Source organism: Microbacterium stercoris (genome assembly GCF_017592545.1).
GTDB classification, from domain to species: Bacteria; Actinomycetota; Actinomycetes; order Actinomycetales; family Microbacteriaceae; genus Microbacterium; species Microbacterium stercoris.
Genome location: NZ_JAGFOA010000005.1, coordinates 168,904 through 224,989, shown reverse-complemented (window position 1 = coordinate 224,989; position 56,086 = coordinate 168,904). Strand labels below are relative to the sequence as shown.

At 70.0% G+C, this 56,086-nt stretch carries 53 protein-coding genes and 1 tRNA gene (2 of these 54 running past the window's edge); 20 read left to right on the top strand and 34 right to left on the bottom strand.

What is annotated here, in order from left to right:
- Positions 1-1,018, top strand: partial view of a septation protein SepH gene (gene sepH / locus J5V96_RS13445; RefSeq protein WP_208500178.1) — the 3' portion only. It extends 50 nt beyond the left edge of the window; 1,018 of the gene's 1,068 nt are visible here — the last part of the coding sequence; its start codon lies beyond the left edge, outside the window; it ends in the stop codon at positions 1,016-1,018.
- A gap of 40 nt (positions 1,019-1,058) precedes the next feature.
- Here the strand turns inward: sepH and J5V96_RS13440 are convergent, their stop codons facing one another.
- Entirely contained in the window at positions 1,059-2,177 is a 1,119-nt protein-coding gene (locus tag J5V96_RS13440; RefSeq protein ID WP_208500177.1) for an alkaline phosphatase family protein, read from the bottom strand.
- Positions 2,178-2,257: 80 nt separating this feature from the next.
- Here J5V96_RS13440 and J5V96_RS13435 point away from each other — a divergent pair, with 80 nt between their 5' ends.
- Both J5V96_RS13435 and J5V96_RS13430 read left to right on the top strand, forming a co-directional pair.
- The gene (locus J5V96_RS13435; protein WP_236014374.1) at positions 2,258-4,723 is read left to right on the top strand and encodes a DNA gyrase/topoisomerase IV subunit A; all 2,466 of its coding nucleotides are present in this window, start codon (positions 2,258-2,260) and stop codon (positions 4,721-4,723) included.
- 4 nt (positions 4,724-4,727) lie between these two features.
- A complete protein-coding gene (locus tag J5V96_RS13430) occupies positions 4,728-5,480 on the top strand; it encodes a sulfite exporter TauE/SafE family protein (protein WP_208500176.1) in 753 nt (250 codons plus the stop codon).
- 11 nt (positions 5,481-5,491) lie between these two features.
- On the opposite strand, the gene J5V96_RS13425 is transcribed toward J5V96_RS13430, so the two are convergent.
- Entirely contained in the window at positions 5,492-7,579 is a 2,088-nt protein-coding gene (locus tag J5V96_RS13425; protein WP_208500175.1) for a DNA gyrase/topoisomerase IV subunit B, read from the bottom strand.
- A gap of 194 nt (positions 7,580-7,773) precedes the next feature.
- Between J5V96_RS13425 and J5V96_RS13420 the strand changes: the two genes are divergently transcribed.
- Entirely contained in the window at positions 7,774-7,983 is a 210-nt protein-coding gene (locus J5V96_RS13420; RefSeq protein ID WP_208500174.1) for a DUF7455 domain-containing protein, read from the top strand.
- A gap of 94 nt (positions 7,984-8,077) precedes the next feature.
- Here the strand turns inward: J5V96_RS13420 and J5V96_RS13415 are convergent, their stop codons facing one another.
- Both J5V96_RS13415 and J5V96_RS13410 read right to left on the bottom strand, forming a co-directional pair.
- On the bottom strand, positions 8,078-9,109 hold the full coding sequence (locus J5V96_RS13415; protein WP_208500173.1) for an alanine racemase: 1,032 nt from the start codon (positions 9,107-9,109) through the stop codon (positions 8,078-8,080).
- A complete protein-coding gene (locus J5V96_RS13410; RefSeq protein ID WP_208500172.1) occupies positions 9,106-9,789 on the bottom strand; it encodes an alanine racemase in 684 nt (227 codons plus the stop codon). The genes J5V96_RS13415 and J5V96_RS13410 overlap by 4 nt, the downstream gene beginning before the upstream one ends.
- A gap of 53 nt (positions 9,790-9,842) precedes the next feature.
- Here J5V96_RS13410 and J5V96_RS13405 point away from each other — a divergent pair, with 53 nt between their 5' ends.
- Entirely contained in the window at positions 9,843-10,865 is a 1,023-nt protein-coding gene (locus J5V96_RS13405) for a sugar-transfer associated ATP-grasp domain-containing protein (RefSeq protein ID WP_208500171.1), read from the top strand.
- Positions 10,866-10,999: 134 nt separating this feature from the next.
- Here J5V96_RS13405 and J5V96_RS13400 read toward each other — a convergent pair whose 3' ends face one another.
- The 3 genes from J5V96_RS13400 to J5V96_RS13390 form a co-directional block, all read right to left on the bottom strand.
- Positions 11,000-11,698 carry a coenzyme F420-0:L-glutamate ligase gene (locus J5V96_RS13400; protein WP_208500170.1) on the bottom strand — a complete coding sequence of 233 codons (699 nt, stop codon included), beginning with the start codon at positions 11,696-11,698 and terminating at the stop codon, positions 11,000-11,002.
- Positions 11,695-13,008 (bottom strand): RNA polymerase sigma factor, encoded by a 1,314-nt coding sequence (locus tag J5V96_RS17095; RefSeq protein WP_307793382.1) that lies wholly within the window; start codon positions 13,006-13,008, stop codon positions 11,695-11,697. Before J5V96_RS17095 ends, J5V96_RS13400 begins: the two co-directional genes overlap by 4 nt.
- A gap of 224 nt (positions 13,009-13,232) precedes the next feature.
- Positions 13,233-14,165, bottom strand: a complete 933-nt coding sequence (locus tag J5V96_RS13390) for a proteasome assembly chaperone family protein (RefSeq protein WP_208500169.1) — start codon at positions 14,163-14,165, stop codon at positions 13,233-13,235.
- A 69-nt stretch (positions 14,166-14,234) separates the two neighbouring features.
- On the opposite strand from J5V96_RS13390, the gene J5V96_RS13385 reads away from it, so the two are divergent.
- The 3 genes from J5V96_RS13385 (at position 14,235) to sucB (ending at position 18,981) form a co-directional block, all read left to right on the top strand.
- Entirely contained in the window at positions 14,235-15,722 is a 1,488-nt protein-coding gene (locus J5V96_RS13385; RefSeq protein WP_208500168.1) for a leucyl aminopeptidase, read from the top strand.
- Positions 15,723-15,759: 37 nt separating this feature from the next.
- Entirely contained in the window at positions 15,760-17,142 is a 1,383-nt protein-coding gene (gene lpdA / locus J5V96_RS13380) for a dihydrolipoyl dehydrogenase (protein ID WP_208500167.1), read from the top strand.
- A 99-nt stretch (positions 17,143-17,241) separates the two neighbouring features.
- The gene (gene sucB, locus J5V96_RS13375) at positions 17,242-18,981 is read left to right on the top strand and encodes a 2-oxoglutarate dehydrogenase, E2 component, dihydrolipoamide succinyltransferase (protein ID WP_208500166.1); all 1,740 of its coding nucleotides are present in this window, start codon (positions 17,242-17,244) and stop codon (positions 18,979-18,981) included.
- Between the two features lie 67 nt (positions 18,982-19,048).
- Here the strand turns inward: sucB and J5V96_RS13370 are convergent, their stop codons facing one another.
- Positions 19,049-20,425, bottom strand: coding sequence for a hypothetical protein (locus tag J5V96_RS13370; RefSeq protein ID WP_208500165.1), 1,377 nt, complete (start codon positions 20,423-20,425; stop codon positions 19,049-19,051).
- 144 nt (positions 20,426-20,569) lie between these two features.
- On the opposite strand from J5V96_RS13370, the gene J5V96_RS13365 reads away from it, so the two are divergent.
- Entirely contained in the window at positions 20,570-21,277 is a 708-nt protein-coding gene (locus J5V96_RS13365; RefSeq protein WP_208500164.1) for a DUF4191 family protein, read from the top strand.
- Positions 21,278-21,350: 73 nt separating this feature from the next.
- Here the strand turns inward: J5V96_RS13365 and J5V96_RS13360 are convergent, their stop codons facing one another.
- Positions 21,351-21,746, bottom strand: coding sequence for an RDD family protein (locus J5V96_RS13360; protein ID WP_208500163.1), 396 nt, complete (start codon positions 21,744-21,746; stop codon positions 21,351-21,353).
- A gap of 171 nt (positions 21,747-21,917) precedes the next feature.
- Here J5V96_RS13360 and glnA point away from each other — a divergent pair, with 171 nt between their 5' ends.
- Together glnA and J5V96_RS13350 are read left to right on the top strand one after the other, a co-directional pair.
- Entirely contained in the window at positions 21,918-23,342 is a 1,425-nt protein-coding gene (gene glnA, locus J5V96_RS13355; protein WP_208500162.1) for a type I glutamate--ammonia ligase, read from the top strand.
- 217 nt (positions 23,343-23,559) lie between these two features.
- Positions 23,560-23,835: a hypothetical protein gene (locus J5V96_RS13350; RefSeq protein WP_236014372.1), complete on the top strand. Its 276-nt coding sequence runs from the start codon at positions 23,560-23,562 to the stop codon at positions 23,833-23,835.
- A gap of 34 nt (positions 23,836-23,869) precedes the next feature.
- Here J5V96_RS13350 and J5V96_RS13345 read toward each other — a convergent pair whose 3' ends face one another.
- From J5V96_RS13345 to J5V96_RS13280, 14 genes are all read right to left on the bottom strand, one after another.
- Complete coding sequence (locus J5V96_RS13345; protein WP_208500161.1) at positions 23,870-26,863, bottom strand: bifunctional [glutamine synthetase] adenylyltransferase/[glutamine synthetase]-adenylyl-L-tyrosine phosphorylase; 2,994 nt, start codon at positions 26,861-26,863, stop codon at positions 23,870-23,872.
- Positions 26,864-26,870: 7 nt separating this feature from the next.
- Positions 26,871-28,211: a glutamine synthetase family protein gene (locus tag J5V96_RS13340; protein WP_208500160.1), complete on the bottom strand. Its 1,341-nt coding sequence runs from the start codon at positions 28,209-28,211 to the stop codon at positions 26,871-26,873.
- A gap of 89 nt (positions 28,212-28,300) precedes the next feature.
- On the bottom strand, positions 28,301-28,516 hold the full coding sequence (locus J5V96_RS13335) for a methionine aminopeptidase (RefSeq protein WP_208500159.1): 216 nt from the start codon (positions 28,514-28,516) through the stop codon (positions 28,301-28,303).
- Between the two features lie 10 nt (positions 28,517-28,526).
- Positions 28,527-30,128, bottom strand: a complete 1,602-nt coding sequence (lnt, locus tag J5V96_RS13330; protein WP_208500158.1) for an apolipoprotein N-acyltransferase — start codon at positions 30,126-30,128, stop codon at positions 28,527-28,529.
- The gene (locus J5V96_RS13325; protein WP_307793375.1) at positions 30,125-32,524 is read right to left on the bottom strand and encodes a DEAD/DEAH box helicase; all 2,400 of its coding nucleotides are present in this window, start codon (positions 32,522-32,524) and stop codon (positions 30,125-30,127) included. The genes lnt and J5V96_RS13325 overlap by 4 nt, the downstream gene beginning before the upstream one ends.
- Positions 32,521-33,348, bottom strand: coding sequence for a twin-arginine translocase subunit TatC (tatC, locus tag J5V96_RS13320; RefSeq protein WP_372439924.1), 828 nt, complete (start codon positions 33,346-33,348; stop codon positions 32,521-32,523). Before tatC ends, J5V96_RS13325 begins: the two co-directional genes overlap by 4 nt.
- 6 nt (positions 33,349-33,354) lie before the next feature.
- Complete coding sequence (tatA, locus tag J5V96_RS13315; protein WP_208500157.1) at positions 33,355-33,621, bottom strand: Sec-independent protein translocase subunit TatA; 267 nt, start codon at positions 33,619-33,621, stop codon at positions 33,355-33,357.
- A 75-nt stretch (positions 33,622-33,696) separates the two neighbouring features.
- A complete protein-coding gene (locus tag J5V96_RS13310) occupies positions 33,697-34,659 on the bottom strand; it encodes a helix-turn-helix transcriptional regulator (protein WP_208500156.1) in 963 nt (320 codons plus the stop codon).
- Positions 34,656-35,642, bottom strand: a complete 987-nt coding sequence (locus tag J5V96_RS13305; protein WP_372439923.1) for a helix-turn-helix transcriptional regulator — start codon at positions 35,640-35,642, stop codon at positions 34,656-34,658. Before J5V96_RS13305 ends, J5V96_RS13310 begins: the two co-directional genes overlap by 4 nt.
- A gap of 53 nt (positions 35,643-35,695) precedes the next feature.
- Positions 35,696-36,685 (bottom strand): FKBP-type peptidyl-prolyl cis-trans isomerase, encoded by a 990-nt coding sequence (locus J5V96_RS13300; RefSeq protein ID WP_208500155.1) that lies wholly within the window; start codon positions 36,683-36,685, stop codon positions 35,696-35,698.
- A 10-nt stretch (positions 36,686-36,695) separates the two neighbouring features.
- Entirely contained in the window at positions 36,696-37,736 is a 1,041-nt protein-coding gene (locus J5V96_RS13295; protein ID WP_208500154.1) for a tRNA (adenine-N1)-methyltransferase, read from the bottom strand.
- A complete protein-coding gene (locus J5V96_RS13290) occupies positions 37,733-38,425 on the bottom strand; it encodes an HAD family hydrolase (RefSeq protein ID WP_307793373.1) in 693 nt (230 codons plus the stop codon). The genes J5V96_RS13295 and J5V96_RS13290 overlap by 4 nt, the downstream gene beginning before the upstream one ends.
- Before the next feature lie 59 nt (positions 38,426-38,484).
- Positions 38,485-38,880, bottom strand: a complete 396-nt coding sequence (locus tag J5V96_RS13285) for an SgcJ/EcaC family oxidoreductase (RefSeq protein WP_208500153.1) — start codon at positions 38,878-38,880, stop codon at positions 38,485-38,487.
- A gap of 1 nt (position 38,881) precedes the next feature.
- Positions 38,882-39,592 carry an SDR family NAD(P)-dependent oxidoreductase gene (locus tag J5V96_RS13280; protein WP_208500152.1) on the bottom strand — a complete coding sequence of 237 codons (711 nt, stop codon included), beginning with the start codon at positions 39,590-39,592 and terminating at the stop codon, positions 38,882-38,884.
- A gap of 63 nt (positions 39,593-39,655) precedes the next feature.
- Between J5V96_RS13280 and J5V96_RS13275 the strand changes: the two genes are divergently transcribed.
- On the top strand, positions 39,656-40,261 hold the full coding sequence (locus tag J5V96_RS13275) for a TetR family transcriptional regulator C-terminal domain-containing protein (protein WP_208500151.1): 606 nt from the start codon (positions 39,656-39,658) through the stop codon (positions 40,259-40,261).
- Between the two features lie 9 nt (positions 40,262-40,270).
- Here the strand turns inward: J5V96_RS13275 and J5V96_RS13270 are convergent, their stop codons facing one another.
- Complete coding sequence (locus tag J5V96_RS13270; protein ID WP_208500150.1) at positions 40,271-41,296, bottom strand: nitronate monooxygenase; 1,026 nt, start codon at positions 41,294-41,296, stop codon at positions 40,271-40,273.
- A 160-nt stretch (positions 41,297-41,456) separates the two neighbouring features.
- Here J5V96_RS13270 and J5V96_RS13265 point away from each other — a divergent pair, with 160 nt between their 5' ends.
- Complete coding sequence (locus J5V96_RS13265) at positions 41,457-42,371, top strand: PAC2 family protein (protein WP_307793368.1); 915 nt, start codon at positions 41,457-41,459, stop codon at positions 42,369-42,371.
- 67 nt (positions 42,372-42,438) lie between these two features.
- Here the strand turns inward: J5V96_RS13265 and J5V96_RS13260 are convergent, their stop codons facing one another.
- The 6 genes from J5V96_RS13260 to J5V96_RS13235 all read right to left on the bottom strand — a co-directional run bounded on the left by J5V96_RS13260 (position 42,439) and on the right by J5V96_RS13235 (position 48,301).
- A complete protein-coding gene (locus J5V96_RS13260; RefSeq protein WP_208500149.1) occupies positions 42,439-43,272 on the bottom strand; it encodes an undecaprenyl-diphosphate phosphatase in 834 nt (277 codons plus the stop codon).
- A 58-nt stretch (positions 43,273-43,330) separates the two neighbouring features.
- On the bottom strand, positions 43,331-44,635 hold the full coding sequence (locus tag J5V96_RS13255; RefSeq protein WP_208500148.1) for a M20/M25/M40 family metallo-hydrolase: 1,305 nt from the start codon (positions 44,633-44,635) through the stop codon (positions 43,331-43,333).
- Positions 44,636-44,704: 69 nt separating this feature from the next.
- Positions 44,705-44,789, bottom strand: a tRNA-Leu gene (locus tag J5V96_RS13250).
- 151 nt (positions 44,790-44,940) lie between these two features.
- A complete protein-coding gene (locus J5V96_RS13245; protein WP_208500147.1) occupies positions 44,941-46,017 on the bottom strand; it encodes a VIT1/CCC1 transporter family protein in 1,077 nt (358 codons plus the stop codon).
- A 39-nt stretch (positions 46,018-46,056) separates the two neighbouring features.
- Complete coding sequence (locus J5V96_RS13240; protein ID WP_208500146.1) at positions 46,057-46,554, bottom strand: SRPBCC family protein; 498 nt, start codon at positions 46,552-46,554, stop codon at positions 46,057-46,059.
- Position 46,555: 1 nt separating this feature from the next.
- The gene (locus J5V96_RS13235) at positions 46,556-48,301 is read right to left on the bottom strand and encodes a DEAD/DEAH box helicase (protein WP_208500145.1); all 1,746 of its coding nucleotides are present in this window, start codon (positions 48,299-48,301) and stop codon (positions 46,556-46,558) included.
- A 112-nt stretch (positions 48,302-48,413) separates the two neighbouring features.
- Between J5V96_RS13235 and J5V96_RS13230 the strand changes: the two genes are divergently transcribed.
- Positions 48,414-49,247: an SGNH/GDSL hydrolase family protein gene (locus tag J5V96_RS13230; RefSeq protein ID WP_208500144.1), complete on the top strand. Its 834-nt coding sequence runs from the start codon at positions 48,414-48,416 to the stop codon at positions 49,245-49,247.
- A 5-nt stretch (positions 49,248-49,252) separates the two neighbouring features.
- Here J5V96_RS13230 and J5V96_RS13225 read toward each other — a convergent pair whose 3' ends face one another.
- Positions 49,253-50,068 (bottom strand): TrmH family RNA methyltransferase, encoded by an 816-nt coding sequence (locus J5V96_RS13225; RefSeq protein ID WP_208500143.1) that lies wholly within the window; start codon positions 50,066-50,068, stop codon positions 49,253-49,255.
- Positions 50,069-50,145: 77 nt separating this feature from the next.
- On the opposite strand from J5V96_RS13225, the gene J5V96_RS13220 reads away from it, so the two are divergent.
- From J5V96_RS13220 to J5V96_RS13205, 4 genes are all read left to right on the top strand, one after another.
- Entirely contained in the window at positions 50,146-51,000 is an 855-nt protein-coding gene (locus J5V96_RS13220) for a Sir2 family NAD-dependent protein deacetylase (RefSeq protein WP_208500142.1), read from the top strand.
- Positions 51,001-51,009: 9 nt separating this feature from the next.
- Complete coding sequence (locus J5V96_RS13215) at positions 51,010-51,582, top strand: histidine phosphatase family protein (RefSeq protein WP_208500141.1); 573 nt, start codon at positions 51,010-51,012, stop codon at positions 51,580-51,582.
- 21 nt (positions 51,583-51,603) lie between these two features.
- The gene (locus J5V96_RS13210) at positions 51,604-52,629 is read left to right on the top strand and encodes a DNA topoisomerase IB (protein ID WP_208500140.1); all 1,026 of its coding nucleotides are present in this window, start codon (positions 51,604-51,606) and stop codon (positions 52,627-52,629) included.
- Between the two features lie 113 nt (positions 52,630-52,742).
- A complete protein-coding gene (locus tag J5V96_RS13205) occupies positions 52,743-53,216 on the top strand; it encodes an Lrp/AsnC family transcriptional regulator (protein WP_208500139.1) in 474 nt (157 codons plus the stop codon).
- Between the two features lie 35 nt (positions 53,217-53,251).
- On the opposite strand, the gene J5V96_RS13200 is transcribed toward J5V96_RS13205, so the two are convergent.
- Complete coding sequence (locus J5V96_RS13200; protein ID WP_208500138.1) at positions 53,252-54,133, bottom strand: alpha/beta fold hydrolase; 882 nt, start codon at positions 54,131-54,133, stop codon at positions 53,252-53,254.
- Positions 54,134-54,193: 60 nt separating this feature from the next.
- On the opposite strand from J5V96_RS13200, the gene J5V96_RS13195 reads away from it, so the two are divergent.
- Together J5V96_RS13195 and J5V96_RS13190 are read left to right on the top strand one after the other, a co-directional pair.
- Positions 54,194-55,192: a 3'-5' exonuclease gene (locus J5V96_RS13195; RefSeq protein WP_236014371.1), complete on the top strand. Its 999-nt coding sequence runs from the start codon at positions 54,194-54,196 to the stop codon at positions 55,190-55,192.
- A gap of 17 nt (positions 55,193-55,209) precedes the next feature.
- On the top strand, positions 55,210-55,422 hold the full coding sequence (locus tag J5V96_RS13190) for a hypothetical protein (protein ID WP_208500137.1): 213 nt from the start codon (positions 55,210-55,212) through the stop codon (positions 55,420-55,422).
- A gap of 81 nt (positions 55,423-55,503) precedes the next feature.
- Here the strand turns inward: J5V96_RS13190 and J5V96_RS13185 are convergent, their stop codons facing one another.
- Both J5V96_RS13185 and J5V96_RS13180 read right to left on the bottom strand, forming a co-directional pair.
- Entirely contained in the window at positions 55,504-55,755 is a 252-nt protein-coding gene (locus J5V96_RS13185; RefSeq protein ID WP_208500136.1) for a type B 50S ribosomal protein L31, read from the bottom strand.
- Positions 55,756-55,829: 74 nt separating this feature from the next.
- Positions 55,830-56,086, bottom strand: the end of a protein-coding gene (locus tag J5V96_RS13180) for an ABC transporter ATP-binding protein (RefSeq protein ID WP_208500135.1). Its footprint extends 529 nt past the window's final position; 257 of the gene's 786 nt are visible here — the last part of the coding sequence; its start codon lies beyond the right edge, outside the window; the stop codon is at positions 55,830-55,832.

The following is a 56,086-nucleotide window of genomic DNA, read 5'->3' as shown; positions in this document are numbered from 1 at the left end:
CACCGAGGCCGGCCAGCGGTTCACGCTCGCCATCGACGATGTGCTCCGCTCGGAGATCCGCAAGATCGACCGCGCGCAGGCACCCGCCGGGCCGCGGGTCCCTCTGCCGAGCCCGCGTGAGATCCAGACCCACATCCGCGCCGGCATGTCGGCGGAGGACGTCGCACAGCTGCTCGACGCCCGCGTCGAGGACGTGCGCCGGTTCGAGGGCCCCGTGCTCGCCGAGCGCGAGCACATCGTCGGCCAGGCGCTGGCCGTGCCCGTGCTCATGGGCATCGAGCTGCAACAGGACGAGAACCCGACCTTCGGAGTCGCCATCCGCTCGAAGCTCGCCGATCTCGGCGCCACGGGCGAGCGCTGGACGAGCTGGAAGGAGGAGGCGGGCTGGATCGTCAAGCTCGAGTTCATCGCGAACGACGTCGAGCACGATGCCCGCTGGAGCTTCGAACCTCGCCGGAGCGCCCTCTCGCCGCTGAACAGCGACGCCACCCAGCTCTCGCGCCAGGGCCCGATGCCGGAGGGGCTGATCCCGCGTCTTCGCGCGCTCGACACCGTCGTGCCGCCGGCCGAGAACGTGCCCGATTCCGAGGATCGCTTCGATTCGGGTGCCTTCGGGCCGCGACGTGTGCCGGAGGCGGGCGCCGATCCGGATTCCTCCGCGACCGTCAGGGACTTCGCGACGAAGCGCGCACCCGGCGCGCAGGCGCCCAGCTCCGACACCGCCGATCTGCTGGAGGCCCTGCGCCGCCGGCGCGGTCAGCGCGAGCCCGCGCCCGCGTTCGACATCGAGCTGGGCGACGAGACGCCCGAGGCCCCCGAGGAGCACCACGAGGTCGAGCGGCGCACGCTCGTGAACCTCTTCTCGGCTCCCTCCGCCACCCCCGTGTCCGTCGCCGATGAGGACGAGCCCGAGGCGCAGGCCGAGTCGCCCAAGGAGGACGAGACTCCGCGCCGCCGCGGCCGCGCGTCCATGCCGTCCTGGGACGACATCGTCTTCGGCGCGCGCACCGACGACTGACCACTCGGGCCGTTCGCGTCTTGGCCGCGCCCGACGCGGGCTAGGAGTAGGCCCCGAGCCGCAGGAACGGCACCGTCGTCTCCTCGGGACTCACGGAGCCGTGCTGACCGACCATGTCCTGCGGCCGCTTGTCGTCGAGTCGGTCGTCGTAGAACGCCCACGATCCGCGGGCCGCGATCAGCAGGTCGCCGATGCGCGGGCGCACCGCGACGTCGACAGGCCCGAACAGCCCGGCGGCAATCGCCTCATCGCGCGTGGCCACCTCCGCGGACTTGCCGGAATGCTCCGTCCACACCGATGCCGCCGTCGAGGGATCGACCCCCGGCTCGAGATAGACATGCAGCAGGCGGGGCTCGCCGCCGAGATGCGCGACACCGGAGAGACGGGGATCACCGTGCTGCAGCAGCACGTGGCGATGCCGAGGCACGTCCACCATTCCGTGGTCGGCAGTGACGATCGCGCCGACCCCCGCCGGGACCGGGGCGGCGAATGCCGCGTCGACGTCCTCGAGCGCGGCGAGCCAAGCGGCGGAATCGACGCCTCGCCTGTGCCCGGCCTTGTCGATCTCCGGCAGATAGCAGTAGACGAGCGAGCCGGACTCCCCCGCTGCCAGCTCGTAGGCGAGACGCACGCGCATCCGCACCTCATCGGCGCCGACGTACTCCGCCCCCCGCAGAACCGCCGCGGTGAGACCGCTCTTGGCGTACTCCGACATGCCGACGGCGAATGCCCGGCGCCCCTCTGCCACTGCCGTCTCGAAGACCGTGGTGCGGCGCTGCCAGGTCGCCGGATCCAGCCCGTCGTTCTCGTAGCCGTTGAGCTGATTCGTCAGTCGACCCTGCGCCGGATCCAGTACGCGGTACCCGACGAGGCCGTGCTCGCCCGGATGCGCGCCCGTGAGGATCGAGGTGAGCGCCGCCGCCGTCGTCGACGGGAACACGGATCGTGCGACGTCCTTCTTCCCGAACGATGCGGCCAGACGTCGAGCGTGACCCGCGTGCGCGCGCAGCTGGATCGCGCCGAGCCCGTCGATGACGAAGAGCACCGCGGAGCGCGCGGGCTTCAGCGCGCCGCCGCCGTCGAGGGAACGCAGGATGTCCGGCGCGACATCGGTGAGGCTCCGGGCCGCCGCGGGGCCCGTCGGTACGATGGGAGGCATCCGGGCAAGTCTCGCACGACGCGCGTTGCCCGATCAGAGACCCGCACCCGGGCCCTTCGACAGCAGGTGAGAGAAGCAGTATGGCGCGCACGACCCCGGCATCCGCGAACACGTCCGGATCCGCTCCGGAGCGCATCGAGGACATCGCCCTCGAGCAGGAGATGCAGGGTTCGTACCTCGAGTACGCCTACTCGGTCATCTATTCGCGTGCCCTGCCCGATGCTCGCGACGGACTGAAGCCCGTTCAGCGGCGCATCATCTACCAGATGGCGGAGATGGGCCTGCGCCCCGACCGCGGGCACGTGAAGAGCGCCCGCGTCGTCGGCGAGGTGATGGGAAAGCTCCACCCGCACGGTGACAGCGCGATCTACGACGCGCTTGTGCGCCTCGCGCAGGACTTCGCGCTGCGTGTCCCCCTCGTCGACGGGCACGGGAACTTCGGGTCGCTCGATGACGGTCCGGCGGCCGCTCGCTACACCGAAGTGCGCCTCGACCGCCCTGCCCTGTCGCTGACGGAGGACATCGACGAGGACGCGGTCGACTTCATCCCGAACTACGACGGACAGTTCCAGCAGCCCGCCGTGCTTCCAGCGGCGTACCCCAACCTGCTCGTCAACGGGGCGAGCGGCATCGCCGTCGGCATGGCGACGAACATGGCACCGCACAACCTCAGCGAGGTCGTCGCGGCCGCCACCCACCTCCTCGAGCACCCTGAGGCGACGACCGCGGAGCTCATGGAGTTCGTGCCCGGCCCCGATTTCCCCTCCGGCGGGATCCTCGTAGGGCTCGACGGCGTCAGGGATGCCTACGAGACCGGTCGCGGCGCCTTCAAGCTGCGCGGCAAGGTGTCCATCGAGCAGGTCGCGCCTCGCCGCACCGGCATCGTCATCACGGAGCTGCCGTACATGGTCGGCCCCGAGCGCGTCATCGAGAAGCTCAAGGACGCCGTGCAGTCCAAGAAGCTGCAGGGCATCTCGGATGTCGCCGACCTCACCGACCGCAACAACGGGCTGCGGCTGGTCATCGGCGTCAAGACCGGCTTCGACCCGCACGCCGTGCTCGAGCTGCTGTACAAGCTCACGCCGCTCGAGGACTCGTTCTCGATCAACAACGTGGCGCTCGTCGACGGGCAGCCGCGCACACTGGGCCTCAAGGATCTGCTGCGCGTCTACATCGACCACCGCCTCCAGGTCGTGACGCGCCGCAGCCGCTATCGTCTCGCCCGGCGACAGGAGCGCCTGCACCTCGTTGCCGGCCTTCTGACGGCCATCCTGGACATCGACGAGGTGATCCAGGTCATCCGCTCGTCCGACACGTCGGAGCAGGCGCGGACGAAGCTCTGCAGCGTCTTCGATCTCGATGAGATCCAGGCGGAGTACATCCTGGAACTGCGTCTGCGCCGACTCACGAAGTTCTCGCGTATCGAGCTCGAGCAGGAGCGGGACGCGCTGCTCGCGGAGATCGCCGCGCTCGAGGAGCTGCTCGGATCGGACACGCTGCTGCGCCGGCAGGTCGCGCTGGAACTCGACGCCACGGCCGAGAAGCACGCGACGCCCCGCCGAACGCTGCTGATGAACGGCAAGCCCGCCGCGCCGCGCAGCAAGAAGGGCGAGCCGGATCTGCAGATCGCCGACGGGCCCACCACCATCGCGCTGTCGACGACGGGCCGCGCCGTGCGCATCGAGGTGCCAGAAGGCCAGCAGCTGGCGGCGCCGGGGCGTCGCAGCAAGCACGACGCGATCCTCACGACCGTCGAGGCGACGATCCGCGGAGAGGTCGGCGCGCTGACGTCGAAGGGACGCGTGGTGCGCTTCCATCCCGTCGATCTGCCGTCGGTGCCCGCGAACTCGGTGCAGCTCGGCGTCGGCGCACGTCTGCACGACTACGTCGGCCTCACCGACCGCGCCGAGAAGATCGTCACCCTCGTGGATCTCGGGTCCGATGTGCCCGTCGCGATCGGCACGGCGCAGGGTGTGGTCAAGCGCATCGTGCCGTCATCGCTCGCCCCCAAGCCCGAGCTCGAGGTCATCGGCCTCAAGCCCGGCGATACGGTCGTGGGCGCCGCGTCAGCTCCCGAGGAGGCCGAGCTCGTGTTCGTGACCTCCGACGCGCAGCTGCTGAGGTTCTCGGCGGCGTCCGTGCGTCCGCAGGGCGCGCCGGCCGGCGGTATGGCGGGCATCAAGCTCGCGCCGAAGGCGGAGGTGGTGTTCTTCGGCGCCGCCATCGGTGACGAGACCGTTGTGGTCACCGTGTCGGGCTCGTCCGACGCCATCGCCGGGATGGAGATCGGACGGGCGAAGATCTCGGACTTCTCCGAGTTCCCGGCGAAGGGCCGCGCCACGGGCGGCGTCCGCGCGCACGCATTCCTCAAGGGCGAGAACCGCATCACGCTGGCGTGGGTCGGACCCGATCCGGCCCGTGCCGTCGATGCCTCGGGCGTTGTGCGCAAGCTGCCCGAGACCCTCGCGCGCCGAGACGCCTCTGGCCAGCCCCTCGAGGCCTCGATCGCCTCGATCGGACGAACCCTCGTCGCACCCGACGCCTGATCCGTTGATCGACCTCGGGTTCGGCGCGATCTGCGCAGTCACGCTCGTCGGCGCGATGGGGCAGCGTGCCTTGGGCATGGGCTTCGGACTCGTGGCGATGCCCGTGCTCGTGCTGGTACTCGGACCGCTCCCAGCGGTGACAGCCATGAACGCCATGGGAGCCGTCGCGTCGCTGCTCGTGCTGGCACAGGTGTGGCGCCTCGTGCACTGGCGGCGGCTGATCTGGCTGCTGCTGCCCGCACTCCTGGGGGTGGTCCCGGGCATCCTGCTGGCACGGCTCGTCGACGAGGCCCTGCTCAAGGCGGTGATGGGCGCGATGATCCTCATCGGGGTCGGCCTCTCGGCCTGGCTGCACCGCACGGCGGAGCCGATTGCCGGCAATGCGCCGGTCGCGGTGACGGGGCTGATCGCCGGAGTGCTCAACGGTTCGGTCGGCCTGGCGGCCCCGGCCGTCGGCATCTACGGCGCCCTCGGCGACTGGCCACAGCGTGCCTACGCGGCAGCGCTCCAGCCGTTCTTCCTCATCATGAGCGCGACGACCGTCGTCGCGACAGGTCTGCTCGACCCCTCTGCGACGCTCGCCTGGACCTGGTGGATGTGGCTGATCCTGGGCAGCGTGATCGTCGCCGGCGTGCTGGTGGGCGCCCGCATCGCCAGCCGGCTTCCCGAGCGCGCGGCGCGCAGGAGCATCCTCGTGCTGTCGTTCCTGGGCGGTGTGTCGGTGCTGTGGTCAGGCCTTGCGGGGCTGCTCGCCTGACCCCCTGCGGCTCAGGCGTCGATCGACTCGCGTGAGAGGCGATCAGCCGAGTCGACGATGAACTCGCGACGCGGACCGACCTCGTTGCCCATCAGCACCTCGAACACCCGGCCCGCAGCTTCGACGTCCTCCAGGCGCACGCGACGCAGCAGACGGCCGTCGCGGGCCATCGTGGTCTCCGCCAGCTGATCCGCGTCCATCTCGCCGAGGCCCTTGTAGCGCTGGATGGGCTCCTGCCACTTCCGGTTCGACTTGCGCAGCTTGTCGAGCAGCTTGTGCAGCTCGGCCTCGCTGTACGTGTAGATCGTCTCGTTGGGCTTGGAGCCCGGGTTCACGACGATCACGCGGTGCAGAGGGGGCACGGCGGCGAAGACCCGGCCGGCTTCCACGAGCGGGCGCATGTAGCGGTAGAAGAGCGTGAGGAGAAGGGTGCGGATGTGGGCGCCGTCGACATCCGCATCACTCATCATGATGACCTTGCCGTAGCGCGCGGCATCGAGATCGAACGTGCGGCCGGATCCGGCACCGACCACCTGGATGATCGAAGCGCACTCGGCGTTCGACAACATGTCGCTGACCGAGGCCTTCTGCACGTTGAGGATCTTGCCGCGGATGGGCAGCAGCGCCTGGTACTCGCTGTTGCGCGCGAGCTTGGCGGTGCCGAGCGCCGAGTCGCCCTCGACGATGAACAGCTCGGACTGCGCGACATCCTGCGTGCGGCAGTCGACGAGCTTCGTCGGCAGCGAGGAGCTCTCGAGGGCGTTCTTGCGGCGCTGGGTCTCCTTGTGCGCGCGGGCCGAGACACGCGCCTTCATCTCGGAGACGACCTTGTCGAGCACCATGGACGTCTGCGTCTTGTCGTCGCGCTTCGACGACGCGAAACGCTCCTTGAGGGCCTCGCGCACGACCTTGGCGACGATGGATCGCACGGCGGGAGTGCCGAGCACTTCCTTCGTCTGCCCTTCGAACTGCGGCTCGGGCAGCGTGACGGTGAGCACGGCGCTGAGGCCGGCGAGCACGTCGTCCTTCTCGAGCTTCTCGCTCGCGCCGACCTTGAGGCGGCGGGCGTTCGCAGAGACCTGGTCACGCAGGAACTTCAGCAGCTCCTGTTCGAAGCCCGTCTGGTGCGTGCCGCCCTTGGGCGTGGAGATGATGTTCACGAACGATCGGATCGCCGTGTCGTAGCCCGTGCCCCAGCGCAGCGCGATGTCGACACGGCACTCGCGCTCAACCTCGGTCGAGACCATGTGGCCGTTCGCCTGGAGCATCGGCACCGTCTCCTTGAAGGTGCCGGATCCGGTCAGTCGCCAGGTGTCGGTGACCGGCGCATCCGTGGCCAGGAAGTCGACGAACTCCGAGATGCCGCCGTCGAACTTGTACGAGGTCTCCACGAGCTCGCCGTCCGGCTGAGCAAGCGGGCGCTCGTCGCGGATCACGATCTCGAGCCCCGACACGAGGAAGGCGGTCTGTCGCGCGCGCGTGACGAGATCGTCCAGCTGGAACGCGGCGTCCTTGGTGAAGATCTGCCGGTCTGCCCAGTAGCGCACCCGCGTTCCGGTGACGCCCTTGGCGACCTTGCCGATGACCCGCAGCTCGCTGCGCTCCTCGAAGGGGGTGAACGGGGCGTCCGGACGCGCGTCGGCGAACACTCCGGGCTCGCCGCGGTGGAACGACATGGCATAGGTCTTGCCGTTGCGGTCGACCTCGACGTCGAGGCGCTCGGACAGCGCGTTGACCACCGAGGCGCCCACGCCGTGCAGTCCACCAGAGGCGGCATAGGAGCCGCCGCCGAACTTGCCACCCGCGTGCAGCTTCGTGTACACGACCTCGACACCCGTGAGCCCTGTGCGCGGCTCGACGTCGACCGGCACACCGCGCCCGCGGTCGCGCACCTCGACGGAGCCGTCGGCGTGGAGGATCACGTCGATCTTCGAGCCGTTGCCCGCGACCGCCTCGTCAACGGAGTTGTCGATGATCTCCCACAGGCAGTGCATCAGACCGGGCGAGCCGTTCGAGCCGATGTACATGCCCGGGCGCTTGCGGACGGCCTCGAGTCCTTCCAGGACCTGGAGATGATGGGCGGAGTACTCGGCAGTCACAATCTTCGATGCTAATCGCGACCACGGACATCCCCGGGCGGACACTCCCCGGCGGTCTACTCCCGTCTGGCAAGGCGGGGGCCGTCGTACGCGCTGAGCGAAACAGGCCGAGGGTTGGGCAGGTTTCTCAGCCCGCAGTGGTTACATGTGATGCAACTCGCAGGACCCGAACCGACATCGAGGAGGCAGACACCATGACCGTCACCGAAGCACCCGCCCCCTCCTACCGCCTCACGGCGATGGACCGCTGCGACTCGTGCGGAGCGCAGGCCTACATCGCCGCCGAGGTCAACGGAAGCGAGCTCCTCTTCTGCGCGCACCACGGCCGCAAGTACGAGGAGAAGCTGCGCGCCGTCGCCACGTCGTGGCACGACGAGACCGCGCGTCTCATCGACGCCCCCTGACGCCGCCCCCACGCATCACGCGCCCGTCCCCCTCGAGGGGGCGGGCGCGTTCGCGTGTACCACGGGTCCGCCGGCAGGGATCCGTCTGGCTCGGTCAGTCGACGACGACGCGAGGGATGAGCGGCGACAGACGCAGGAGCGGCTCCTCGCCGACCGTCCCGATCGCCTCCGCGAGCGTCGTGGAGGACGACTCGCCGCGCGCTCCGTCGCCCCACACCGCGACCTCGTCGCCGACCGCAGCCCCCGGCCAGGCGGCCACGACGCTGGATCCCAGGGCGACACGCAGCAGGGCCCGGCTGCCGCCGGGCGTGCCGACATCAGCGACGCCTGCGAGAGAGGACGGGAGCCCGTCAAGGGATCCGATCCCGATTTCCACCTCGTCGCCGCGCACCGCCACGACAGGCGCGACGAGAGTCGCGACGGGGACGATGCCGGGTAGCACGGGACCGTCCGCAGATCGCACGCCGTACACAAAGGCACCGAAACGCACCAGGTCGTAGCGGAACTCCTCGCGCGCCCACCCTGCCGCGCTGGCGGCCAGGTGGCGCACTTCGGGGGCGAGGCCCGCCTCACGGGCGACCTCGACCGCCACATCGAACGCCGCGCGGGCGACGTCGTCGTCCTCGTCGCTCGCCTCGGAGATGTGGCTCCAGATTCCCGCGACGCGAATGCGCCCGGCGCGTTCGAGCTCCGCGGCGCGGCCGACGAATGCCGGCCACTGCTCGGGACGCACGCCGTTGCGATGCAGTCCCGTGTCGATCTTCAGGTGCACGACGGCGGTGCCCGCCGCCGCGTCGGCGATGCGCTCGAGGTATGCGGCATCCCCCACGCCGAGTTCGAGGCCTCCCGTGAGGGCTTTGTGCGTCTCGTCAGTGCCGAGCGTCAGCCAGCAGAAGACGCGTGCCGCGTCGCCGACCGCGGCCTTCGCGCGAAGGGCGCTCCGCAGATCAATCGCACCGAGCCACGACACACCCGCTTCGCGGACGACACTCGCCACGGTCTCGACGCCGTGTCTATACGCATCGTCCTTCACGACCACCATGACCTCGGCGGGCGCGACGCGCGCCCGCACCGAGGCGATGTTCTGTGCGAGACGCGCGCGAGAGATGCGCAGCTGAGCCGTCACGCGACCACCTCCCGCTCGACGTGGAGCCCGACGGCGCAGACGAGCTCGGCCGGGGTGAGCCCCGTGATCCGCGACCAGTCGGCAAGGGCGTCGCGCACGAGACCGGATCCGAAGTACACCGCGGTGTCGCCGGCGTCGACCGCGGCATCCGCGATGTCGATGACACAGACGTCCATGGCCACACGACCCACGATGGGCCGCACGGCGCCCGAGAGCTCGACACCGGCGTTGTTGCCGAGGGCGCGCACAACGCCCTCCGCGTATCCGCCCGCGATGAGCGCCAGCCGCGTGTCCGAGGTGGCGCGATGGGTGTACCCATACGAGACTCCCTCTCCCGCCAGCAGGGGCTTCGTCGACAGCACGGGCGCCGCGAGCGAGAGCACCGGTGTGCCCCCCGATCCCGGGAGACCGTAAAGCAGCTCGCCGCCGACGGGGTCTGCTTCGACCGCTTCGAGGCCGGCCGCCTGCACCACCGCAGCGTCTCGCCGATCCGCGTTGGCGTAGCGGATGCCCTCGGCTGCGACAGCCTCGGCCGCCACGCCGACGCCATGGCCCCACGCGTCGCGTCGCAGATCGGCGACAGCGCCCGGATCGGCCGCGAGAAGACGGGCGTTGGAGCGAAGGGCCGAGCGTGAGATGCGGGCCAGCGGGGCGGCTCGCCGGGGGTTCGGCCAGGTCATCGACCTAGACTAACCCGGGGGCCGAACCGCCCCGATGACCTACGGAGTGTGCATTGTCTGACAACCGACTCGGCCTCGCCGGCAAGTTCCGCTACCTCGCGGAGCGTGCCCGAAACATCGACGTGAAGTCGGTGGTGGAGCGCGCGAAGGAGGTGCACGAGCAGCACGGCAGCTGGACACCGAAGGTGCTCGCGGACATGCTGTGGTCGGCCGCTCGCAACGATGTCGCCTTCCAGGACTACGTCGACTACGACTTCGCTATCCTCTCCAAGGCCGAGCGCGCCACCTTCATGACCCACCCCGTCTCGATCCGCATCGCCAAGCAGACCGCGCAGCTCGACAAGAGGGTGCTGTTCGAGAACAAGATCGAGTTCAACAAGCTGTTCGACCGCTTCCTCAAGCGGGAGTGGCTCATTGTCGACAAGAACAACGCGGACGCGGTGAAGGCCTTCGCCGAGAAGCACGGCACGTTCATCGCGAAGGTGCCCGTCAGCCACATGGGCCTCGGCGTGCGCCGATACCACGCGTCGGATGTCGGCGACTGGGACGCGTTCCACCGCGGACTGCTCGAGCGCGACGAGCTGCTGCTCGAGGAGGTCATCCGCCAGCACGATGACCTCGCCGCGGTCTGCCCTGGCACCGTCAACACCACGCGCATCACGGCGTTCAACGACGGGACGGACGTGCACATCCTCGCGATCGCCCAGAAGTTCGGTCGCGGGGCGGTCAGCGACCAGATGTCGTACGGCGGCTTCTACACGATGCTGCACGACGACGGCCGCGCATTCGGCGACGGCTATGACTCGCACGGCCACGTGCACCAGAAGCACCCCGACACCGGCTTCCCGATCGCCGAGTTCCAGCTGCCCTTTATGGACGAGGTGATCGCTTTCATCAAGGAAGCCGCGCGCGTTGTGCCCGAGGTGCCGTACGTCGGCTGGGACGTCGTCGTCACTCCCGAGGGCCCCGTGCTCGTCGAGGGCAACTGGGGCGCGGGCGTCTACGAGAACAAGCCGAGCGTCACGGGCATCCGCACCGGTCACAAGCCCCGCTATCAGAAGGCGATCGGGTTCTGACGCGGCACGGCTCGGTCCCGGCGGGGATGCGGTCTGAGCTGCGCCGCATCGGCCGAGGAGGTCGCGGCTCCGTCCAGACCCGCTGGTGAGAACAGGAAAGGCCCCTCCGAGGAGGGGCCTTTCCTGTTTACGGATTACGCAGGGCGGACGATGCCGAGTGGCGTGGACTGGTGTCCCTGGCCGAGCGGATTGTCGCTGAGGATGCGCACGAGGCGCTTCTCCCCCGCCTTGTCGAGCGTGGATCCGAGGATGTTGCCGCCGATGTCGTTGATGTCGACGACTGCGACATCAACGCCACCCCCGAGCAGCTGCTGCAGGTGGCGGGCCACCTCGCGCGGCTTCTCGGGGCCGAGCACCACGGCCTTGTTGTACGGCGGGATCGTGCCGGACGTCGGACCGTCGATCGCGCGGGCCTTGTCGCCGGCGATGCGGTAGAAGTCGCCGCGACGCCCGAAGGCCTTCGTGACGGCGGCCACCGCGGCCGCGAAGAGGATGCGCGGGGTGCCGCACTCACGCAGCGCCATCTCCATCGTCTCGGGCATGCCGAGACCGATGCCGTACGGCGTCTTGACGACGTACTTGGAGAGGAAGCGTGCGAGCGGACGCACCCGGATGTCGGTGAGCAGGTACGAGCGTCCCTGCGTGATCGCGACGATCTTCTCGGTCACGAACAGCAGATCACCCGGCTGGACGGCATCCTTCGCATAGGTCGTGATGACCTCGTCGAGAGAGTCGTCCGGCATGACGACGCGCGTGCGCAGCGGGATGCGCTGCACACGCTCGCCGTCCAGCTGAACCTCGAGCGCCTTGCCCTCGTTCGCCGTGCCGCTCACTCGAGGTAGTCCCGGAGCGACTGCGAGCGCGAGGGGTGACGCAGCTTCGCCATCGTCTTCGACTCGATCTGGCGGATGCGCTCGCGCGTGACGCCGAACGTGTCGCCGATCTGGTCGAGCGTCTTCGGCTGGCCATCGCCGAGACCGAAGCGCATGCGGATCACGCCGGCCTCGCGCTCGGAGAGCGAGTCGAGCAGGCTCTCGAGCTGACGCTGGAGCATCGTGAAGCCGACCGCGTCGGCGGGGACGACCGCCTCGGTGTCCTCGATCAGGTCGCCGAACTCACTGTCGCCGTCCTCACCCAGGGGCGTGTGCAGGGAGATCGGCTCACGGCCGTACTTCTGCACCTCGATGACCTTCTCGGGGGTCATGTCGAGCTCCTTGGAGAGCTCCTCGGGTGTGGGCTCGCGGCCGAGATCCTGCAGCATCTGACGCTGGACGCGAGCGAGCTTGTTGATGACCTCGACCATGTGCACCGGGATGCGGATGGTGCGGGCCTGGTCGGCCATGGCGCGCGTGATCGCCTGGCGGATCCACCAGGTGGCGTAGGTCGAGAACTTGAAGCCCTTGGTGTAGTCGAACTTCTCGACCGCGCGGATCAGACCGAGGTTGCCCTCCTGGATCAGGTCCAGGAACTGCATGCCGCGACCGGTGTAGCGCTTGGCGAGCGAGACGACGAGTCGGAGGTTCGCACCGAGCAGGTGGGACTTGGCGCGCTGACCGTCGCGGGCCACCCACTGCAGGTCGAGTCCCAGCTGCTGCGACTTCTCGGCCGCGGACATCTTGGAGAGCTTCTCCTCGGCGAACAAGCCGGCCTCGATGCGCATGGCGAGGTCGACCTCTTCGGCGGCGTTGAGGAGCGGCACCTTGCCGATCTGCTTGAGGTAGTCCTTGACCGGGTCGGCCGTCGCGCCGGTGATCTGCGTCGAGTAGACGGGGACGTCCTCCTCGTCGCTCGACGAGATGACGATCGCGCCGGTGGGCAGCGGCTCGGTGACGACCTTCGTCGTCGCCTCGCCCTCGGCGCTCTCCTCCTCGGCCGACTCGTCCTCGACGTCGATCTCCTCGACCTCGACGGGCTCGTCGCCCTCGTCGTCCTCGTCCTTCGCCTTCTTGGTCGACGCCTTCTTCGGCGCCGCCTTGGCGGCGGTCTTCCGCGCGGGCGCCTTGGCGGCGCCGTCCTTCGCGGCGGCGGTCTTGCGTGCCGTGGTCTTCGCGGGCGCCTTCTCGGTGGCGGGCTCGACGGCCTCTTCCACCTCGGCGTCCTTCTTCTTCGCGGTGGTCCGCGGAGTCTTCGTGGCTGTGGTCACGTTTTCGCCTTTCACCGGCGGCACTCGCGCGCCGCGCCCCCGGATGTGTACGGGCACTAGTAAGACCCTTGTCAAGTCCGGCGCATCATATGCGCCGTCTCGACAACGGGTCGGACACCCATTGTCTCATAGGTCTGCGGACGCTCACGCACCGCATCATCGCGGTGGCGTCGCACCCGCTTTTCGCACACTGAAGTCAACGTGCGCAGCGGTCGTGCTATTCCTCAGGGCTTCTTGTCGTCGTCGGTGTTCGGCCGGCTCGCCAGGAAGCGCTCGAGCTCGGCGGCGAGTTCGTCCGCGCTCGGCAGATCTCCCTCGCGGATGCCTCCCACAGAGGGAACACCGCCCCCGACAACCCCCGCGGCGTACGCGTCGTAGCGCTCCTCGAGGCCACGCACCATCGCACCGAGCTCGTCGTTGCCGGCGATCTGATCCTCGACGCGGCCGAGGTACTCGCGGTTCTCGCCGTAGAGGTCGTCGAGCGTGAATACGAGCCCCGTCGCCGCCATCAGGCGATCGAGCCCCGCGATGGTCGCTGCCGGGTAGTCGGTCTCGGCCAGATAGTGCGGGACAAGGAGCACGAAGCCGGCGGTGTCGAAGTCGGCCTCGATGAAGCGGTATTCGAGCAGATGGCCGACGGTGGCGGGCACCTGCGTGCGCGGGTGCCAGATCGAGTGCGACTCGATGAGCTGAGCGCGGTTTCCACTGACCGTGGTGCCGAGCGTGCGCGTGTGCGGCACCGGCATGCCGATCGCATGGACCCAGGTGACGGAGGAGACGGCGAACCGATCCGCGAACCGGATCACCGCGTCGGCGAATGCATCCCACGCGAAGTCCGGCTCGTAGCCCGAGAGAAGCAGGAACGGCTGCCCGAGGGCGTCCCTCGCGAGCGAGAGCTCGAGGCGCGGCGGGCGGTAGTCGCTGAGGTGGTCCTGCTCGAAGGTGACGATCGGTCGTCGCGCCCGGTAATCGAGCAGCGCGTCGTTCGAGAACACGACGACGGGCCGCGGCGCGAGCTCCTCGCGCGCGAAGTCGATGAGGTTGGAGACGGCGCCACCGGCATCCGTGAAGCCGGTCAGCAGGAACACGAGCGGCAGCCCCTGCGGGACCTCGGGTCCGTTCGCGACGTGCTCGTAGATGTCACCGGTGAAGGGCATTCCTCCATGCTACGAGCCGTCGGTGCGGCGCGGCCCTCTTCCGCTCTGCGCGTACCTAGGATGGACGTCATGCCGATTCCCGTGCTCGCGCTGACCACAGATTCGTTCCCCTCGGAAAGCGCGGAGGCGGCGATCCTCGCCCTGCCGTCGTTCGACGAGCGCGAAAGGCTCGACGTCCCCGGCTTGAAGCCCGCGCTGGAGGCGATCGGCTTCACCGGCGCCAAGAACTCCTTCGCCCGGGTCTACGCCCCCGAGGTGACCGACAAGCCGCTCGCCGTCGTCGGTCTCGGGGCCGAGCCGGATGGCGACGACGTGCGCGAGGCGATCGGCGCGGCCGTCCGCCAGCTGACCGGATTCGGCACCGTCGCGGTGCACGTGGCCGCTCGCGTCGACGACGCCTGGCGCCTCGCCGCCGAGGGAGCCGCGCTCGGCGGGTACTCCTTCGACTCCTACAAGACGACGGATCCGGACAAGGCGGCGAAGAAGCGCCGTGCGTCGACCGTCCTCGTCCACGTTCCCGGCCCGGTCGACGAGAGCGCCCTCGCGACCGTCCGCGCCGGCGCCGAGGCGGTCGCCCTCGTGAAGGACCTCGTCTCGACGACCGCTGACCGCCAGAGCCCGGCGCAGCTGGCCGACGCCGCGGTCACCGCGGTCGAGGGCCTCGGCGTCGACGTCACCGTGTACGACGAGGCAGCGCTCGAGGAGGGCGGCTTCGGCGGCATCCTCGGCGTGGGTCGCGGATCGGATCGCCCGCCCCGCCTCGTGCGCCTCGAGTGGGCGCCCGACGGCGCCGACCGCCACATCGCGCTCGTGGGCAAGGGCATCACCTTCGACACGGGCGGTCTGTCGCTGAAGCCCGCCGCATCCATGCTCGGGATGAACGAGGACATGACCGGCGCGGCCGAGGTGCTCGCGGTCGTCCGCGCCGCAGCGCAGCTCGAGCTGCCCGTGCGCGTCACGGCGTGGATGTGCATCGCCGACAACATGCCCTCGGGCCGCGCGACGCGACCCGGCGATGTGCTGACGATGCTCGACGGCACCACCGTCGAGGTCACCAACACCGACGCCGAGGGACGCCTTGTGCTCGCCGACGGCCTGGTCGCCGCCAGCCGTGAGAACCCCGACGTGATCGTCGATGTGGCGACCCTGACCGGCGCGATCCTGGTCGCCCTGGGCACTCGCCACACCGGTGTGATGGGCCACGGCGACGCGGTGGACGCCTTCCTGCGCTCGGCCGACCGCACCGGCGAGCTCGCGTGGCCCCTGCCGCTGCCGGGGTACATCGCCGAGCAGCTCGAGTCGCGCGTCGCCGACATGCGAAACGCCGACATGGGCAACCGCAACGGCGGCTCGATGTACGCGGGTCTGTTCCTGCAGCGCTTCATCGGGCGCACCGGCGACCACGAGGACGCTCCGCGCATCCCGTGGGTCCACCTCGACATCGCGGGCTCGGCGATGAGCACGTCCAGCGCGTACGGCTTCACGGACAAGGGCCCGACGGGCGCCACCACCCGTGCCCTGATCGACTTCGTCGCAGCGGGCGGCGAGGTTCTGTGACGCGCCTCCGCGCGACCACATCAAGCGAGGGAGCGAAGTGACCGAGTCGAGATCCGCAGAGTTCGATGTCGTGGTGCTCGGCGGCGGATCGGGCGGCTATGCCGCAGCGATCCGCGCCTCCGAGCTCGGCAAGTCGGTCGCTCTGATCGAGAAGGACAAAGTCGGCGGAACCTGCCTGCACCGCGGCTGCATCCCCACGAAGGCGCTGCTGCACGCGGCCGAGATCGCCGACTCCGTGCGCGACGCGGCTTCCTATGGCATCACCGCATCGCTCGGCGGCGTCGACCCTGATGCGCTGCGCGCCTACCGCGAGGGCATCGTCGCGAAGAAGTTCAAGGGCCTCGAGGGCCTGATCGCCCGGCGCGGCATCACCGTGGTGGCCGGCGGAGGCCGTCTCGAGGCGGATCGCACGGTGCGCGTCGGCGATGACGCCTACATCGGCAGGGACGTTGTGCTCGCCACCGGCTCGTACAGCCGCAGCCTGCCCGGTCTCGAGATCGGCGGCCGCATCCTCACCAGCGAGGGCGCACTCGCGCTCGACGACATCCCGTCGTCGGTCGTCATCCTGGGCGGCGGCGTGATCGGCGTCGAGTTCGCGAGCGTCTGGCGCTCCTTCGGTGCCGAGGTCACCATCGTCGAGGCGCTCGAGCACCTCGTCCCCAACGAGGACCTCGCGCTCTCCAAGGGCCTCGAGCGCGCCTACCGGAAGCGCGGCATCCAGGCCCGCCTGGGAGTGCGCTTCGCCGCGGCGACGCAGGACGCCGAGGGTGTCACCGTCGCTCTGGAGGACGGATCCGAGATCCGCGCCGACTACCTGCTCGTCGCTGTGGGTCGCGGTCCCGTGACCTCCGGGCTCGGGTTCGAAGAGGCGGGCGTCGCGCTCGATCGCGGCTTCGTCACGGTCGACGAGAGCCTGCGCACCTCGGCCGAGGGCGTCTGGGCGGTCGGCGACATCGTTCCCGGACTCCAGCTCGCCCACCGCGGCTTCCAGCAGGGCATCTTCGTCGCCGAGGCGATCGCCGGCCTCTCCCCCGTGCCGGTGCCCGAGACGCAGATCCCCAAGGTCACCTACTCGCACCCCGAGGTGGCCTCCGTCGGACTCACCGAGGCGCTCGCCATCGAGGCGCACGGCGCCGACGGCATCGCCACCTATGAGTACAGCCTCGCGGGCAACGGCAAGTCCGAGATCATCGGCACGAGCGGACTCGTCAAGATCGTGCGACGCGTCGATGGCCCGGTGCTCGGTGTGCACCTGCTCGGCGATCGCGTCGGCGAGCTGATCACCGAGGGCCAGCTCGCGGTCGCCTGGGAGGCTCATCCCGAGGACATCGCCCCCCTCATCCACGCGCATCCGACGCAGAGCGAAGCGCTCGGCGAAGCCTTCCTGCTGCTCGCCGGGAAGCCGCTGCACGCGATCTGAGCGTCGCTCCGCCGAAACTCGCAGGCGCAGGCGGTCCGATTCGCGGTCCGCACGTCACTAAGCTGTAACACGTCATCAAACCCTGAAGGAGACTCCGACATGAGTACTTCCGTGGTCCTCCCCGAGCTTGGCGAAAGCGTCACCGAGGGAACGGTCACCCGCTGGCTGAAGAACGTCGGCGACACGATCGCCGTCGACGAGGCCCTGCTCGAGATCTCGACCGACAAGGTCGACACCGAGATCCCGTCGCCCGTCGCGGGTGTCATCGAGGAGATCCTCGTTCAGGAGGATGAGACCGTCGAGGTCGGCGCCGTCCTGGCCAAGATCGGTGACGGCTCCGCAGCCCCCGCGGCCCCGGCCGCGCCCGAGGCTGCTCCGGCCGAGGCCCCCGCGGCTCCGGCTGCTGCGGCTCCGGCTGCCGAGGCTCCCGCCGCTGCGGCTGCCCCGGCTCCCGCCGCGGAAACCGCTCCGGCTGCACCCGCCGGCGACGCGACCGACATCGTGCTCCCCGAGCTCGGCGAGAGCGTCACCGAGGGCACCGTCACGCGCTGGCTGAAGCAGGTCGGCGACTCGATCGAGGTGGACGAGGCGCTCCTGGAGATCTCGACCGACAAGGTCGACACCGAGATCCCCTCGCCGGTCGCCGGCGTCATCCAGGAGATCCTGGTGAACGAGGACGAGACCGTCGAGGTCGGATCGGTGCTCGCTCGCGTCGGCAGCGGCGCCCCCGCCCCCGCCGCCGAGGCGCCCGCCCCGGAGGCTCCGGCCGCTGCTCCCGCTCCCGCCGCTGCTCCCGCACCCGCCGCTGCTCCGGCTCCCGCCGCTGCTCCGGCCCCGGCTCCCGCCGCAGCTCCGGCTCCGTCCGCCGCTCCGGCCCAGACTCCGGCTGCTCCGGCACCCGCCGCTCCGGCACCGACCGCGGATGACGACAACGTCTACGTGACGCCCCTCGTGCGTCGCCTGGCCGCCCAGAACGGCGTGGACCTGTCCACCGTCTCGGGCACCGGTGTCGGCGGACGCATCCGCAAGGAAGACGTGCTCAAGGCCGCGGAGAGCAAGTCGGCTCCCGCCGCCACGGCGCCCGCGCCTGCCGCGGCCCCGGCCACCAAGCTCGAGGTCTCGCCGCTGCGCGGTACGACCGTGCCGATGAGCCGCCTCCGCAAGGTGCTCGCATCGCGCGCGGTCGAGTCGATGACGTCGACGGCACAGCTCACCACCGTGGTCGAGGTCGACGTCACGAAGGTCGCGGCGTTCCGTCAGCAGGTGCAGAAGGACTTCGTCGCCGCGACCGGCGGCAAGCTGTCCTTCCTGCCGTTCTTCGCCAAGGCGGCCGTGGAAGCACTGCAGGCCTACCCGATCATCAACTCGACGCTGGACGGCGAGAACATCGTCTACCCGGCTTCCGAGAACCTCTCGATCGCGGTCGACACCGAGAAGGGCCTCTACACGCCCGTCCTCCGTGACGCCGGTTCGAAGACGCTCGCCGAGATCTCCCAGGGCATCGCCGATCTGGCCGAGCGCACGCGCAACAGCAAGCTGAAGCCCGACGACCTCGCCGGCGGCACGTTCACGCTCACCAACACCGGTTCGCGCGGCGCGCTCTTCGACACGCCGGTGGTGTTCCTGCCCCAGTCGGCCATCCTGGGCACCGGCATCGTCTACAAGCGCCCCGGCGTGGTGACGGTCGACGGCGTCGAGGCGATCGCGGTCCGCTCGTACGTCTACCTGGCACTCTCGTACGACCACCGCACGATCGACGGCGCGGATGCGGCTCGCTTCCTCTCGGCCGTCAAGGCCCGCCTGGAGGAGGCGAACTTCTCCGCCGACCTCGGCATCTGAGAGCAGTCCACCTGAGGGGGCTCGGTCCGGCATCACGCCGGCCGGGCCCCTTCGGCGTCCGTGCATCTCAGCCGGCTGGCAGCAGCTGCGCGCCGCGCAGCATCCAGTGGCCGTCGAGCCGCACGATCTGCAGCAACGCAGATCGGCCTTCCGGCCCATCGGCGCGCAGCACCGCAACATCGCCGTAGTCGTCCAGCAGTTGGGTGGTACCGGCCTCCGCCAGCGCGGCGAGCACGCCATCGTCGATCGCCTCAGCGCCCGGTTCGCGCACGACCTCGCACAGCGGATCGCCGTGTGCGGCACAGTCGACGATCGCCCTGCGGAGACGCTCGCCGGCAGCGCGCGCGTCCTCACGGTGCGCCGTCGGGCGCTGAGTCGGTGTCTGGGTCGGTGCCGGTGTCGGCACCGCGGGTGCGGTGGTGCCGGGCGCGGCTGACCGGCCACCTCTGCCTGGGGACCGCGCATCGGCGGGTTGCACGTCCGTGGGCCAGAGCAGCCCGCCGCCGAGTACCACGGCTGCCACGGCCGCACCCACCATCAGCGGAACACGACGTCCACCCTCGCTCCTGCCCGTCGCAACACGCCGCACCGCGCCACGGACGCGGTCGAGGGTCTCTCCGAGCAGGTCCGCGAGCGCTGCGCCGGCGAAGCTCTCGGACATCGCGGTGAGTGCCCCACGCGGGGGCGGTCGGAACGCCTCCCTCGCTCCGACTTCCGGCTCATCGAGCATCGCCCGTCGTGCAGGTCTCGCGTCGGGCTGCTCGATGCCGCGCGACGCGAATGCTTCGAGAAGCGCGTCTTCGAGGGGGCCGATCAGCCGCCACAGCCGGCGAGGGCGCTGCAGCGCCTCGCGCGCCTGCCCGAGCAGTCGGAGCATCACGCGGTCGCGCGTGTGCGCGGCCGCCTGCTCCAGCAGATCCGCGGCCTCCCGCGCGATCTGGCCACCATCGGGCATCGGCGCGAAGAGCGGACGCCCCTCGTCGTCGAGCCACCAGCGGCCGGGCATCGGCTCGCCCTCCGGCCCGATGTCGTCCCAGGCCTCGCAGGTGCCCCGAAGCACGCTCACCGCGAGCGTGACGATCTCCCCTCCCGCCAGGGGACGCCCCTGTGCGCTTCGCGCATCGAGAAGGCGGGTCACCCGTTCGCGGCACCATGGCAGCTCGAGGTCGTGCCCGTCGGCACGACGCACGACGTCCCGGGGCGTCAGCAGGTGCTGCGGCGGTTGCCCGCGCGCCGCGAAGACACCGTCTGCCGCCATTGCGGCATCGGCGAGCAGCACTCGCCGCTCCCCGACCGCGGCGAGCACGCCGTCGAGAGGCGCCTCGGGCGGCGAGATCCGGCGAATCGGGCGGTAGGCATCGGTCAGCGGTGCCGACGTGGAGGCAGACCGCGCTGTCTCCGCGGGCGGATCCGGCGCGCCGGGACGAGCTCGCAGCTGGGGCATGCCCCCATCCTGCGGCGTCGACGGAGCGCCCCAGCGGCGGGAGGTCGAGATGTGAACGAGCGGGGCCGAACGGCCGGATGTGGACGAGCCACAGCACCGCGGGGGCGGTCGAGCGCCAGCGCACGCCTCGGTAGACTGGAGGGTATGGCAGCACGCACCCCTCAGGCTGAGAAGCGCCCCGGCTTCTTCTCGCAGATCCGATCCCTGTTCACCTTCACGCGCGAGGTGTACCCGTGGGTCGGCTGGGTGCTGGTGGGGGTGGCCCTCCTCGGAATCGGGATCGGCGTCGCGCTCGGCTTCCTTCTGCAGCCTGATGTGCTCGGCATCGTTCTGTGGAGCATCGCCGGCCTGCTGATCGGCGCGCTCGGAGCGATGATGACGCTCACGCGCTTTTCGACCGGCGCCATGTACAAGAAGCTCGATGGCATGCCCGGCGCATCCGGCCATGTCCTCTCGACCATGCTCGGCCGCAACTGGCGTGCGAGCGAGATGCCCGTGGGCGTGAACCCCAAGACGCAGGAGGCCGTGTACCGCGCGGTCGGTCGCGGCGGCATCGTCGTCGTCGGCGAGGGCGCGCGCGGCCGGCTGACGAAGCTGATGCGCGACGAGAAGATGAAGACGAGCCGCGTCGCCGCCGGTGTGCCCGTGACGGAGCTGTACGTGGGCCACGGCGAGGGCGAGGTGCCGATCTCCGAGCTCGTGCGCACGATCAAGAAGCTGCCCAAGGCCATCGACCGCGCCACCATGGGCGCCGTCATCCAGCGCATCGAGTCGATGTCGCAGTCGCTCGCATCGCTGCCGATCCCGAAGGGCATCGACCCCACGAAGGCGCGCGCGCCGCGTCCGCGCTGACATCCCGATCTCCTGAGACGAGGAAAGGCCCCGCCACCAGGCGGGGCCTTTTCGGTTTCGCGAACCGATCGGGTCAGGCTCGGACGAGCACGGTGCCCGCCACGAGGTCGTGCAGTCCGCGGTTGTCCTTGTTCCAGATCACCGCCGGGATCACCAGGACCAGCAGGGCCGAGCGCACGATCGGACGCCACACGCCGGTCCAGCCGCCGCCTGCGGCCTGAAGCCGAAGGCCGGCGATCCGGTGTCCCGGGCTGCCCCCGATGGTCGGGATGAAGACGATGTGGATCACGGCGAACACGGCGAGCGGCGCGAGCTGCTCCCCCGCGAAGAAGGCGTTCGCGATGACCAGGGTCGCGGCCCAGTCGACGGCGAGCCCCAGGATCCTTCGCGGCAGGTGGGCGATGCTTCCGCGCCCGTCTCTCGGAAGCCCAAGGCCGTGGCCCGGGTAGTCGTCACCGGAATCGCTCATCGTTCCAGCCTAAGCGGCGCGGCGGTCCTCACCGGTCCGCCCCCGTCCTGACCCCGCGTAACATTCCGGAAACACGAGGGACACCCTCGAGCAACGCCCCCGGGATACTTTCGTCGAGTCACCTGCGTTCCAGGCGATCCCCACCCTAAGTCCCACCACTCTGGAGCCTCCATGTTCAACGACTCTTCCGAGGTGCTGTCGTACATCAAGGAAAACGATGTCAAGTTCCTCGACATCCGTTTCACTGACCTTCCTGGTGTCCAGCAGCACTTCAACATCCCGGCCGCGTCCGTCGACGAGGACTTCTTCACGGTCGGTCAGATGTTCGACGGGTCGTCGATCCGCGGCTTCGCCTCCATCAACGAGTCGGACCTCCAGCTCATCCCCGACGTGACCACGGCCTACCTCGACCCGTTCCGCGAGTCCAAGACGCTGGTGATGATCTTCGACATCTTCAACCCGCGCAACGGCGAGATCTACTCGAAGGACCCGCGCCAGGTCGCCAAGAAGGCCGAGAAGTACCTCGCCTCGACCGGCATCGCGGACACCGCGTTCTTCGCCCCCGAGGCCGAGTTCTACGTCTTCGACGACGTGCGCTACGAGGTCTCGCAGGGCAAGTCGTTCTATGCGGTCGACTCCGAGGAGGCGGCGTGGAACTCCGGGCGCGAGGAGGAGGGTGGCAACCTCGCGAACAAGACCCCGTTCAAGGGCGGCTACTTCCCCGTCTCGCCGGTCGACAAGCAGGCCGACCTGCGCGATGACATCTGCCTGAAGCTGGCCGACGCCGGCCTCGAGGTCGAGCGCTCGCACCACGAGGTGGGCACCGCGGGCCAGGCGGAGATCAACTACCGCTTCGACACGATGGTCCACGCCGCGGACGACGTGCTGAAGTTCAAGTACATCGTGAAGAACACGGCGGAGCAGTGGGGCAAGACCGCCACGTTCATGCCGAAGCCGCTCTTCGGCGACAACGGCTCGGGCATGCACGTGCACCAGTCGCTGTGGTCGGAGGGCAAGCCGCTCTTCTTCGACGAGAAGGGCTACGCGCAGCTCTCGGACATCGCTCGCTGGTACATCGGCGGCATCCTGAAGCACGCCCCCGCGCTGCTCGCCTTCACGAACCCGACGCTCAACTCGTACCGTCGTCTGGTCAAGGGCTTCGAGGCGCCGGTCAACCTCGTGTACTCGGCCGGAAACCGCTCCGCCGCGATCCGCATCCCGATCACGGGCTCCAACCCGAAGGCCAAGCGCATCGAGTTCCGCGCTCCCGACGCCTCGGGCAACCCGTACCTCTCGTTCGCGGCCCAGCTGATGGCCGGTCTCGACGGCATCAAGAACCGCATCGAGCCGCACGAGCCGATCGACAAGGACCTCTACGAGCTGCCGGCCGAGGAGGCCAAGAGCATCCCCCAGGTTCCGAACTCGCTCGTCGACTCGCTCGAGGCGCTCGACAACGACCGTGAGTTCCTCACTGCCGGCGGTGTGTTCACGGACGAGCTGATCGACACGTGGATCGCCTACAAGCACGAGAAGGAGATCCTTCCCGCCGCGCAGCGTCCGCACCCCTTCGAGTACGAGCTGTACTACGGCGTCTGAGAATCGCCGCCGGGTCGTCGGGGAGCGGAGGCGGTCGCATCCGCTGACGCTCCCCAGATCCTGATAAGAGCCCTTCGAGTTCACCTCGAGGGGCTCTTTTCGTGCAGCGGGCGCGATGGCGGGGCCCAGAAGCACGCGGGAACGCGCGGGTCTAGCGCGCTCGGCGACGTCCCGCAACCCGGTCGAAGCGGCGCACGGTGCGGCGTAGCGTGCCCACATGGTTGAGATGCAGACGATGGTCCGTACGGAGGTCACGGTAAACGGCTCTGCGTTCCTGCTTGCTCAGGGTCAGGACGTGGAGGCGCTGAAGGCGCGAATCGAACAGGCGGCCTCGCAGACCCGGTTCGTGGAGTTCACGGTGGTCGGCAATCGCTCGGTCAGCGTGCTGGTCTCGCCTGCGACCCACGTGGTGTTCTCGCTCGAGACGGTGCGGTACGACCCCCGCGACACGGGGGATCTCCTCGAGCCCTACGGCGGGCCCTTCGACCTTTGAGGCCCGGCGCGGCGGGCTCACTGAGCCAGCCGGATCACCCGTAGAACAGGCGATCGAAGACCTTGCGGGCGCGACGAGCCGTGCCGAGCCAGTCCTGCTCGACCTGGGTGGCGCTGTGCGGCGGGTATTCGAGAATGCGACCGATGCCCTCGAGGCGCCGACGGTCGGTGGGAAGCAGATCGCTGGTCTGTCCCGTGAGCAGCGTGTTGGCTGACCGCAGGCGGCTCGCCAGGATCCACGCGGCCCGCAGGAGCTCCGCGTCCTCCTCTGTGATGAGTTCCGCTTCGACGGCGGCATCCAGGCCGCCGAGCGTCGAGGTCGTGCGCAGCGCCGGGATCTCATGCGCGTGCTGCAGCTGCAGCAGCTGCACAAGCCACTCGACGTCACTGAGTCCACCGGGGCCGAGCTTCAGGTGGCGGGTCGGATCCATCCGGGAGGTGACCCGCTCGTTCTCGACGCGCGCCTTGATGCGCTTGATCTCCCGCACCGCCTGAGCGTCCGGCGAGGGCGAATAGCGGACATCGTCGGCGAGCCGCATAAACGCCTCCAGCAGCTTGTGCGAGCCGGCGACGCCGCGCGCGCGCAGCAGAGCCTGAGCCTCCCAAGAACCCGACCACCGGCGGTAGTACTCGGCATAGGCGTCCAGCGACCGCACGATCGGGCCCTTGCGCCCCTCGGGGCGGAGATCTGCGTCCAGCTCGAGCGGAAGACGGAAGTCCTCGGACACCCGGCGCAGCTCGGCGACGATCCGCCCCGCGTGCTGCTCCGCGCGGTGGGGCTCCACGTTCTCCGGCCGATAGATGAAGAGCACGTCGGCGTCCGATCCGAAGCCCAGCTCCGATCCGCCGTAGCGGCCCATGCCGACGATCGAGAAGTCGAGCGACACGTCCTCGTCCGGCACCACGGCGCGCTGCACCGCGCGCAACGTGGCGCGCAGGGTCACATCGGTGATGGTGGTCAGCGCATCGGCCACCTGCTCGACGGTCGTCGCCCCCAGCACCGCGCCCATGGCGGCACGCAGCATCTCGCGCCGACGCAGGGCCCGTACGGCGCGCATCGCGTCCTCGAGGTTCTCGTGGCGCGTGCGGATGGCGCGCGCCTCCTCCTCTAGCGCGGCGGCACTGCGCGGCCGCATCTGCTCGTCGCTGTCGAGCCATGCGACGGACTCGGGAATCCACTCCATCAACTCGCCCGCATAGCGGGAGGTCGAGAGCAGCCGGGTCAGCCGCTCCGCCGCCCCGGACGAGTCGCGCAGCATCCGCAGGAACCACGGGGTCTCCCCCAGGCGCTCGCTGATGCGGCGGAAGACGACCAGCCCGTAATCGGGATCTGCCCCGTCCGCGAACATCCGGAGCATGACGGGCATCAGGGTGCGCTGGATCACCGCCTTCCTGCTCAGCCCACTCGTGATCGCGGCGATATGGCGCAGGGCGACGGCGGGTTCGCGGAAGCCGATGGCGGCGAGACGGTCGCGTGCCTGGTCCTCCGTGAGCGACCCCTCGTCCTGAGGCAGGCGGGCGACGGCGCCCAGCAGAGGCCGGTAGAAGAGCCGCACGTGGATCTCACGCACCTCGCGCTTGATGTCCTCCCAGACGGCGGTCATGCCGCTGGCGGATTCGGCCAGCCCCGTCGCGCGCGCCAGCACACGCAGACCGTCCTCCGTGCGCGGCATGAGGTGGGTGCGGGAGAGTCCCACGAGCTGCAGGCGGTGCTCGATCAGACGCAGCACGCGGTAGTCCCGGTCGAAGACCTTCGCCTCCGCACGACCGATGTAGCCTCCGTCATCGAGCGCCGGGATCGCTCGCAGGGTCGCAGGTACGCGGATCGCCTCGTCGGTGCGGCCGTGCACGAGCTGCAGCAGCTGCACGGCGAACTCGATGTCGCGGATGCCCCCCGGGCCGAGCTTGACCTGGTGGGGGACGTCGGCGGCGGGGATGTGCTCCATCACACGCTCGCGCATCTTCTGGGCGCTGTCGACGAAGTCCTCACGCCCTGAGCTCGACCACACAAGCGGCTGCGTCGCGGCCACGTACGCCTCGCCGAGCGCGATGTCGCCGGCGATAGGCCGGGCCTTCAGCAGCGCCTGGAACTCCCAGCTCTTGGCCCAGCGGTCGTAATAGGCCAGGTGGGACTCGAGCGTCCGCACCAGGGCACCCTGTTTGCCCTCGGGGCGAAGGTTCGGATCCACCTCCCAAAGGGGCGGCTCCGCCTCGATGCCGTCGATGCCGCGCATGGTCTGGATGGCCAGCCGCGTCGCGATCTCGATGGCGCGGGACTCCGCAAGCTCTGAGCCGGGGGCCGCCTCGCCGACGAAGATCACGTCGACATCCGAGACGTAGTTCAGCTCGCGCGCACCGCACTTGCCCATGCCGAGGATCGCGAGCCGCGTCTGCGCGATCTCCTCCCGCGGGAAGCCGCCGAAGCCGCCCTTGCCGAGCGCCTTCGTCCGCGCGATCGCAAGCGAGGCGTCGAGCACCGCGCCCGCGGCGTCCGCCAGGGCGGCGGAGACCTCGTGGACGACGGCGACCGGATCCGCGCTCATCAGGTCATACGAGGCGATCTCCGCGAGCTGGGCCCGGTACTCCACACGCAGCCCGATCCACGCCGAGTCGTCGCCGGACGCGGCGAAGCCGTCCGCGTCCGCTCCGACCGCGCTGTGCATCACGCGCCTGAGCTCGGCGGTCGATGGCAGCCGACGGCCGGCCTCGATCAAGCGCGCGAGCTGATCCGGTCGTCGCAGATAGAAATCGGCGAAGCCGCACGACGCGCCCAGCAGCCGCCAGGCGACGCGTCTTCCGTGCGGATCCTGCAGCACGGTGCTCACGACCTCGCTCCGGCGCAACGCGATGCGCAGGAGGCCTGCCAGCGCCTCGTCGGGATCGGCCGCCGAGGCGGCGTCCGCGAGCAGCACCTCCCGGTCGACCCCGACCAGCTCGGAGAGCTCATCGAGCTGTCCGGCAGCCGCGTCGAGGCGCGAGAAGCCGATCCGGGCGAGGTTCGTCAGCGACGACTGCGCGCGATCCGACATCCGGGGCTCAGATGATGTCGAGGCTGTGCTTCAGCTCGAACTGCGTGACCTGCGCGCGGTACTGGTCGTACTCGCGGCGCTTGTTGCTGAGCACGTAGCTGAAGACCTGCTCGCCGAGGGCCTCGGCGACGAGCTCGCTGTCCTCCATGTAGCGGATCGCGTCGTGAAGGCTGGAGGGAAGGCGCTTGTAGCCGAGCGCGCGGCGCTCCGTGTCGCTGAGCGCCCAGACGTTGTCCTCCGCCTCAGGCGGCAGCTCGTAGCCCTCCTCGATGCCCTTGAGGCCGGCGGCGAGCATCAGCGCGTAGGCGAGGTAGGGGTTGGCGGCCGAGTCGATGCCGCGGTGCTCGATGCGCGCGGACTGGCTCTTGCCCGGCTTGTACCGCGGGACGCGCACGAGGGCAGAGCGGTTGTTGTGGCCCCAGGTGATGAAGCTCGGCGCCTCGTCGCCGCCCCAGAGGCGCTTGTACGAGTTGACGAACTGGTTGGTGACCAGCGCGATCTCCTGCGCGTGGTGCAGCAGACCGGCGATGAACTGGCGGCCGGTCTTGGAGAGCTGGTGGGGGGCTCCCTCTTCGAAGAAGGCGTTCGTGTCGCCCTCGAAGAGCGACATGTGCGTGTGCATGCCGCTTCCCGGCTCTCCCGCGAGCGGCTTGGGCATGAAGGAGGCGTGCACGCCCTCTTCGATCGCGACCTCCTTGATCACTGTGCGGAAGGTCATGATGTTGTCCGCCATCGTCAGCGCATCCGCATAGCGCAGGTCGATCTCGTTCTGCCCCGGGCCGCCCTCGTGGTGGCTGTACTCGACCGAGATGCCCAGGTCCTCGAGCATGCGCACCGAGCGACGGCGGAAATCGTGCGCCGTGCCGCCGGGCACGTTGTCGAAGTACCCCGCGTGGTCGACCGGCTCGAGGCGACCGTCGTGCCCCGGCTTGCCCGACTTGAAGAGGTAGAACTCGATCTCGGGGTGCGTGTAGAACGTGAAGCCGGCGTCAGCGGCCTTCGCGAGGGTGCGCTTGAGCACATTGCGCGGGTCGGCCACCGCCGGCTCCCCGTCGGGCGTCGACAGATCGCAGAACATGCGCGCGGTCGGATCGATCTCCCCGCGCCAGGGCAGGATCTGGAAGGTCGTCGGATCGGGCTGCGCGAGCAGATCCGACTCATTGGTGCGGGTCAGGCCCTCGATGGCCGACCCGTCGAAGCCGATGCCCTCGCTGAAGGCGCCCTCGACCTCGGCGGGAGCGATCGCGACCGACTTCAGCGTGCCGACGACGTCGGTGAACCAGAGGCGAACGAACTTGACGCCGCGCTCTTCGATGGTGCGCAGAACGAAGTCCCTCTGCTTGTCCATGGGTCTCCTCTTCGGGATCCGTCGTGTGGCAGGCCACCAGCCGTCACGGCAGGGGCATGCCGCTCGATCAGCCTAGTGGGCCGAGGAGCTCACGACGCGTCGCCCCACCCGTCCTCGCGCGCCTCCTCGGCGGCCCAGGCCTTCGAGCGCTCCTGCAGTTTCTCCGGAGCGCGCTCGGCCTCCTCTCGCGTCGCGAAGGGACCGACACGGTGAAGGGACGCGGACTCGGGCCCGTGCTCGACCTCACCCGTGCGGGAGTTGTACCACCACTCGTCGGCCGGCAGGCCGGTGTCCTCGAAGCTCATGCCCCCGATGTTAGGCCCGTCGGCGGACAAGGCGCAGGATGCCGAGCGCAACGATCCCGCTCAGCGCACCCCAGAGCAGCCCCTGCTGCACCCACGGCCCGAGCACCACGCCGGGTGTCAGGCCCTCCCGCAGCTCGACATCGCCGATCATCAGGCCGGCTTCGTCCACCGCCAGAGCCGCCTGCGTCGTCCCATCCGGGGCGATGAGCTGGCTCGTGCCCACGGTGGAGAGGTTGACCACGCTGCGACCCGTCTCGATCGCGCGCATCCGTGCGAAGGCCAGCTGCTGCAGGTTCTCGTCGGTTCCACGGAAGTCGGCGTTGTTCGTCTGGAACACCAGCACCTGAGCGCCTGCCTCCTGCCCCTCGCGGATCACGTCGTCCGCGATCACGTCGAAGCAGATCGCCAGGCCTACGACCACATCGCCCCCTGTGACGGTCGGGGCATCCCGACCGGGGGTGTACTCGCGCCCGATCATGCCGATGAGATCGGGCACGATCGCGGCGAAGAACGCGCGATCCGGCACGTACTCGCCGAACGGCACCGGATGCCGCTTGGCGTGCGTCTGCAGGCCGCCCTCGACGTCGACGCCGTCGGCCGTCCAGAGCATGGAGGTGTTGAAGACCTGCTCCCCCACCTCGGACGCCGCGTTCATCAGGATCGGCGCGCGGAAAGCGCGCGCCGCATTCGACAGCATCGTCGCGGTGGCCTGGTCCTGGAGCGGGTCGTAGTCGACGCCGCCCTCGGGCCAGACGACGAGGTCGACCAGCTCCTCGCGCAGCGGCTTCGACGCGTCCAGCTGCGCCTGGATGAGCTCCCACGGCTCGCGCGCGTCCATGTACGCCGACGGTCCGGCGCCCTGCGCGGCGCCCACGCGGAGGCTGCCGACCGGCGTCGTCTGCCAGGCCGGCAGCAGAAGCAGGATCGCCGCGATCGCGACGAAGGGCGTGAACGCCACGATCTGCAGCTCTCGGCGCAGTCGCACGAGCTCGATGGCCGCGGCGCAGAGGAACACGATGAGGAACGTCAGCCCCGTCACCCCCACCCAGGAGGCGACATGCGCGAGCGGACTCTCGGACTGGCTCATGCCGATCCGGCCCCACGCGAAGCCGCCGTACGGCCAGCTGCCGGTGATGAGTTCGCGTGCGCTCCACAGCGCGGCGATGAGGAGCGGGAGCAGCGTCAGGCGAGCCCAACGCGCTCGGGGGAACCACCCATACGCCAGCGCCATCGGGATGGCCCCGAGACCCGTGAACAGCGTCTGGATGCCCGCGAGCGCGACCCACGGCACCCAGCTCTGCGGATTGTCGCCGAGAAAACGGGAGATCCAGTCGATGTGCGGAAACCAGAATGCGGCGCCGAACGCCAAGCCGACGAGCAGCGCCTCACCCGCACGGCGCCCGATCAGCGAGGCGAGCGACAGGGACACGGCGACGGGCGCGAGCAGCCAGATACCCAGAGACGGGAACGAGGCATCCAGCGCGAGCCCGCCGAGGACCGCCGCGAGGACCGCCGCCCAGAGCGGCATGGGGGCGGAGGGGCGCGCGGTGCCGCGCGCGTGGCGGCCGCCGCGCTTCGAGGGACGCGCGGGCCGGGCCTGAGGGCCGGTCATAGCGAGCTGTAGGCGACGATGCCGCGGCGCACGGCGTCGAGAGCCCTCCTCGCGGTGCGCGCCAGCTCACCGTCGGCCACCTGCGAGAGCTGATCGAGCAGGTCGATCGTCTGCTTGGCCCAGCGCACGAAGTCGCCGGCGGCCAGGTCGGCCTCCGCGAGAACACGATCGAGCTGCCCTCCGCGGGCCCACAGGTGCATGGGTCCCGCCAGGCCGGTGGCCACGGGCTGGGTGCCGGGGAGACGGAAGTCCTGCTCGAGATCGTCGAGCTCCGCCCAGAGGCGCTCGGTCTCCTCCAGCGCGAGACGGAACGCGCCCCGCGGCAGCGACCGCGGATCGACCTGCTCACCATCGCGCCCGCGCGGCTCGTACACCAGGGCGCAGGCGAGAGCCGCGAGCGAAGCCGCATCGAGGTTCTTCCAGATGCCCGTGCGCAGCGACTCGGCCACCAGCAGATCGCGGTCGCCGTAGATGCGCTTCATGCGGGATCCGGCCTCGGTGATGGTCGCGTCGGATCCCTCGAAGCGGACATAGTCGAGCGCGGCGAGCACGTCGAGGATGCGGTCGAACTGGCGCGCGACGGTGCCCGTGCGGTTCTCGATCTGGCGACGGGTCTTGTCCGTCTGTCGCTTGAGCTTCCAGTACCGCTCACCCCAGCGGGCGTGCTCCTCACGGTCCGGGCACTTGTGGCACGCGTGCCGGGTCATCCGGCGACGGAGGCCGTTGATCTCGCGCTCGCGCTTCTCGCGCGTGCCTCGTCCGGCCGTCGTGTCGCGGCGGTTGAGCTTCTCAAGGTCGGAGAGGTCCCGGCGGATGGCCGCGTACTCGGCGAAGTCGCCGAGCTCGCAGGTCATGGCCTTCTGGTATCCGGCGAGCGACTCCTCGGCATCCTTCACCTGCCGCGCCAGCCCCACCACCGCGCGATCGGCCTGGAACTGCGCGAACGACGACTCCAGCACCTCTCGGGCACGCTCGCGCCCGAACTGGTCGATGAGGTTGACCGCCATGTTGTAGGTCGGACGGAAGCTCGAGTTGAGGGGGTAGGTGCGCCGCGACGCGAGCGCGGCGACGGCCTGCGGATCCATCGACTCGGTCCACTGCACAACCGCGTGGCCCTCGACGTCGATGCCACGGCGGCCGGCGCGACCGGTGAGCTGGGTGTACTCCCCCGAGGTGATCGCGACCCGCGCCTCGCCGTTGAACTTCTCGAGCTTCTCGAGGACGACGGTGCGCGCGGGCATGTTGATGCCCAGAGCCAGGGTCTCGGTCGCGAAGACGACCTTGACGAGCTTGCGCTGGAAGAGCTCCTCCACGACCTCCTTGAACGCGGGCAGCAGGCCCGCGTGGTGCGAGGCGAGCCCGCGCTCGAGGTTCTCCGCCCACTCCCAGAAGCCGAGGGCCGCGAGATCCTCGTCGGGCAGCATCGCCGTCCGATCCTGGATCACCTCGCGGATCTCGCGGCGCTCCTCCGCCGTCGTGAGCTGCAGGCCCGACCGACGCACCTGCTGCACGGCCGCGTCGCAGCCGACCCTGCTGAAGATGAAGAAGATGGCCGGCAGCAGGTTGGACCGCTCGAGCAGGTGCACGACCTCCGGACGGTCGATGCGCTCGGCGCGTCGCGGCGGACCGGGCCGGTGGTAGGAGCCGCGGCGCCTGCCCGATCGGCGGGCGTCGAAGAACGCGCTGTTGGCGGCGTGCGCCTGGCCTCCGCGCATGCGCATGAGCTCGTGGTTGACCTGCGCGGCGGCGGCACCCGCGCGCTCGTCGAAGAGCGGCAGCAGGTCGCCGCGCACCAGCACGTGCTGCTCGAGCGGCACGGGACGGGTTTCGGAGACGATGACCTCGGTGTCGCCGCGCACGGTGTCGAGCCAGTCGCCGAACTCCTCCGCGTTCGACACCGTGGCGCTCAGCGAGACCAGCCGCACGGCCGCGGGGAGGTGGATGATGACCTCTTCCCAGACGGCGCCGCGGAAGCGGTCGGCGAGGTAGTGCACCTCATCCATGACCACGTAGCGGAGCCCGCGCAGCGCCGTCGAGTCGGCGTACAGCATGTTGCGCAGCACCTCGGTGGTCATGACCACCACGCGCGCATCGCCGTTGATGTTGACGTCTCCGGTGAGCAGCCCGACCTGCTCGGCGCCGTACACCTCCTGCAGCTCCCGGAACTTCTGGTTCGACAGCGCCTTCATCGGCGTTGTGTAGAAGGCCTTCTGATCGGATGTCTGCATCGCGAGATGGATGGCGAACTCGCCGACGATCGTCTTGCCCGCTCCGGTGGGCGCGGCCACGAGCACGCTGCGCCCGCTCTCCAGCGACTTGCACGCCTCGACCTGGAACTCGTCGAGGCGGAACTTCTGGGCCGCCGCGAACGACTCGGTCTGAGGATGAAGGGTCACGAGATCTCCGATTCGAGGGCCTTCTCTCGTCTGGCCTTTCGCCAGTCGAACAGGTATGCGACACCGTAGGCCGCGAAGTACAGCACGACCAGGATGCCCGCCAGGACCAGCATGGAGACGATGTCCGCCGAAGGTGTGGCGATGGCGGCGAACGCGGTCGCGATCACGATCGCGACGCGCCAGCCCCTGAGGATGTCGCTCGCCGACAGGATCCCCGCCAGGTTCAGTGCGACGAGGAAGACCGGGGTGACGAACGCCACGCCCATCGCGAGCAGCGTCTTGAACACCAGGTCGTAGTACTTCTCGGCGTCGTAGATCTGCGACGCGACCTCGGATTGCGGCACGAACGAGGACATCACGAGAAGGATGTGCGGCAGCACCAGCACCGCGACGTAGCAGCCCGCGAAGAAGAGCGGGATCGCCGACGCCATGAAGCCGATCGTGTAGCGCACCTCTTTCCGGGTGAGCCCCGGCATGATGTAGGCCCAGATCTGCCACAGCCACACCGGTGCGGAGATCAGCAGACCGATCGCGAACGCGATGCGCAGGCGCATGTCGAACGCGCCCGTCGCGTTCGCGTAGGTGAGGCGCGTGAACGGGTCATCGAGCTGCTTCGCGACCTGCTCGATCGGTCCCAGCAGGAACTGGATGATCGGATCCGTCAGGAACGCCGCGACGATCATGCCGATCACCAGCGCGGCTGCGCCGATCATCAGCCGCTTTCGCAGTTCGACGAGATGATCCGCGAGCGACATCCGCCGATCGCGGTACGGGAGGTCGTCCTTCGAGACGGGGAGGTCGGACGACGCGGAGTCCGCGGTCACGGACGCCTACGGCTGGGTCGGCTTGTGCGGCTCGTCGGCGCCGGGGAGGCGATCCGTCGGGTTGCCGTTCAGCGTGTAGCCGGGAGCCTGCGTCTCGGCAGGCGTGCCGGGCTTGCCGGCTTCGTCCTCGGCCTTCATCTGCTTGACCTCGCTCTTGAAGACGCGAGCGGACTGGCCGAGGCTGCGCGCGAGCGCGGGAAGGCGCGCGGCTCCGAACAGCAGCAGGATGACAGCGAGCAGGATCAGCAGGTGCCAGCCGGTCAGGTTGCCCATGGGGGATCTCCGTCTTCGTGTCGGGGGAAGCTCGGTCAGTCTAACCGTCGCGAGAGATGATCCGGCTGAGCGCCGTCAGCTCCGATCGCCGTACAGCGCGAGGGCATCCGCCGCCCAGTCGGCGGCCGCACGCCGCGCCGCCGCGGGCTCGAGGATCTCGACGCGCCCCGACCGGCGGGCCGCGAGGCGCTTGAGGGTGCGGGCATCGGACACCCGCAAACGCGCCGTGGTCACGCCGTCGTGCGAGGTGGACTCGGCGCCCGACAGGTAGTCGCCGACGAGCGGCGCCAGCTCATCCGCGAAGCGCACGACGACGATCTCGTCGTCCGCGCCCGGTTCGAACAGCTCCGACACCGGTTCGTGCCCGTGGGTGATCGGAGTGTCGGTGAGACGAGGATCGGACACCCGCTCGAGGAGGAAGTTGCGCATCGCGCGCCGCAGGTGACACCAGCCCTGCAGATACCACTGGCCGTCGGCGACGGTGACCTTGACGGGATCGACGGTGCGGATCGTCGGCTCGGAGTCGGGCTTCTTGTAGGTGAAGGACAGCGACACCTGCTCGCGCAGGGCCTGAGCCACCAGCGCCCGCACCGCGTCGACAGGCTCGGGAACGATCACGACCTCCGCCGGAGCCGAGGCCGCACCGCGCGCGAGCTTGGCGAGGAGCCCTTCGAGCACCTCCGTGCCGGCGATGCCCGGGAGGGCCGCCGTGAGACGGAGGCCGCCGATGAGAGCGGCGGCCTCGCGCGCCGTGAGGCGGGGCGTGCGCTCGAGTCCCACCGACTGTGTGATCTCGATGACGTCCTGCTCGTCGAGCAGATCCCAGTTGATGTCGAACATCTCGTTCGGCATCTGGAAGTAGTCGTCCTCGCCCGGCATGCCGATCACCGTGAGCTTCTCGACCATCGACCGCATCTCGGCCGGCGATACGTCGAAGTCGCGCGCGGCGTCGACGACCGACACCTCGCCGCGCTCCAGCAGATACGGCACGAGCGTGAGATACAGCGTGACGAGGTCGGGCGTCACCATGCGGCTCATGCCGCGCTCCCCGACGCCGAGTGCGCGGCGAGGGCGGCGCGCAGCCGCGAGATGACCGCATCGCGCAGCTCCGGAGGGTCGACCACACGCACCTCCGGCCCGTACGAGGCGAGCTCGTCCGCGAAGATGTGGAGGTCGACGAACGGCACGCGGATGCCCTGCGGAGCCGGCTGCGCGCGCCGCAGCAGACGCAGTGCGGCCTCGGTGCCGGGAGTGACCTCCAGCAGCGCGCGGTTGCGCTCGGCGACCGCGCGCAGGCCTGCCATCGCGCGCTCGCCCGCGCCGTCTCGCAGCGCCGGATCGAAGCCCTTGCGCGTCGGCATCACGTCGCCCACGATGCGGGCCAGCAGGAACATCCGCTCCCCGTCGGCGTCGACGTCGTGCGCCGACACGTGCCAGCGCCCCTCGAAGTCGACGAGCGCGAGGGGGCGCACGGTCCGCCTACGCGGTTTCTCCTCCCCCGGCTTGAGGTAGTCGAAGGCCACGATGCGGCAGGCCTCGATGGCGTCCCGAAGCGGGCCGAACGACGGTTCGCGCACCGTCATGCGCGGGGCGAAGCCGATGATCGGCTCATCGACCTCGATGCCGAGGGCGCGGATCTTACGCAGCCCCGTGGTGGCGTCCTTCGACAGCGAGCCCTCGCTCCACACCGAGCCCGCGAGGGCGAGCACGGCGAGCTCCCCGGGCGTGAAGTCGATGTCGGCGGGCAGGTCGTACTCCGCCTTGGGGATGCGGTAGCGCGCCTCCCGGAGATCGGCCGGATCGGCGCTGTCGCCGATCGTCTCGATCGGCACGCCGAGCGCGCGCAGGTCGTCCTTGTCGCGCTCGAACATCTTCTCGAGCGCGTCGACCTTCTCGGCGTTGCGCTGACGGTAGCCCGAGACCGACTCCAGGATCTGCTGCTTCGTCAGTCCGATCTCGGTGGCCATCAGCGCCACGATGAGATTGAGCTGACGCTCACCCGCCTGGATCCGCTGTGCCACCTGGCCATCCTAGGACGCGCGCCGCCCCAGCAGGAGCGGCGCGACGTCCCGCCTCACTGTGCGGTCGGAAGGGTGCCGAGGATGTCGACCACGAACACGATCGTCTCGCCCTCGCGGAACGGGGCCGCGCCCTGCTGCGGGCCGAGGCCGTCGGGGACGACCACCATGATCTGCGAGCCGACCGTCTGACCCACGAGCGCCTTGGCGAATCCCTCGCCGAAGAGTCCGGGCGTCAGCTGCATCGGAGCCGGGGCCGCATCGCCCGTGCCCCACGTCGAGTCGGTGACCTCGCGGCCGTCCCAGGAGACCGCCGTGTACTGCACGAGGGGGGCGTCCTGCGCGGTCAGCTTCTCGCCGTCGCCCTTGATGAGGGTCTGCGAGACCACGTCGGTGGGCGCCTTCGCGTCGGGGACGATGATGCCGGGCACGCCGTCGGGGGTGCGGACGACGGTCGGCAGGCCGAGACCGGAGTTGAACTGCACCGACCCGGACGCCGCCAGCGGCAGCACCTTGCGCACGTCGAGCACCGCGATGAGCGAGCCCTCATCCGGGATGCCGGCCTGCGCGTACTGCTGCCGGACCTCGGGGGCGATGCCGTCCTCCGAGATCGCGACGGCGATCCGCGATCCCTCGGTGGCGCACAGCAGCGCGTCTTCGAACGCCGGGAACTGCTGGGTCCAGCCCGACAGCGGGCCGAGCGAGCTGACGTCGCCGTCGTAGGCGGTGCCGATCAGCGGAGCGCCGGTCTCGCCGTCGAACAGCGTGATGTCGAGGACCCCGGGCTGGTCGACGCTCGTGATGAGCGCGCCCTCGCCGCGCTCGATGTCGGCGTACGCATCGCTCGGCGCGACGAACGGCACCTCGGCCTCGACGCGGGGCGCATCGGCGAGGTCTCCCGAGACATCGATGAGGCCCATCGTGCCCGGGTCGCTGTCTGCGACCCGGTCGCAGGAGGCGAGCGCCGAGCCGGCGGGAGCCGCGCAACCCGCGAGTCCCAGGGTCAGCAGTGCGGTGATCGAGAGGACGGCCGAGCTCCTACGCATGCCGTTCAGTCTATGCGTCCGATGCGGGTGCCTCTGACGCCGCCGAGGCGCCAGGGCCCTCACCGCGACCGGCCGCCAGACGCGCGCCGTCGGCTGCGCGCTGCGCCTCACGGATGCGCTTGCGGAGGTTCTTGTCGGTGATGTCGCGATCGCCGACGGCCCCGGGGGTCCAGATCTCCACGTCCTCGTCGGAGAAGCTCTTCTTCGACGCGCGACGCTTCACCTCGGGAGGGATCACGCCGGGCGCGAGGCGCCGCGCCGTGATGAGGAACGCGGTGTGGGCCACCATCCGGTGGTCGGGCCGCACGGCGAGCCCCTCGACGTGCCAGCCGCGCACCATCGTCTCGTTCGCCTCGGGGTCGGTGAACGCACCGGTGCCGCGGATGTACTCGGCGACGCGCGAGAGCTGGGTGGCGGTCGCGACGTAGCAGATCACCACGCCGCCCGGTGCCAGGGCATCGACGACCGCGTCCATCACCTCCCACGGCGCGAGCATGTCGAGCACAACGCGATCGACCGATCCGCTCTCGACGGCCTCGGGCAGCGCCTCGGCCAGGTCGCCCTCTCGCACCTCCCAGTACGCCGGCGTCTCGCCGAAGAACGTCTCGACGTTCGCGCGAGCGACCTCCGCGAACTCGATGCGGCGCTCGAACGAGATGACCCGGCCCTCGGGCCCCACGGCGCGCAGGAGCGAGAGGGTCAGCGCGCCGGATCCGACACCGGCCTCCACAACGACGGCCCCCGGGAAGATGTCGGCCTGCGACACGATCTGGGCGGCGTCCTTGGGGTACACGATGGCGGCGCCGCGCGGCATCGACATCACGAAGTCGCGCAGCAGGGGACGCAGGGCGAGATACTCGTGGCCCGAGCTGTTCTCGAACACGGATCCATCCGGCTGCCCGACGAGCTGCTCGTGCTTGAGCACTCCGTGGTGGGTGTGGAGCTCGCCGCCCTCCCGCAGAGTGATCGTGTGCATCCGCGCCTTCGGGCCGGTCAGCTGCACACGGTCGCCGTAGCGGAACGGACCGCGGGGACGGGAAGCGGCGGTCATGCCTGGTTCTCCTTCAGAGGGGCGTGCTCCGCGTGCAGCACGCCCAGGTCGGCCGCCGTGCGCCCGGCGAGCGTAGGCCAGAGCGCGTCAGCACCCGCGTCGTCGAGCGAGACGAAGTTGGGGACGCCGAGCGACACCGCACCGGAGGCGATGGCGGAGCTCAGCCCCGTGGGAGAGTCCTCGATCGCGACGCACTCGGCGATGTCGACGCCCAGCTGCTCGGCCGCCTGGAGGTAGGCGTCGGGGAACGGCTTGCCGCGCTCGACGTCGTCGCCTGCGACGACCACGTCGAAGGCGTCGAATCCGATCAGGTCGACGATCGCCAGGGCCATGTGACGGTACGACATCGTGACGAGCGCCGTCTTCACGCCGTGCTGCTTGAGATCACGGAGCAGCTCGAGCGCTCCGGGGCGGAACGGCACGCCCTTCTCGACGCAGCTCGCGATGACGCCGGCCGACAGACGCGAGATGATCTCCTGCGGACTGAGAGCGACGCCCGCCGCCTGCAGGATCTTCGACGACGCCTCGAGGTTGAGGCCCACCATCTTCAGGGCGTCCTCGTGGGTCCAGGTGCCGCCGTACTCCTCGACGAGCGGCGTCTCCGCCGCCATCCAGTAGGGCTCCGTGTCGACGAGCGTTCCGTCCATGTCCCACAGGACGGCGGCGGGCAGATCAGAGGGGGAAGTCACCGAGCAAGCCTAGCCGCCCGAGACGCGGCTCCCCTGAGCCGCGTCTCGGACGGGTCGGATCATCCCAGGGTGATCCGGGACACGTGATAGTGGCTCAGCAGCCACCCGTCCGCCGTCCGTTCGGCGACGGCGGTCAGGTGCACGGGCACCGGTCCCTCCGGGCGGTGGAAGACGACGTGCGCGTAGCCGAGCACGCTGTCCGGACCCAGCGGACGCGCGACGAGCAGATCGACGTCGGCGCGCAGACCCGCGGGCTGCTTGGCGTAGTACGCCTCGATGCTCGCCCGACCGAAGCCCGGCGCCGGATCGAAGCCCTGCAGCAGCGCATCCGGCGTGAACAGGGCGGCGACGGCCGTCGGCGCGCCGTCCGCGATCGCCGCCGCCCACGCGTCCAGCAGCGGCTGGACGATGACGACGGACTCCGGATCCATCCGGGCCCCGGTCAGGACGGACATCTCAGTGGCCCGCGATCTGGCCGCCGTCGATGTGCAGGAACTCGCCGGTGACGAACGGCGACTGCTCGAGATAGACGACGCCGCGCGCCACGTCGGAGATCTCCCCCATGGTGCCCACCGGGTGCAGCGCGGCGAGGAACTCGTGCGTCTCCTCCGGGTGCAGCGGCGTCTTGATGATGCCGGGCGAGACAGCGTTCACGCGGATCCCCGCACCCGCGAGCTCAACGGAGAGCGAGCGGGTCGCCGCGGCGATGCCGCCCTTGGTGAGCGAGGCGAGCACAGCAGGCACCGACGAGTTCGGATGCTCGACGAAGGTCGTCGTGATGCTCACGATGTGACCTCCCTCTCCCTGCTCGAGCAGTCGCTGCACCACGCGCTGGGTGAGGTGGAAGAACCCGTCGAGGTTGGTCGCCTTCATCGCGGCGTAGTCGTCCGCGGTGTACTCGGCGAACGGCTTTGCGATGAAGATGCCGGCGTTGTTGACGAGGGTGTCGATGCGCCCGAAGCGCGCGATGGCGGCCTCGACCACCCGCTCCGCGGTGGCGGGCTGGGCGATGTCGCCGGCGACCGTCACGAGGTTCTCTCCTGACGCCTCGGCGATCGAGCGCGAGGTGGCGACGACGGCATAGCCGAGGTCCTGGTAGGCGGTGACGAGGGATGCTCCGATGCCCTGGGATGCGCCGGTGATGACGGCGACCTTCTGTGTGTTCATAATTCGATCCAACCTAGACGGTCGGTCAACTATTCCCACCAATCTGAGATCTACACTCGAGACATGGGTCGCACCTCCGATGCCCGCGAGAGACTGCTCGCCGCCGCGCTCTCGCTGTTCGCCGAGAAGTCGTACAGCGCGGTCGGGATCGCGGAGATCTGCGCTCGCGCCGGCGTGCAGAAGGGGTCGTTCTACTACTTCTTCCCCTCGAAGGAGGCGCTCGCCCTCGCGACGATCGAGGACCATTGGATCCGTCAGAAGAGCGATTGGGCATCGATCCTGCATGGCGAGGGGTCGCCGCTCGAGCGCCTTCACCGCCTCTTCGACGCCACCACGCAGATCCAGGCGGACGCGCTCGCGGGCACCGGAACCGTCACCGGCTGCCTGTTCGGCAACCTCGCCCTCGAGGTCGGGGCGATCAGCGAGCCCATCCGAGAGCGGCTGCAGGGCGTTTTCGCGGAGCAGGTCGAGATGATCACCTCGCACCTCGAGCAGGCCGTCGCATCCGGCGAGATCGAGCCTGTGGACACCGTGGCGGCCGCCAAGTCGATTGTGGCCCAGCTCGAAGGCCTCATCCTCTTCGCGAAGCTGTTCAACGACCCCGCACAGCTCGACGCGATGTGGGCCAGCAGCCTGCGCCTCGTCGGCGTGACCGAGCGCGTCTCCTGAGGCGGCGGGTCACACGAGTCTGGCGAGGTCGCGCACCGCATCCCCCACCGGGCCCGTGCGCGCGCTGCGCCAGCCGGTGCCCGCCCACAGGTGCACGCGATCGGCGTCGCCCGCACGCGCCGCGGCCTGGCGCATCTCGCGCGTCAGGTGATGGATCACCGGATAGCCGAGCGGCGCCTCGGCCTCATGCGCCTCGATGAACGCGTTGCGCAGGGCGCGAGCAGGGCGCCCCGTGAACGCGCGGGTGATGACCGTCTCGGCGAATCGCGGATCGGCGAGGGCATCGCGGTGCACCCGCGAGGCCCCGCTCTCATCGGTGCGCAGCAGCAGCGTTCCCACCGCGACTGCCTGAGCTCCCGCCGCGAGCACGGCGCGCACCTTCTCGGGGCCGTCCACTCCGCCGCCGGCGATCACCGGCAGCCCCGCTGCGGCCACGACCTCGCGCACCACCTCCTCGGTCGAGACGGGCTCGATGCGGCGCGCGGGGTCGTGGGTGCCGCTGTGCCCACCCGCATCGCTCCCCTGCACAACGAGTCCGTCGGGGGCGACCTCGCGGGCCGCGAGCGCCTCGGCGACCGTCGTCACGGTGACGAGCACACGCGTGCCGACGCGCTGCAGCGCCCGCACGTCGCGCGCATCCGGCACGCCGAAGGTGACGGAGACCACGGGAACCGGATCGGTGATGAGCGCATCGATCTTCTCCCGCCAGTGGTCGTCGTCCTCTCGCAGCGGCGCCCCTGACAGGTCGAGCCCGTAGCGCCCGGCATCGTCCTGGAGCGTCTCCGCATACGCCCGGAAAACCCGCTCAGACATCCCGGACGGAGCGGGGAGGAACAGGTTCACCCCGAACCGCTCGAGGCCGCGTGCGCGCACGGATCCGATGTCCTCAAGCATCGCCTGCGGCGTCTTGTAGCCCGCGGCGAGGAACCCGAGGCCACCCGCGTCGGCCACGGCCGCGACGAGATCGATCGTGGTGGCGCCGCCCGCCATCGGGGCGGCGACGATCGGCAGTTCGGTGTCGACGATGTCCTGCATGGTGTGGTCCTTCCGTATGCAGTCATCATGGTACTAGTCGATCGGTCAACTAAAGGTCGGTGAGTGCGCGCCGTCCCACTCACGCCCGAGGCGGGCGCCGCGCGCCTATCCTGGGACGAAGTCCCGCTGGCACCCTGCCTGCCGGACCGAGAGGAGCCGCGTGGAGCACGACGCCGTCACCGAGAGCACCGAGACGGGTGCGACCCTCGGGCGCCGGATCATCGTGGCCGCGTTCGACGGATGGAATGACGCGGGCGAGGCGGCCACCAGCGCGATCGAGCATCTGCTCGGGGAGACCGAGTACGAGACAGTGCTCGCCGTCGATCCCGAGCTGTACTTCGACTATCAGTACACTCGGCCGACCGTCGAGAACGACGGTGAGGGCGGTCGTCGCCTCAAATGGCCCGAGGCCGTGCTGCGCCGCCCCGTGGCGCCGCGGGCGGGCGGCACCGAGTTCTGGATCCTGACGGGGGTCGAACCTGCCCGCGCCTGGCAGGCCTTCGCCGCCGAGTTCATCGATGTCGCGCTCCGCGAGGACGTCACCGGGCTCGTGACGCTCGGCTCGATGATGGCCGACGTGCCGCACACCCGCCCGATCTCGATCTTCGCGGGCAGCGACAACGACGCCCTGCGCCGCACGCTGGGGCTCGAGCGCTCTGCCTACGAGGGCCCGGTGGGCATCCTCAGCGTGCTGGGCGACGCCGCCGAGCGAGCGGGCATCCCCATGGCCAGCCTCTGGGCCAGCGTGCCGCATTACGTCGCCGGTCACACGCCCTCGCCGAAGGCGACGCTCGCGCTGCTCGACCGCCTCGAGGAGCTCGCCGCCGCCGATGTGCCGCGCGGGACCCTCGCCGCCGAGGCCGCCGCCTGGGAGGCGACCATCGATGCCGCGGCGGCCGACGACGACGAGATGCGCGAGTACATCCGCCAGCTCGAGCAGCAGCGCGACACCGTCGACGCGCCCGAGGCCTCGGGTGACGCGATCGCGCAGGCCTTCGAGAGCTACCTGCGTCGCAGCGACGGCCGAGACGGCCGTGATGGCCGCGACGGACGTCCGGACGGACGCTCGCGCTGATTCGGAACGACGGACAGAGCAGAAGAGCCCCGCGGATCATCCGCGGGGCTCTTCTTCTGCGGAGGGCTCAGAACGCCTGGAGCGCACCCGTCGACAGCAGCACGAGCAGCACGGCACCGAGGGCGACGCGGTAGATCACGAAGGGCAAGAAGCTCTTCGTCTGCAGGAACTTCATCAGGTAGGCGATGACGGCCCAGCCGACGAGGAACGCCACGACCGTGGCGACGAGCGTCTCCGGCATGCCGTACGGGCCGTTGTCCGGCTCGGTGAGCGCGTGCATCAGCTCATACAGGCCGCTGCCGAACACGGCGGGAACCGCGAGCAGGAACGAGTACTCGGCAGCCGCCGTGCGCTTGTAGCCGAGCAGGCGGCCCGCGGTCGTGGTCGCGCCCGAACGGGAAACACCCGGCACGAGGGCGAGCATCTGCGCGACGCCCATGGTGAGGCCGGACGCGTAGGTCACGTCGTCGAACTCGCGCGTGCGGCGACCGTAGGCGTCCGCCCATCCGAGGATCAGTCCGAACACGATGAGCACGATCGCGATCAGCCACAGGTTGCGGTTGAAGGTGCGGATCGTGTCCTGCAGCAGGAAGCCCGCGATCACGATCGGCACGGTGCCGAGGATGACGATCCACCCCATGCGGGCATCGGGATCGTTGCGCGCGACCTTGCCGGAGAGCGACTGGAACCAGCGCGAGATGATCCGTCCGATCTTCTTGCGGAAGTAGATGATGACGGCGGCCTCGGTGCCGATCTGCGTGATCGCGGTGAACGTGGCACCGGGATCGGTCGCGGACGGCAGCAGCTCGCCGAGGATGCGGAGATGGGCGCTCGACGAGATCGGCAGGAACTCGGTGAGACCCTGCACGAGGCCGAGGATGATCGCTTCGATGAACGGCACGAGAGTCGAGCCTAGGCGACGCGCGCCGCGCGCCTCATCCTTCTTCCGGATGATCCGCTCAGCAGGTGCGCAGCAGATCCCTCAGGACACCGACGCCGAAATCGAGCGCGTCGAGCGGCACACGCTCATCGACACCGTGGAACATGCCGGTGAAATCGAGCTCCCGCGGCAGCTTCAGCGGCGCGAAGCCGTAGCCGTCGATTCCGAGACCCGCGAGCGCCTTATTGTCGGTGCCGGCACCGAGCAGGTACGGCAGCACCGGGACGCCGGGATCGTGCGCCGCGAGCGCGCCGACCATGGCATCGACCAGAGCGCCCTCGAAGGGGATCTCGAGACCGATGTCGCGATGGAACATCCGGATCTCGATGTCGTCCCCGACGATCCGCTGCACCTCCGCAAGCACGGCGTCCTCTGCACCCGGCAGCACGCGGATGTCGACGGTCGCCTCGGCCGCGTCCGGGATGACGTTGTGCTTGTATCCCGCGCTCAGCCCGGTGGGATTGGTGATCGTGCGGAAGGTCGACGCGACGAAGGCGGCCGCCGGTCCGGTGCACGCGGCCAGGGCATCCGGATCCGTGGCGGGGTCGAGCCCGGAGATCTCCGCGATCCCCGCGAGCAGGCGCCGCGTCGTCTCGGTCATCTCCACCGGCCAGTCGGTGGCGCCGAGATGAGCGACCGCCGACGCCAGACGGGTGACGGCGTTTTCGGGGTGCACGCGGCTGCCGTGACCCGCCCGGCCCCGCGCGACCAGGGTGACCCACATCAGCGCTTTCTCGCCCACCTGCAGGAGGTAGGCGCTGCGGTCGCCGACCGGGATCGAGTAGCCGCCCACCTCGCTGATCGCCTCGGTCGCGCCCGCGAACCACTCGGGTCGATCGCGCACAACGAGCTGAGATCCCTCGACACCGCCGTTCTCCTCGTCGGCGAAGAAGGCCAGCACGACATCGCGCTCGGGCTGCTCCCCCGCGCGCAGCAGATCGCCCACTGCCGACAGGATCATCGCGTCCATGTTCTTCATGTCGACCGCGCCGCGACCCCAGAGCATCCCGTCCTTCACCACACCCGCGAAGGGATCGACCGTCCAGTCCTCCGCCACGGCGGGGACGACGTCGAGGTGGCCGTGCAGCACGAGAGCCGGGCGGCTCGCGTCGCGGCCCGGCACGCGAGCCATCACGTTGGTGCGGCGATCGATCGGCTCGAAGTACTCGGGGGTGAGGCCGAGCGACTCGAGGTGGGCGCCCACGTATTCCGCCGCCTCGCGCTCCCCCTTCGAGCGCCCGCCGCCCCAGTTCGTCGTATCGATCCGGATCAGATCGCGCGCGATCCGAGCGACTTCGGCCAGCTGAGGCTCGGGTGTGGACATACGATCCAACCTAGCCGGGCCCGCGCCGGGAACGACGAAGGCCCCGGATCTCTCCGGGGCCTTCAACTGTGCGCGAGGGGGGACTTGAACCCCCACGCCCTATACGGGCACTAGCACCTCAAGCTAGCGCGTCTACCTATTCCGCCACCCGCGCAACTGGGTGACCGGACTTTCGTCCGGTGCTTTCGTCGCTTTCGCAACGAGGTAAAACATTACCACCGCGTGAACACTCTGGCTAATCGCGGTCGGATCCCGCGCGTGTCTTCGCGCCGTGGCGCCGAGGCTCACGCGAGCGCACCGCTCGGTCAGCCCAGCGTGACTCCGAAGACGAGCCCGAGCACGTAGGTCACCGCGGCCGCGCCGAAGCCGATCGCGAGCTGGCGCAGCGCGCGCTTCAGCGGCGGGGCGCCCGCGAGCAGCCCCACTGCGGCCCCCGTCGCCATCAGCGCGATGCCGACGAGCACGAGGGCCACGGCGATGGCGACGAAGCCCGTGAGCCCGAAGATCCAGGGCAGCACCGGGATGATCGCGCCGCTCGCGAAGAAGAGGAAGCTGGAACCGGCCGCGCGCCACGCACCGCCCACCACCTCGTGCGTTGTGTCGATGGCGCCGGTGCGGCTGACGATCCGGCCTGCGGTCGCCTCGGCGATCGCGAGGCCCGCCTTGTCGGCCGCGGCCTCCTCGGAGAGCCCGCGGGCGCGGTAGACGAGCGCGAGCTCGTTCGCGTCGATGTCGAGATCCGGCAGGCGCACGCCGCTCAAGGACTGCGGCTCCGTCGCCTCGAGCAGCTCGCGCTGGGAGCGCACGGAGATGAACTCGCCGGCGCCCATCGACAGCGCCCCCGCGAGGAGACCTGCGATGCCGCTGAGCAGGATCACCTGCGAGGACACACCCGCCGCGCCGATGCCGAGGATCAGCGCGAGGTTCGAGACGAGCCCGTCATTCGCGCCGAAGACCGCCGCGCGGAAGGTGCCCGACAGGCGACGACGTCCGCGCGCCGCGAGTCCACGGACGACCTCGTGATGCACCTTCTCATCGGCGCGCATCGCGGGGGTGGCGAAGGCCTCACTGTCGTACGGCGAACGTCCCTCGGCGTTCTGCGCGAGGGCCAGCACGAAGATGGTGCCGAACCGCCCAGCCATCCAGGCCAGCAGGCGGGTGGCCATGCTGGCCTTCGGCAAGCGAGCCGGCTCGCCACCGAGCAGCGCGAGCCAGTGGGCCTCGTGGCGCCCCTCCGCGGCGGCGAGCTGCTCGAGGATCACGCGCTCCTCCCCCTGCTTGCGCGAGGCGAGCCGTCGGTAGACGCTGCCCTCGGCCCGCTCGTCGGCGAGGTACTGCGCCCAGCGGCGGCGATCGGCGGGGGTGGCGTCGGGCGCGCTCAAGGGACCTCCAGGGAGAGGGTGTTCAGGGTTCCCTTCACGCTATCCAGCCGCGCTCGAATCGCCCGGATCGCCGGAGGCATTGGCAGGTTTTCGGACGCCCGAAGCGACCGCCCGCCGAAGTCCTCTCTCCCCTGCGCGCATCACCAGCGCGTGCGCCAGCGCGAACACGGGTCGCAGGACCGGGCCCGATGCCCGCATCCAGCGACGGCGCGCGGCGACCTCCCAGGTGAACCGCACCGCGGATCCGGATCCTTCGGACGAGATCTCGACACGCCCCGCGCCCTCCAGGTCGCCGGTGCTGCGCGCCGCGACCGTCCGATCCGTCGCCTCGGTCACCTCCAGCGCGACGCGGAGGCGGTACCCGAAGGGGGCGGTGACGACGACTCGAACGACGGATCCCGGTTCGAGCGACGCCGGCTCGACGACACGGAACCCCGGCCACCAGCCACCGGATTCGCGCGCGGCGACGCGTGTCAGCTCTGCCCGCACCGTCTCGGCCGGCGCCGCGACGCGCCATATGGTGCGGAAGGAGTACACGTCAGGCCCGGACGCGCTTGCGCAGGTGGTCGATGCGCGACTGGAGCTGGGCGACCGTTGCCCTCGCCACCTCCGGGCCACCGCAGCGACGTCGCAGCTCGGCGTGGATCAGCCCGTGGGGTTCGCCCGTCTGCCGGGCGTAGACGCCGACGAGGCTGTTGAGCAGCTGGCGCTGATCCTTGAGGGTGCGGTGCAGCGGCGCGGGCATCGACGGCTCGAGCTCCCCCGAGGCCTCCTTGGCCTCGCGGGCCGAGCGGTGGCGCGACTGGCGGGCGACGCGCTGCATCAGCAGCTCGTGCACGTGCTCGGGCTCCAGCAGCCCGGGAAGGCCGATGAACTCGGCCTCCTCATCGGTGCCCGGCACGGCGAGCTGCCCGAAGTCCTTGCCGTCGAAGACGACGCGGTCGAAGTGCGCGACCGATCCGAGGGCCTCGAACGACCCTTCCTCGGTGAGCGCGTCGGACGCCTTCTCCTCGCGCTCGGCGGCCTCGAGGAGGCTGTCATCGAGCCCGTCCTCGTCCTTCTCGCCGCGGTCGAGCACGTGGTCGCGCTGGCGCTCCATCTCGTTGGCCAGCACCATCAGCGTCGGCACGTGCGGGAGGAACACGCTCGCCGCCTCGCCCCTGCGGCGGGCGCGGACGAAGCGTCCGATGGCCTGCGCGAAGAACAGCGGTGTGGATGCCGAGGTGGCGTACACGCCGACGGCGAGACGGGGAACGTCCACGCCCTCCGACACCATGCGCACCGCGACCATCCAGCGGTCGGTTCCCTCGCTGAAGCGCTCGATCCGGCCCGACGCCTCGCTGTCGTCGGAGAGCACGACGGTGGCGCGCTGGCCGGTGATCGAGTGCAGCAGCTTCGCGTAGGCGCGGGCGGCGGTCTGGTCGGTGGCGAGCACAAGACCGCCGGCATCCGGCACGTGCTGACGGATCTCCGTCAGGCGGGCGTCGGCCGACTTGAGGACGGCGGACATCCACTCGCCCGCGGGGTCGAGGGCCGTGCGCCAGGCCTGCGACGTGACGTCCTTGAGGTTGTCCTGCCCGAGATGCGCCTCGAGCTCGTCCCCGGCGCGCGTGCGCCACTTCATGTGACCGGAGTACACGTGGAAGAGCACCGGCCGCACAACGCCGTCGGCGAGCGCCCGCCCGTAGCCGTACGCGTAGTCGGTGATGGACGTGCGCAGCCCCTGCGCGTCGGGCGCATAGTCGACGAACGGGATGGGCGCGTCGTCGCTGCGGAACGGCGTGCCGGACAGCAGCAGGCGTCGCTTGGCGGGCCCGTACGCGTCACGCAGCGCGTCTCCCCAGCTGAGCGCCTCCCCGCCGTGGTGCACCTCGTCGAGGATGACGAGCGTGCGCCCGCCCTCGGTGAGCGAGCGGTGCACGGAGGACTTCACCGCAACCTGCGCGTAGGTGACGACGACCCCGTGGTACTGGCGCGAGAAGGTCGTGTGGCTGTTTCGGAAGGCCGGATCGAGACGGATGTGGGCACGAGCGGCGGCGTCGGCCCACTGCGTCTTCAGGTGCTCGGTGGGCGCGACCACGATGATCCGGTCGACCTCGCGGGTACGCAGCAGCTCGCCCGCGAGGGTGAGCGCGAACGTGGTCTTTCCGGCGCCGGGCGTCGCGGCGACGAGGAAGTCGCGCTTGTCGGCCTCGAAGTACGCCTCGAGAGCCTCCTGCTGCCAGGCGCGGAGCTTGCCCGCGGTGCCCCACGGGGCTCTCTGCGGATAGGACGGTGACAGCATCCGTTCCAGGGTAATCGGGGTCGCCGACAATCCTCCGCGCGTAGTCTGACGATCGCGCACGATCCCGCGCCCGTCCCACTCCCGCTCCCACTCCCGCACCCCGGAGGATCCGTTGTCCGACCTCGCTCCCCGCACGCCGTTCGTCCCCAACGAGGAGCCGCACCCGTGGCGCCGGTTCGTCGCGATCGGCGACTCGTTCACAGAGGGCATCGGCGACCCCGAGCCGGCATCGCCCGGTGGGCACCGTGGCTGGGCCGATCGTGTGGCGGAGGTGCTCGGCAGCCAGGTCGAGGACTTCGCCTACGCAAACCTCGCCGTGCGCGGGCGCCTGATCGGCCAGATCGTCGCCGAGCAGATCGAGCCCGCGATCGCCCTGAAGCCCGACCTCATCACACTGTGCGCCGGCGGAAACGACGTCATCCGGCCCGGCGGGGACCCGGATGCGGTCGCGGCCCAGTTCGAGGACGCCGTTCGCCGCCTGAGCGCCGGCGGCGCCACCGTGGTGATCTTCACGGGGATCGACACGCACTTCACGCCCGTGTTCCGGCCTCTGCGCGGCCGTGTCGCGATCTACAACGAGAACCTCCGCGCGATCGCCGACGCCTATGACTGCATCGTGGCCGATCAGTGGGCACTCAAGACCATCCAGGACAGCCGCTTCTTCGACGACGACCGCCTGCACATGAATCCGCTCGGTCACCATGAGGTGGCCCGGATGGTGCTGCGCGCCCTCAACGTGCCGAACGACCTGCAGCCGATGCAGCCGGATCCGCGGCCCGTGTTCTCGTGGCGCGAGGCGCGCGCGAACGATCTGGTCTGGGCGCGCACGCACTTCGTTCCCTGGGTGCTGCGGCGCCTGCGTCACCAGTCCTCGGGCGACAACGTCACCGCGAAGCGCCCCGAGGCGATGCCGCTGCGCAACGGCGGGCTCGACGCCGAGCTCTGACGGGATCAGCCGCGCTGGCCGCGGCTGACGGCCCAGAGCGCCACGGCGCTCGCGGAGGCGACGTTCAGAGAGTCCACGCCTCCCGACATCGGGATCGTGACGACGCTGTCGGATGCGGCGAGGGCCTTGCGCGACAGGCCGTCACCCTCGGCGCCCATCAGCAGGGCCACGCGCTCGGGCGGCGCGGCGGCGAAGTCATCGAGCGAGACCGCCTCGTCGGCGAGCGCGAGGGCCGCGATGTGGAAGCCGGCGTCGCGCAGCTGATCCTTCGCCTCCGCCCACTCGGGAAGACGCGTCCACGGCACCTGGAACACCGTGCCCATGCTCACGCGCACGCTCCGGCGATAGAGCGGATCCGCACAGCGCGGCGTGACGAGGACCGCGTCGGCGCCCAGCCCGGCGGCCGCGCGGAATGCGGCCCCCACGTTCGTGTGGTCGACGATGTCCTCCAGGATCACCACGAGTCGCGCCCCGGCGAGCACCTCGGCCACGGGGCGGTCAGCGGGCCGGTGCATCGACGCGAGCACCCCGCGATGCACGTCGTAGCCGGTCACACTCTCGGCGACGTCGGACGGCACGACGTACACCGGCACGTCGTCGCGGCCCGCAAGCACGGTCTCCAGCTCCGGGAGCCAGCGCTCCTGTGTCATCACCGAGCGCGGGGTGTGACCCGCCGCAAGCGCACGGGCGAGAACCTTCGCCGACTCGGCCATGTACAGCCCGCCCTCGGGCTCCAGCACTCGACGCAGCGCGACATCGGTGAGGTCGCGGTAGTCGGCAAGGCGCTCGTCGGCGCGGTCGTCGATGCGGAGGGTCTGCATCCGTCCATTCTCCCGCGCCGGAGGACGCGACCGATCCCGTTGACCCCGACGAAACATGGCGGTTCTAGACTCGGCTCGTGCGCGTATCGGATCTCGACGACCTGACGACGGCCGACATCGGCCGCGCGATCGATGCGCTCGCGGGGCGTCGGATCGCGGTGCTCACGGGCGCCGGGGTGTCGACCGACTCGGGCATCCCCGACTACCGCGGCAAGGGCGCGCCGAAGCGCACGCCCATGACCGCGCAGACCTTCCTGAGCGACGAGGCCGCGCGGCGCCGGTACTGGGTCGGGTCGCACCTCGGCTGGCGTGCCTTCACCTCGGCCGCGCCCAACGCCGGCCACGAGGCGCTCGCCGTCCTCGAGCGCGAGGGCGTGGCCACGGGCGTCATCACCCAGAACGTCGACGGGTTGCACCTGCGCGCCGGGAACCACCGTGTGGTGGAGCTGCACGGCACCATGCGCCGGGTGTTCTGCACGCACTGCGGCCAGGTGTTCGACCGCCGCGACGTGGGCGAGCGCGTCGAGCGCGAGAATCCGTGGATCACCGTCCCCGACAACGTGCGTCTCGGCCCGGACGGCGATGTGCTGCCCGAGTCGGCCGAGGGATTCGTTGTGCCCACCTGCACCGTGTGCGGCGGGATGCTCAAGCCGGACGTCGTGTTCTTCGGCGAGTTCATCCCCGCCGAGAAGTTCCGGGAGGCCGAGCAGCTGCTGCACACCAGCGAGGGCCTCGTCATCGCCGGATCGTCGCTGACCGTGAACTCGGGGATCCGCCTCGTCGAGCGGGCCCGCCGCCGCAAGATGCCCGTCGTGATCGTCAATCGGGGCGAGACGCGCGGCGATTCGCGCGCGACCGTCAAGATCGACGCGGGAACGACAGAGGTGCTCGGCGAACTGGCCCGCGCCCTCCCCGCCCTGCGCCGACCATAGGCTGGAGACGTGACTCTTCTCGCGCTGGTGCGCCACGGACAGACCGACTGGAACGCGGAGCGACGCGTTCAGGGACGTACGGACATCCCTCTGAACGACATCGGTCGTGCGCAGGCGCTGACGGCCGCGGAGAACCTCCGGGGCGGCGGATGGACGCGCATCGTGTCGAGCAGCCTCGGCCGCGCGCGCGAGACCGCCGAGATCATCGCGGGAGTGCTCGGTCTTCCGGCGCCGCGCGCGTACTCCGGTCTCGTCGAGCGGGACTACGGAGTGGGCGAGGGCACCCTGGTGGCCGATCTGCACGCCACGTACGGCCACGGCGACGTCCCCGGGGGCGAGACCACCGCCGAACTGGCGGAGCGTGTGCTCGCGGCCATCGCCGACGTGGCCGCCGACACCGGAGACGAGCCCACGGTGGTCGTGGCGCATGGAGGCGTCATCCGCGAACTGCTCCGCCTCGCCACCGCCGGCGAGCGGCCCCGCCCGGGTGAGCGGGTCGAGAACGCGGCCGTCAACGTGTTCCGATTCGACGGCGACCACCTCGTCCTCCAGTCAGCGGATCTCACGACCCAGTACGCGTAGGCGAGACGCTAGCCTCGGCGCATGCGCCTGCGTCGTTCGTCCCCGGATCAGCCAGGCTGGACGCGCCGGGGCGCCGGCCGCGGATTCGTGTACCTCGATGAGCACGGTGCCCGTCTCCCGAGCGAGGAGGTCGAGCGCATCCGCGCGCTCGCGATCCCGCCGGCCTGGCGCGACGTGTGGATCTGCCCCTATCCGCACGGGCACCTGCAGGCCGTCGGCACCGACGCCGCGGGTCGGCGCCAATATCTGTACCACCCGCACTGGCGCATCCGCCGCGACGCCGCCAAGTTCGACCGCATGCTCGACTTCGGCGAGGCCCTCGGGAAGGCGCGCGTTCGCGTGCTGGACGACCTCACAGCCGACGGCATGCCTCTCGATCGTGCCTGTGCCCTCGCGGTGCGGATGCTCGACCTCGGGTGCTTCCGCATCGGCAACGACGTGTACGCCGACACGCACGGCAGCTTCGGGCTGACGACCCTGCGCCGCGACCACGTCACGCGCCGCGGAGAGACGATGCTGTTCGCCTTCACGGGCAAGTCGGGCGTGGAGCACCGCATCGAGATCGATGACGCGCAGGTGGTGTCCGCGATCGAGACACTCCGACGCCGTCGCGACGACGCGAGCGGCCTGCTCGCCTACCGCGGCAGCGACGGATGGCGCACCATGACTCCCGCGCTGGTGAACGCCTACGTGCAGCAGATCACGGGGATGGAGGCGAGCGCGAAGGATTTCCGCACCTGGCACGCGACGGTGCTCGCCGCGACCGAGATCGCAGCGGGCGCCGATGAGCTCGAGCGCTCCGGCCGCGGCGGGGTCACGCGACGTCGCCGTGTGGTCACCGACGCGATGCGCCAGGTCGCCGCCTTCCTCGGCAACACCCCGACGCTCGCGCGGACGTCCTACGTGGATCCGCGCGTGGTCGGTGCCTATGCGGAGGGTCGCACGATCATCCGGGCGCTTCGTCGGGCGCCGGAGTCGGGCCCGGAGCGGCAGCTGGCGCTCGAACGCGCGACACGCCGCCTGATCCGGGAGGATCACGCATCCTGATCTGAACCTGCGGAGTGTCGGTGGGCAGGACGACCCACCCTGAGCACTCGATCCGATAACGACTGAGCAGGATGCACAAACTCTCGTCGGTGAGCCTGCTAATGTCTCGCTCTATGGCTTCCCTGGATCACGTCGACCTCGAGCTGCTGTCCGCGCTCAGCGAGGACCCGCGCGCGACGGTGGTCGCGCTCGCGGAGCGCCTGCGCCTGTCCCGCAACACCGTCCAGGCGCGCATGGCGCGACTGGACAAGGCCGGCGTGTTCCGCTCCTTCGAGCGATCCATCGCCACCTCCGCGCTCGGCTTCCCTCTGGAGGCGTTCCTGGCGATCGGCGTGCGCCAGGTCGAGCTGCCGCGCATCACCGCCGAGCTCCAGGGGGTGCCGGAGGTCGTGCAGGTTCACGGTCTCTCGGGTCAGACGGATCTGCTCGCCCTTGTCGCGTGCCGCGACGCCCGCCATCTCTTCGACGTGGACGCGCGCATTCTGAGCATCGAGGGCGTCGAGCGCACCGAGACCTCCCTCGTCATGAGCGAGGCCGTCCCGTACCGGGTCAGCGGACTGATGCAGCTCGCCCGCCGCGAGCCGTAGCACCACGGCGCAGTCACCGCGTCAGCGGTCGGACATCAGTCGCTCAAGAAATCGCGGATCGCTCGGGCCGCCTCGCCGGGCTTCTCGTAGTGGATCAGATGGCCGACTCCTGCGATCTCGACGAGGCGGGCATCGGGGATCCGCTGCGCGAGCGCCCGCTCCGCTTCGATCGGTGTGATGTCGTCCCGGTCGGCCGCGATGAGCAGCGTGGGCATGGTGAGGCGTTCGGCATACTGACTGACATCGTGCGAGACGCTCGTGACGAAGGCTTCGTGCAGCGTGTCGCGGTCGGCGAAGCGAGAGAAGTACGTGTCGTGCTGGTTGTGGATGAACGCGCGCAGTGACGCGTCGCGCGTCTTCGCCATCGCGATCGAGGTGATCCGCACGATGATCCGATTGCGCAGCAGCCAGGTGCCGATCGGCTTCGGCAGACGCGCGCCGGCCCAGTAGTAGAAGATCGCGAGCCGCGTCAGGATGCCGCGGGGCCCTTCGAGGGCCGGCGCGCCGATCGGATTCACCAGGATGAGCTTGGGCGCGCGCAGCCCGCGCGCGACGGCGGCCGAGGACACGATCGAGCCGAAGGAGTGGCCGAGCACGATCGCGCCCGGCGCGACGGTCGCGGCGAAGGCGTCGAGCCAGTCGGCATAGGCCTCGATGTCGTGGCGACGACCGGGCAGGGCGCCCGTCTCGCCGAATCCGGGCAGATCCGGCATGATCACCCGGACATCCGGCAGGAACGCCACGACGGGCTCGAGCCCGTGGTGCTCGCCGCGGAATCCGTGCACAGCGAGGATCGAGGCGTCCGCGTCGTCGGGTCCATATGTCCAGTACGCGGTGGTGCCGCCGAGCACCTCGACCTCGCGGCGGATCACCGGGATGTCGGCGAGGCGGGCGGCGTACGGCGAGGACACGGGCATCGTCCGAGTCTACGGAGTGCCTTCCCGGGAATGTCCGAGCCGCCCTCTACGGTGTGTGCTATGACGAGGTCGTGGCCGAAGCCTCCGCCCCTGTTCGAGCTGGATGAGCTGGACAGCCCGGGCGAGACGGTCACCTGGGTGCCACGGTCTCAGGCCACCGAGCCCGACGCCCTCTTCTCCCTCGAGGAGCCGCCCGTCGAGCAGGCCGCAGCTGCCAACGTCATCGCCGCGGTCCAGACCATCGCAGCGGTCGAGACCGTCGAGACCGTCGTCGAGATCGAGACCGTCACTACGGTCGAGACCACGGTCGATGCGGTCGTCGAGATCGAGACGGTTGCCGAGATCGAAGCGGCGTTCGACGCGATGCCCGAGCGCTGGACGAGCCGGATCGGCGTGTTCGATCTGGAGACCACCGGCATCGATGTCGCCGAGGACCGGATCGTCACGGCCTACGTCGGCCTGCTGGACGGTGCCGGCAACGTGATCCACGAGGAGCACTGGCTCGCCGATCCGGGAGTCGATATCCCCGAGGGCGCGACGAACGTGCACGGCATCACGACCGAGTACGCCCGTGCGAACGGTCGGCCGGCCGCAGAGGTCGTCGCGGAGGTGACGCACGCCCTGCGCACGCTGCTCGCGGGCGGCATCCCGGTCGTCGCGTACAACGCCGCCTATGACTTCTCACTGCTCAAGTACGAGGGCGAGCGGCACGGGCTCGCGCCGCTCGATTCTCCCGCGCCCGTGATCGATCCGCTGGTGATCGACAAGACGCTCGACAAGTACCGCAAGGGCAAGCGCACACTCGACGTCGTCGCGGCGCACTACGCCGTGCCTCTCGATGCAGCGCACGAGGCCTCGGCCGATGCGATCGCCGCGGGCCGCGTCGCTCTCGCCCTGGCGGAGCGCTTCGCCGACCGCCTGCCGGAGGACGTGCTCGAGCTCCACACGCGCCAGATCGGCTGGGCGCGCGAGCAGGCGGCCAGCCTCACGGAGTACTTCATCAGGATCGGTCGGATCGAGCCGTCCGAGGTCGTCGACGGAGCCTGGCCCGTCCGCTGACGGGCTACCCTCGTCGCATGGGCGACGGTCTCGACAGGCTGCGCCGCAAGTATCCCCTTCAGGGCGCGGGCGGCGCCTTCGATGCCGTCTGGCGTCCGTCCGCGCACGACGCGGATCGCGAGGCGCAGTCGCTGAAGATCATCCCCGTGCCCTCCCCCACACCCGACCAGGGCCCGGGCGTGATCGACTTCACGGCCCACACCATCGAGCTCGAACTCGACGACGAATAGCCCCGGACACGCAGAAAGCCCCCGCCGAAGCGGGGGCTTTCACATCTCGGATCGGTCGTCGCGTGACGCCGAGACGAGGACTTACTTGGAGCCGAAGTTCTTGAAGCGCGCGTTGAACTTCTCGATGCGGCCGGCCGAGTCCATGATGCGCTGCTTACCCGTGTAGAACGGGTGCGACGCCGACGAGATCTCGACATCGATGACCGGGTACTCGACGCCGTCCAGCTCGATGGTCTTGTCGCTGGTCACGGTCGAACGGGTGAGGAAGGTCTCGCCCGAACCGAGGTCACGGAACACGACCGCGTTGTACGCGGGGTGGATGTCAGTCTTCATGGATTGTCCTTTGAGCCAAGTTGTTCGAAGATCTCGGTGCTTGGGCACCAGCGATCGAGTCTACCAGACGTTGGTCACGCGGCAGCGCGAGCCGCGTACCGACCGCCCTGCTCGCTGAGGGTGACCTCGACGCCGAAGGTCTCGGAGAGATTCGCGTCGGTGAGGGTCTCGGCCAGGGGCCCCGCCGCGACGACCTTGCCGTCGCGCAGCAGCAGCGCGTGCGTGAAACCGACGGGGATCTCCTCGACGTGATGGGTCACCATCACGAGCGCCGGCGTGACCGGCGACTGCGCGTAGGCGCCGAGCAGACCGACGAGCACCTCCCGCGAGC

Bases quoted from the DNA above. Each gene is read 5' to 3' on its own strand.
- J5V96_RS13210 (WP_208500140.1), top strand. From the start codon at position 51,604: ATGCGCCTGCGTCGTTCGTCCCCGGATCAGCCAGGCTGGACGCGCCGG.
- J5V96_RS13195 (WP_236014371.1), top strand. From the start codon at position 54,194: ATGACGAGGTCGTGGCCGAAGCCTCCGCCCCTGTTCGAGCTGGATGAG.
- J5V96_RS13255 (WP_208500148.1), bottom strand. From the start codon at position 44,635: ATGTCCACACCCGAGCCTCAGCTGGCCGAAGTCGCTCGGATCGCGCGC.
- J5V96_RS13440 (WP_208500177.1), bottom strand. From the start codon at position 2,177: ATGCCTCCCATCGTACCGACGGGCCCCGCGGCGGCCCGGAGCCTCACC.
- J5V96_RS13235 (WP_208500145.1), bottom strand. From the start codon at position 48,301: ATGCTGTCACCGTCCTATCCGCAGAGAGCCCCGTGGGGCACCGCGGGC.
- J5V96_RS13300 (WP_208500155.1), bottom strand. From the start codon at position 36,685: ATGCGTAGGAGCTCGGCCGTCCTCTCGATCACCGCACTGCTGACCCTG.
- tatA (WP_208500157.1), bottom strand. From the start codon at position 33,621: ATGGGCAACCTGACCGGCTGGCACCTGCTGATCCTGCTCGCTGTCATC.
- J5V96_RS13420 (WP_208500174.1), top strand. From the start codon at position 7,774: ATGACCGTCACCGAAGCACCCGCCCCCTCCTACCGCCTCACGGCGATG.
- J5V96_RS13335 (WP_208500159.1), bottom strand. From the start codon at position 28,516: ATGAGCTTCGAGGACACCGGCCTGCCGGCCGACGAGTGGTGGTACAAC.
- J5V96_RS13280 (WP_208500152.1), bottom strand. From the start codon at position 39,592: ATGAACACACAGAAGGTCGCCGTCATCACCGGCGCATCCCAGGGCATC.
- J5V96_RS13390 (WP_208500169.1), bottom strand. From the start codon at position 14,165: ATGCCCTTCACCGGTGACATCTACGAGCACGTCGCGAACGGACCCGAG.
- J5V96_RS13360 (WP_208500163.1), bottom strand. From the start codon at position 21,746: ATGAGCGATTCCGGTGACGACTACCCGGGCCACGGCCTTGGGCTTCCG.
- J5V96_RS13365 (WP_208500164.1), top strand. From the start codon at position 20,570: ATGGCAGCACGCACCCCTCAGGCTGAGAAGCGCCCCGGCTTCTTCTCG.
- J5V96_RS13200 (WP_208500138.1), bottom strand. From the start codon at position 54,133: ATGCCCGTGTCCTCGCCGTACGCCGCCCGCCTCGCCGACATCCCGGTG.
- lnt (WP_208500158.1), bottom strand. From the start codon at position 30,128: ATGACCGGCCCTCAGGCCCGGCCCGCGCGTCCCTCGAAGCGCGGCGGC.
- J5V96_RS13410 (WP_208500172.1), bottom strand. From the start codon at position 9,789: ATGACCTGGCCGAACCCCCGGCGAGCCGCCCCGCTGGCCCGCATCTCA.
- J5V96_RS13385 (WP_208500168.1), top strand. From the start codon at position 14,235: ATGCCGATTCCCGTGCTCGCGCTGACCACAGATTCGTTCCCCTCGGAA.
- J5V96_RS13205 (WP_208500139.1), top strand. From the start codon at position 52,743: ATGGCTTCCCTGGATCACGTCGACCTCGAGCTGCTGTCCGCGCTCAGC.
- J5V96_RS13350 (WP_236014372.1), top strand. From the start codon at position 23,560: ATGGTTGAGATGCAGACGATGGTCCGTACGGAGGTCACGGTAAACGGC.
- J5V96_RS13295 (WP_208500154.1), bottom strand. From the start codon at position 37,736: ATGACCGCCGCTTCCCGTCCCCGCGGTCCGTTCCGCTACGGCGACCGT.
- J5V96_RS13310 (WP_208500156.1), bottom strand. From the start codon at position 34,659: ATGAGCCGCATGGTGACGCCCGACCTCGTCACGCTGTATCTCACGCTC.
- J5V96_RS13370 (WP_208500165.1), bottom strand. From the start codon at position 20,425: ATGCCCCAGCTGCGAGCTCGTCCCGGCGCGCCGGATCCGCCCGCGGAG.
- J5V96_RS13225 (WP_208500143.1), bottom strand. From the start codon at position 50,068: ATGCAGACCCTCCGCATCGACGACCGCGCCGACGAGCGCCTTGCCGAC.
- J5V96_RS13190 (WP_208500137.1), top strand. From the start codon at position 55,210: ATGGGCGACGGTCTCGACAGGCTGCGCCGCAAGTATCCCCTTCAGGGC.
- J5V96_RS13185 (WP_208500136.1), bottom strand. From the start codon at position 55,755: ATGAAGACTGACATCCACCCCGCGTACAACGCGGTCGTGTTCCGTGAC.
- J5V96_RS13275 (WP_208500151.1), top strand. From the start codon at position 39,656: ATGGGTCGCACCTCCGATGCCCGCGAGAGACTGCTCGCCGCCGCGCTC.
- J5V96_RS13285 (WP_208500153.1), bottom strand. From the start codon at position 38,880: ATGTCCGTCCTGACCGGGGCCCGGATGGATCCGGAGTCCGTCGTCATC.
- J5V96_RS13435 (WP_236014374.1), top strand. From the start codon at position 2,258: ATGGCGCGCACGACCCCGGCATCCGCGAACACGTCCGGATCCGCTCCG.
- J5V96_RS13270 (WP_208500150.1), bottom strand. From the start codon at position 41,296: ATGCAGGACATCGTCGACACCGAACTGCCGATCGTCGCCGCCCCGATG.
- J5V96_RS13345 (WP_208500161.1), bottom strand. From the start codon at position 26,863: ATGTCGGATCGCGCGCAGTCGTCGCTGACGAACCTCGCCCGGATCGGC.
- sucB (WP_208500166.1), top strand. From the start codon at position 17,242: ATGAGTACTTCCGTGGTCCTCCCCGAGCTTGGCGAAAGCGTCACCGAG.
- J5V96_RS13340 (WP_208500160.1), bottom strand. From the start codon at position 28,211: ATGGACAAGCAGAGGGACTTCGTTCTGCGCACCATCGAAGAGCGCGGC.
- glnA (WP_208500162.1), top strand. From the start codon at position 21,918: ATGTTCAACGACTCTTCCGAGGTGCTGTCGTACATCAAGGAAAACGAT.